Annotated in this window: 43 protein-coding genes and 1 pseudogene (1 of these 44 only partly in view); 16 read left to right on the top strand and 28 right to left on the bottom strand. The window is 45.2% G+C overall.

Annotated features, from left to right (window positions below; all coding sequences use genetic code 11):
• Window positions 1-1,051: 1,051 nt before the first annotated feature.
• The gene (locus ACFVQB_RS30870) at window positions 1,052-2,815 is read left to right on the top strand and encodes a methyl-accepting chemotaxis protein (protein ID WP_379448508.1); all 1,764 of its coding nucleotides are present in this window, start codon (window positions 1,052-1,054) and stop codon (window positions 2,813-2,815) included.
• Window positions 2,816-2,992: 177 nt separating this feature from the next.
• Here the strand turns inward: ACFVQB_RS30870 and ACFVQB_RS30865 are convergent, their stop codons facing one another.
• The 6 genes from ACFVQB_RS30865 to ACFVQB_RS30840 form a co-directional block, all read right to left on the bottom strand.
• Window positions 2,993-3,160 carry a DUF3934 family protein gene (locus ACFVQB_RS30865; RefSeq protein ID WP_379448506.1) on the bottom strand — a complete coding sequence of 56 codons (168 nt, stop codon included), beginning with the start codon at window positions 3,158-3,160 and terminating at the stop codon, window positions 2,993-2,995.
• A 143-nt stretch (window positions 3,161-3,303) separates the two neighbouring features.
• The gene (locus tag ACFVQB_RS30860) at window positions 3,304-4,524 is read right to left on the bottom strand and encodes an MFS transporter (protein ID WP_379448503.1); all 1,221 of its coding nucleotides are present in this window, start codon (window positions 4,522-4,524) and stop codon (window positions 3,304-3,306) included.
• Between the two features lie 33 nt (window positions 4,525-4,557).
• Window positions 4,558-5,157 carry a TetR/AcrR family transcriptional regulator gene (locus ACFVQB_RS30855; RefSeq protein ID WP_110001783.1) on the bottom strand — a complete coding sequence of 200 codons (600 nt, stop codon included), beginning with the start codon at window positions 5,155-5,157 and terminating at the stop codon, window positions 4,558-4,560.
• Window positions 5,158-5,277: 120 nt separating this feature from the next.
• Window positions 5,278-6,429 carry a S1C family serine protease gene (locus ACFVQB_RS30850; protein ID WP_379448499.1) on the bottom strand — a complete coding sequence of 384 codons (1,152 nt, stop codon included), beginning with the start codon at window positions 6,427-6,429 and terminating at the stop codon, window positions 5,278-5,280.
• A gap of 14 nt (window positions 6,430-6,443) precedes the next feature.
• The gene (locus ACFVQB_RS30845) at window positions 6,444-7,688 is read right to left on the bottom strand and encodes an FxLYD domain-containing protein (RefSeq protein WP_379448496.1); all 1,245 of its coding nucleotides are present in this window, start codon (window positions 7,686-7,688) and stop codon (window positions 6,444-6,446) included.
• Between the two features lie 216 nt (window positions 7,689-7,904).
• A complete protein-coding gene (locus ACFVQB_RS30840; RefSeq protein ID WP_379448520.1) occupies window positions 7,905-8,324 on the bottom strand; it encodes a VOC family protein in 420 nt (139 codons plus the stop codon).
• A 273-nt stretch (window positions 8,325-8,597) separates the two neighbouring features.
• Here ACFVQB_RS30840 and ACFVQB_RS30835 point away from each other — a divergent pair, with 273 nt between their 5' ends.
• Window positions 8,598-9,353 (top strand): class I SAM-dependent methyltransferase, encoded by a 756-nt coding sequence (locus tag ACFVQB_RS30835; RefSeq protein WP_379448492.1) that lies wholly within the window; start codon window positions 8,598-8,600, stop codon window positions 9,351-9,353.
• A gap of 528 nt (window positions 9,354-9,881) precedes the next feature.
• On the opposite strand, the gene pbp4 is transcribed toward ACFVQB_RS30835, so the two are convergent.
• Window positions 9,882-11,966 (bottom strand): penicillin-binding protein PBP4(5), encoded by a 2,085-nt coding sequence (pbp4, locus tag ACFVQB_RS30830; protein WP_379448489.1) that lies wholly within the window; start codon window positions 11,964-11,966, stop codon window positions 9,882-9,884.
• A gap of 147 nt (window positions 11,967-12,113) precedes the next feature.
• On the opposite strand from pbp4, the gene ACFVQB_RS30825 reads away from it, so the two are divergent.
• The 5 genes from ACFVQB_RS30825 to ACFVQB_RS30805 all read left to right on the top strand — a co-directional run bounded on the left by ACFVQB_RS30825 (window position 12,114) and on the right by ACFVQB_RS30805 (window position 19,129).
• On the top strand, window positions 12,114-12,518 hold the full coding sequence (locus ACFVQB_RS30825; RefSeq protein ID WP_024631266.1) for a CBS domain-containing protein: 405 nt from the start codon (window positions 12,114-12,116) through the stop codon (window positions 12,516-12,518).
• Between the two features lie 392 nt (window positions 12,519-12,910).
• A complete protein-coding gene (locus ACFVQB_RS30820; protein ID WP_379448487.1) occupies window positions 12,911-15,190 on the top strand; it encodes a glycosyltransferase in 2,280 nt (759 codons plus the stop codon).
• An 18-nt stretch (window positions 15,191-15,208) separates the two neighbouring features.
• Window positions 15,209-16,360: a hypothetical protein gene (locus ACFVQB_RS30815; RefSeq protein ID WP_379448485.1), complete on the top strand. Its 1,152-nt coding sequence runs from the start codon at window positions 15,209-15,211 to the stop codon at window positions 16,358-16,360.
• Window positions 16,361-16,481: 121 nt separating this feature from the next.
• Window positions 16,482-17,903: an MBOAT family O-acyltransferase gene (locus ACFVQB_RS30810; protein ID WP_379448482.1), complete on the top strand. Its 1,422-nt coding sequence runs from the start codon at window positions 16,482-16,484 to the stop codon at window positions 17,901-17,903.
• 14 nt (window positions 17,904-17,917) lie between these two features.
• A complete protein-coding gene (locus ACFVQB_RS30805; RefSeq protein WP_379448480.1) occupies window positions 17,918-19,129 on the top strand; it encodes an alginate O-acetyltransferase AlgX-related protein in 1,212 nt (403 codons plus the stop codon).
• 101 nt (window positions 19,130-19,230) lie between these two features.
• On the opposite strand, the gene ACFVQB_RS30800 is transcribed toward ACFVQB_RS30805, so the two are convergent.
• From ACFVQB_RS30800 to ACFVQB_RS30765, 8 genes are all read right to left on the bottom strand, one after another.
• Window positions 19,231-19,677: a hypothetical protein gene (locus tag ACFVQB_RS30800; RefSeq protein WP_379448471.1), complete on the bottom strand. Its 447-nt coding sequence runs from the start codon at window positions 19,675-19,677 to the stop codon at window positions 19,231-19,233.
• Window positions 19,674-20,123, bottom strand: coding sequence for an SMI1/KNR4 family protein (locus ACFVQB_RS30795; RefSeq protein ID WP_379448468.1), 450 nt, complete (start codon window positions 20,121-20,123; stop codon window positions 19,674-19,676). The genes ACFVQB_RS30800 and ACFVQB_RS30795 overlap by 4 nt, the downstream gene beginning before the upstream one ends.
• Window positions 20,124-20,259: 136 nt before the next feature.
• Window positions 20,260-20,739 (bottom strand): GyrI-like domain-containing protein, encoded by a 480-nt coding sequence (locus ACFVQB_RS30790; RefSeq protein ID WP_379448466.1) that lies wholly within the window; start codon window positions 20,737-20,739, stop codon window positions 20,260-20,262.
• A gap of 41 nt (window positions 20,740-20,780) precedes the next feature.
• The gene (locus tag ACFVQB_RS30785) at window positions 20,781-21,284 is read right to left on the bottom strand and encodes a hypothetical protein (protein ID WP_379448462.1); all 504 of its coding nucleotides are present in this window, start codon (window positions 21,282-21,284) and stop codon (window positions 20,781-20,783) included.
• 133 nt (window positions 21,285-21,417) lie between these two features.
• Window positions 21,418-22,488 carry an ABC transporter permease subunit gene (locus ACFVQB_RS30780; RefSeq protein ID WP_379448459.1) on the bottom strand — a complete coding sequence of 357 codons (1,071 nt, stop codon included), beginning with the start codon at window positions 22,486-22,488 and terminating at the stop codon, window positions 21,418-21,420.
• On the bottom strand, window positions 22,485-23,360 hold the full coding sequence (locus ACFVQB_RS30775) for an ABC transporter ATP-binding protein (RefSeq protein ID WP_379448457.1): 876 nt from the start codon (window positions 23,358-23,360) through the stop codon (window positions 22,485-22,487). Before ACFVQB_RS30775 ends, ACFVQB_RS30780 begins: the two co-directional genes overlap by 4 nt.
• Entirely contained in the window at window positions 23,341-24,186 is an 846-nt protein-coding gene (locus ACFVQB_RS30770) for a hypothetical protein (protein WP_379448455.1), read from the bottom strand. The genes ACFVQB_RS30775 and ACFVQB_RS30770 overlap by 20 nt, the downstream gene beginning before the upstream one ends.
• Window positions 24,161-24,733 carry an RNA polymerase sigma factor gene (locus tag ACFVQB_RS30765; protein ID WP_379448453.1) on the bottom strand — a complete coding sequence of 191 codons (573 nt, stop codon included), beginning with the start codon at window positions 24,731-24,733 and terminating at the stop codon, window positions 24,161-24,163. Before ACFVQB_RS30765 ends, ACFVQB_RS30770 begins: the two co-directional genes overlap by 26 nt.
• 239 nt (window positions 24,734-24,972) lie before the next feature.
• Here ACFVQB_RS30765 and ACFVQB_RS30760 point away from each other — a divergent pair, with 239 nt between their 5' ends.
• Window positions 24,973-25,542 carry a hypothetical protein gene (locus tag ACFVQB_RS30760; protein ID WP_379448451.1) on the top strand — a complete coding sequence of 190 codons (570 nt, stop codon included), beginning with the start codon at window positions 24,973-24,975 and terminating at the stop codon, window positions 25,540-25,542.
• 121 nt (window positions 25,543-25,663) lie between these two features.
• Window positions 25,664-25,876, top strand: coding sequence for a DUF6366 family protein (locus ACFVQB_RS30755; protein WP_379448449.1), 213 nt, complete (start codon window positions 25,664-25,666; stop codon window positions 25,874-25,876).
• A 196-nt stretch (window positions 25,877-26,072) separates the two neighbouring features.
• On the opposite strand, the gene ACFVQB_RS30750 is transcribed toward ACFVQB_RS30755, so the two are convergent.
• Together ACFVQB_RS30750 and ACFVQB_RS30745 are read right to left on the bottom strand one after the other, a co-directional pair.
• Window positions 26,073-26,660 (bottom strand): hypothetical protein, encoded by a 588-nt coding sequence (locus ACFVQB_RS30750; RefSeq protein WP_379448446.1) that lies wholly within the window; start codon window positions 26,658-26,660, stop codon window positions 26,073-26,075.
• Between the two features lie 5 nt (window positions 26,661-26,665).
• The gene (locus ACFVQB_RS30745; protein WP_379448445.1) at window positions 26,666-28,249 is read right to left on the bottom strand and encodes a glycosyltransferase family 39 protein; all 1,584 of its coding nucleotides are present in this window, start codon (window positions 28,247-28,249) and stop codon (window positions 26,666-26,668) included.
• A 213-nt stretch (window positions 28,250-28,462) separates the two neighbouring features.
• Between ACFVQB_RS30745 and ACFVQB_RS30740 the strand changes: the two are divergent.
• Together ACFVQB_RS30740 and ACFVQB_RS30735 are read left to right on the top strand one after the other, a co-directional pair.
• Window positions 28,463-28,673 (top strand): annotated as a pseudogene (locus ACFVQB_RS30740) (IS1595 family transposase); the annotation flags it as partial.
• A 79-nt stretch (window positions 28,674-28,752) separates the two neighbouring features.
• Window positions 28,753-29,328 (top strand): dihydrofolate reductase family protein, encoded by a 576-nt coding sequence (locus tag ACFVQB_RS30735; protein WP_379448443.1) that lies wholly within the window; start codon window positions 28,753-28,755, stop codon window positions 29,326-29,328.
• A 98-nt stretch (window positions 29,329-29,426) separates the two neighbouring features.
• Here the strand turns inward: ACFVQB_RS30735 and ACFVQB_RS30730 are convergent, their stop codons facing one another.
• The gene (locus ACFVQB_RS30730; protein WP_379448441.1) at window positions 29,427-29,642 is read right to left on the bottom strand and encodes a helix-turn-helix domain-containing protein; all 216 of its coding nucleotides are present in this window, start codon (window positions 29,640-29,642) and stop codon (window positions 29,427-29,429) included.
• Window positions 29,642-29,860 carry a helix-turn-helix domain-containing protein gene (locus ACFVQB_RS30725; protein WP_192263383.1) on the bottom strand — a complete coding sequence of 73 codons (219 nt, stop codon included), beginning with the start codon at window positions 29,858-29,860 and terminating at the stop codon, window positions 29,642-29,644. The genes ACFVQB_RS30730 and ACFVQB_RS30725 overlap by 1 nt, the downstream gene beginning before the upstream one ends.
• A gap of 165 nt (window positions 29,861-30,025) precedes the next feature.
• Between ACFVQB_RS30725 and ACFVQB_RS30720 the strand changes: the two genes are divergently transcribed.
• The gene (locus ACFVQB_RS30720; RefSeq protein WP_379448439.1) at window positions 30,026-30,313 is read left to right on the top strand and encodes a hypothetical protein; all 288 of its coding nucleotides are present in this window, start codon (window positions 30,026-30,028) and stop codon (window positions 30,311-30,313) included.
• Between the two features lie 97 nt (window positions 30,314-30,410).
• Window positions 30,411-30,491: a putative holin-like toxin gene (locus ACFVQB_RS30715; protein WP_371121679.1), complete on the top strand. Its 81-nt coding sequence runs from the start codon at window positions 30,411-30,413 to the stop codon at window positions 30,489-30,491.
• Between the two features lie 232 nt (window positions 30,492-30,723).
• Here ACFVQB_RS30715 and ACFVQB_RS30710 read toward each other — a convergent pair whose 3' ends face one another.
• Together ACFVQB_RS30710 and ACFVQB_RS30705 are read right to left on the bottom strand one after the other, a co-directional pair.
• Window positions 30,724-31,110 (bottom strand): iron chaperone, encoded by a 387-nt coding sequence (locus ACFVQB_RS30710; protein ID WP_379448436.1) that lies wholly within the window; start codon window positions 31,108-31,110, stop codon window positions 30,724-30,726.
• A 43-nt stretch (window positions 31,111-31,153) separates the two neighbouring features.
• Window positions 31,154-31,816, bottom strand: a complete 663-nt coding sequence (locus ACFVQB_RS30705; RefSeq protein WP_379448435.1) for a M48 family metallopeptidase — start codon at window positions 31,814-31,816, stop codon at window positions 31,154-31,156.
• Between the two features lie 170 nt (window positions 31,817-31,986).
• Between ACFVQB_RS30705 and ACFVQB_RS30700 the strand changes: the two genes are divergently transcribed.
• The gene (locus ACFVQB_RS30700; protein WP_379448433.1) at window positions 31,987-32,745 is read left to right on the top strand and encodes a GNAT family N-acetyltransferase; all 759 of its coding nucleotides are present in this window, start codon (window positions 31,987-31,989) and stop codon (window positions 32,743-32,745) included.
• Between the two features lie 46 nt (window positions 32,746-32,791).
• Here the strand turns inward: ACFVQB_RS30700 and ACFVQB_RS30695 are convergent, their stop codons facing one another.
• Together ACFVQB_RS30695 and ACFVQB_RS30690 are read right to left on the bottom strand one after the other, a co-directional pair.
• Window positions 32,792-33,223, bottom strand: a complete 432-nt coding sequence (locus tag ACFVQB_RS30695) for a hypothetical protein (RefSeq protein ID WP_379448431.1) — start codon at window positions 33,221-33,223, stop codon at window positions 32,792-32,794.
• Window positions 33,224-33,292: 69 nt separating this feature from the next.
• Window positions 33,293-33,712, bottom strand: coding sequence for an ester cyclase (locus ACFVQB_RS30690; protein WP_379448429.1), 420 nt, complete (start codon window positions 33,710-33,712; stop codon window positions 33,293-33,295).
• A 255-nt stretch (window positions 33,713-33,967) separates the two neighbouring features.
• On the opposite strand from ACFVQB_RS30690, the gene ACFVQB_RS30685 reads away from it, so the two are divergent.
• Complete coding sequence (locus ACFVQB_RS30685) at window positions 33,968-36,457, top strand: transglutaminase domain-containing protein (RefSeq protein ID WP_379448427.1); 2,490 nt, start codon at window positions 33,968-33,970, stop codon at window positions 36,455-36,457.
• A 126-nt stretch (window positions 36,458-36,583) separates the two neighbouring features.
• On the opposite strand, the gene ACFVQB_RS30680 is transcribed toward ACFVQB_RS30685, so the two are convergent.
• Window positions 36,584-37,486: an SDR family oxidoreductase gene (locus tag ACFVQB_RS30680; protein ID WP_379448425.1), complete on the bottom strand. Its 903-nt coding sequence runs from the start codon at window positions 37,484-37,486 to the stop codon at window positions 36,584-36,586.
• 185 nt (window positions 37,487-37,671) lie between these two features.
• Between ACFVQB_RS30680 and ACFVQB_RS30675 the strand changes: the two genes are divergently transcribed.
• Window positions 37,672-38,655 (top strand): MerR family transcriptional regulator, encoded by a 984-nt coding sequence (locus ACFVQB_RS30675; RefSeq protein WP_379448416.1) that lies wholly within the window; start codon window positions 37,672-37,674, stop codon window positions 38,653-38,655.
• 26 nt (window positions 38,656-38,681) lie between these two features.
• Here the strand turns inward: ACFVQB_RS30675 and ACFVQB_RS30670 are convergent, their stop codons facing one another.
• The 4 genes from ACFVQB_RS30670 to ACFVQB_RS30655 form a co-directional block, all read right to left on the bottom strand.
• A complete protein-coding gene (locus tag ACFVQB_RS30670; RefSeq protein ID WP_379448414.1) occupies window positions 38,682-40,142 on the bottom strand; it encodes an alpha/beta hydrolase family protein in 1,461 nt (486 codons plus the stop codon).
• A gap of 229 nt (window positions 40,143-40,371) precedes the next feature.
• Window positions 40,372-41,751 (bottom strand): amino acid permease, encoded by a 1,380-nt coding sequence (locus tag ACFVQB_RS30665; protein WP_110001689.1) that lies wholly within the window; start codon window positions 41,749-41,751, stop codon window positions 40,372-40,374.
• A gap of 372 nt (window positions 41,752-42,123) precedes the next feature.
• Window positions 42,124-43,878 carry a SulP family inorganic anion transporter gene (locus ACFVQB_RS30660; protein ID WP_379448411.1) on the bottom strand — a complete coding sequence of 585 codons (1,755 nt, stop codon included), beginning with the start codon at window positions 43,876-43,878 and terminating at the stop codon, window positions 42,124-42,126.
• Between the two features lie 167 nt (window positions 43,879-44,045).
• Window positions 44,046-44,291: the 3' portion of an ArsR/SmtB family transcription factor gene (locus ACFVQB_RS30655; RefSeq protein ID WP_076291641.1), read on the bottom strand. The gene runs 84 nt beyond the window's last position; the window shows 246 of its 330 coding nt (coding positions 85-330); its start codon lies off the right edge, out of view; it ends in the stop codon at window positions 44,046-44,048.

Raw genomic sequence — 44,291 nt, 5'->3', positions numbered from 1 at the left:
CGTCCTGAGCCAGGATCAAACTCTCCAATAAAGTATTGAAAAGAGCGATAAGCTCATTTTGAAACTGACGAGATTAAAAATCTCATTTATTTTGCCTCGAAATCATACAGTCCGAAAACTTGTACCGATTCCTCAGCGTCGATCTTGCAAGCAAGATCGTTACTCACTCGTTGTTCAGTTTTCAAAGATCAAACTTGTTCTCGTTGCTGTCTTTTTTCTTCAGCAACTCTTATATATTATCACGTCCGAACCAACTTTGCAAGCACTTATTTTAAAGTTTCTTTCGAAGCTTATTTCATTCGCTTGCCGCACCGTGTTTCTCGTGTTTTCTTGGCCGGATTAATAATATATCATGTTCTAATACTAATTACAACCCATATTATAAATTATTTTATTTCACTACTTTTAGTTGATCTACTTTCCTATTATAAATGCACTCGAGTGGTTGTGAAGCTAACGGAATCTCGCGATATGCTCTATGAGTTCTATGGGATAGCCTATATTGGCTGTAATCTCACCGCCTAAGCTCTAATGAACAGTTTGTCTCGTAGGGGCATAAAAACTTTTCTTCATTAATGTCACTACTTAGTTAAGTTAGCTTCATTTGTATACTGCGTCTTTCATCATAGTAATAGGATATTGTTCAGTGATCTTATCGATCTTCGCCAATTCTCGTTTAGAGTCATTTTGCGTATTAATGTATTTCATATATGCGCATATCTTTATTTCAACATAAATCTCTCTTCCCTTTATGTATATACATGTCAGGCAACAATTCACTTCTCAAAATGAAGGGATCTTGTTCTTCTTGGCAATTAATTTTCCCAATTGCAAGGAAATTGCCGTTATAGATTTGCGCATTTTTTAATAATGAACACATTAATGAAAGAAATGAGAAAAATTCTGAAAAACCTTGGTCCTAAAGCATCATTTTCATTCAATAACTAACATTAATCTAACCCTTTTACGATATATCACATGGATACAAAGCACCATACGAAGAGCGAACACGCATCCAGATGGTCACAATTAGAAAAAGGAGTGAATTATTTTGTTAGATAAGATACGGTGGAGTACTCTTCCCTTCTTTGCTAAAAATCTCGTTATTTCATTCGGCAGCATTACGTTAATTGGCGTTATTTTAATCACAGCTGGATATCAGTTCCAAAAAGGCATTTTGATTCAACAGCTATATGATCAGGCTAAGGTAACGACGCAGAAATGGTCTGATGATCTGGATACAAGCAAGGTTCTTGAAGCAGCAAATGAGAAAAACTATGTCGGACCTGCCCAAAAGGTACTTCGAGACTATCTGGATTCGATCCACGAACTCTATCCCAATATCGCCCAGGCTTATATTTTTGGAACGGAGTTGGAAAAGGGAAATGAGACCTCTATTATCGCGATTCCAACCAGTCTCGTAGAATCCTTCGAAGAAGGTAATATGGCAGCAGGTACAATGTATCCCTTATCTTCACAAATTGTTGAAGCTCTTGAGGATATGAAAGTAGACAGCGAACCCGGATTAAGTAGCTTTTATACCGACGATTATGGCACTTGGACAACAATCATGTATCCCATTAAGAATGCGGAGGGCAATACCTATGCCGCAATTTACTTTGATGTCGATGCAAGCGCAGTTCCAAAAGGACTTCATAAGCTGATTACATACAGTAGTATTTTCCTTATCGTTTTCCTGATCCTATTTATGGTACTGCAGTATATTCTATTGAAGAAAACACTTAAACCAATCCGTGACCTTATGAAAGGTATTGAGTCTGCAAGCTCGGGTAATCTGGATGTAACCATCCAAACCGGACGGGATGATCTAGGAATTATCAATCAAAAATTCAATACGATGATTCAGCGGTTCAATGACACGATGTTCAAAGTCCAAACGACATCCTATCACCTCTCTGACTCATCCAAGAAACTATTAGATATTTCCGGGAAAAATAATGATAATATCCAGATGATCAGCAGCAATATCCGGGACATCTCTCACGGCCTTCGCTCCCAGGATCAGGCCAGCGTGGAAAGTGCCCGAGCAATGACAGAAATGTCTACTGTTGTGCAGACGATTGCCAGTAGTTCTGCAGATGTAGCGGATGAGGCATTAAGCATGGAGCAACGTTCAAATTCAGGCCATGAGATTATGCAACAAGTGGTTGAGCAGATGAGACTGATCTCCGGTGCTGTGAAGCACACGTCGGAATCTATACAGTCTTTGGAAAGCCGCTCCAACGAAATTAGCAGCATCGTAAATATGATTACGCAGATTGCCGATCAGACTAACTTGCTCGCCCTGAATGCTTCCATTGAGGCGGCTCGTGTCGGTGAGGAAGGAAAAGGGTTCGCGGTTGTCGCAGGAGAAGTCCGCAAACTCGCTGAACAGTCCCAAGATTCTGCCAAACAGATCCGCACCTTGATTGACGGGATTCAACGCGATATCCTTCAATCCGCCGAAGCTATGCAGCTTGGCTCTCAAGAAGTGGAGAAGGGATCTCATGTCACTATGGAGACGGGCCAATTCTTTGAAGATATTCTGAGAGCTACGAACAAAGTCGCTAACCAAATTCAGGATATCTCCAGCTCTACCGAAGAAATATCCGCCAGCACACAGGAAATGTCCGCTACTGCGGATGAGTTGTCTGCGAGCGTCAGCAAAGCAGCACATAGCAGCAAACAGATCGAACAATCCATTGCCGAACAGGAATCATCCATGGCTTCCATTGTTACTGCCTCTGATGAACTCTCGGCTGTATCAGGTCAATTGCAAGAACTGATCTCATTCTTCAAAGTAAGAGCAAACTAAGCCTGTTACCAAGTAAACAATAAGATCGTTAATAACGAAAAACCAAGATGCTTGAGAGTAATTCCTGCGTCTTGGTTTTTTTGCTATTCGTTAAATATGACGTGCTTGCAATGAGATAAAAAAGAGACCTTCCCTGCATCCAGGTCAGATCCCTTCTCTACTCTATCTTGTGCCAGCTTACTGGAGCTTGTCACTTGAAGTTTCGGTGTCATCCTTCTTCTTCGTGCCTTTACTTTTATAAGGCTTCGGGGTACTTTTCGCCCGGTTAGCGGCGGCTTGCCAACGGTTCCAGCCTTTTTTGCCAGTACCGCGGCCGGTGCCGCCTTTTCCTTTTGCTTTGCTCATGTTATCACTCCAATAATCCTGTATATGCTTAAAAATGACCGTCCTCGGTAACTTGATATGCAACCCAGCCCATCTTCTTCACTTCCAGCATTTCTTATTATAACAAAGATTGACGTCTTTACGTTCATTTCCATAAATCAGGATTACATTTCTGCTTTAGCATTGCCTGTGGAGTTAACACCTCTTACCACCCGCAGAGATAACAGGAAACAGATCGCCAGAACAGCAGCTGCTGAAACGTAAGGATAGTTGATATTCACATCAAATAGTGCTCCCGCTACAATTGGACCTGCGATGTTACCCAAACTTGTATAGGCTGAGTTCAATCCGGCCACAAAGCCCTGCTGTTCTTCCGCCAGTTTGGACATCTGCGTACTGATTGCCGGACGCAAAATATCCATACCAAGGAAGACGATAAACGTTACGACAAGAATCATCCAGTAGGTGTTCACAAACAAGGTCAACAGTACAAATACCGCTACAAAAAGCAAGCAGACCGAAATAACTTTTTTCTCACCAAACCGGTTTAACAGCCAGCCAATCAGTGAGACCTGCACCACGGCTCCCGCAATGGAACCAAATGTAATTATGAATGCAATATCCTTGGTGGTGAAACCAAATTTGTGATCCACAAACAGAGAAAAGACCGTCTCATAGTTAGCCAGACCAAACGCCATGACAAATACGATAATCAAACTGAAAAAGTAAGGCTCCCGGTACGAATGCAGCAACTGGGAAACCATGCCCGGGCCTTTGACCTTCGCTGCACCCGCAACAGGTTTGGTCTGCTCTCCGGTAATTCTGGTCGATTCCGGCAAAATAATCAACGTAATGATGGATGCCAGCAAACCCGCAATACCTGCCGCATAGAAAGGAATCCGAATGCCAAAGTCCGCGATATATCCGCCGATCCCCGGACCAATGATAAATCCTGTAGTAATTGCAGCATTGATTAAACCCATGCCTCTACCGCGTTCTTCATCTGTCGTAATATCTGCGGTATACGCCATAACTGCCGGGAAGATCATCGCTGCACCGATTCCACCAAGCATCCGGGCCGCGAAGAGCAGCGCTGGTGCATTCACAGCACCAAACATAAACTCCGAGACAGCAAAGATTAACATGCCGCCAACGATAATTTTTTTACGTCCCAAGATGTCAGACCAACGGCCCGCAACCGGAGAAAACAGAAACTGAGTGAAGGAGAATGCTGCTACCAACAAACCAACCGTGAACCCGGTGATATGCAGTAGATCCATGTACGCAGGCATAATAGGTACCACAAGACCTATACCTGTAAAAACGAGAAAAATATTAAACATTAACAGCAGCAATGCGCCCCTGTTCCGTGTAAGTAATGCCATGATTCCATCCTCCGTAGTTGTCAAAATGTTGCCTTAAGCTTTATCTTTTGCTATTCCATACAAGAATACGCTAGCCGCTTGGCGGTACAAGGCAAGAGCCTGTTCTGGCTCCATTCCGCGCGACAGTTGACTAAGTCCAATAATGGTACTTTCCAAAATGAGGGCAAGATTGTCTGCGTTGTCTGCTTTAAACTCTCCGCTCTCTATCCCCTGTTCCACCAATTGTTTGTTAAATTGAATATGCCGCTCAAACATCAAAGCTATTCGTTCTTCAATATCATTTTCTTTCTTTTCCCCCGTAAAGAACTCATCTGCCGCCTTCGTCAGCGGGTGATTCATATCATCGAGGATTAATTGTTCTGCCAAGCCGTAGATCTTCTCCGTAGAAGTATGATACAGATGTTCCTTGGCCGCCCAATTCTCTTCCCATTCCCGATCCCACTCATCAATCAGATACAGAAAGAGGCCTTCCTTACTTTTAAAATGGTAATAGATATTGCCTTTGCTGCTGCCTGTCGCAGCCACAATATCTTCAATGGAGGTTGCTTTATACCCTTTTTGCACAAAAAGAGCTCTTGAGGCATCCGCAAGTTTCTTCTTGGTCTGCTCGGTTTGAATTTGCTTTTTATTCATACTCATACATTTCACTCCACCTCTTGCATACTGAACGTTCGTTCTGTATTTTAACAGAACCATCAAACTTAAGCAATCAAAAAGGAGAATCGGCTTGGCGCCCATTCTCCCTCCACATCTTTATTTCACTTTTTTCCCTTGACCATGAAGTATTTTCAGTAGTCCATTTTCATAACCGACCTGATACGTAACCTGATATTTCGTGGTGACCAATTCACCGTCTTTCCGTTCATCCGCTGTAATAACCGCAGTGACCTCTATTTCTTCATTTGACTTATCTGAGGACGAAACTTCGGCAATGGTAACATAACTGGTGTTGATGTAACCTTCACGGAACTTGGCATAACTTATACCGCTCTGCCACTCACTGCCAAGCAAGGCATAGGCGGTAACATAGTCATTCAGATTCAGGTTCATATAAAATTCGGTCACCAGTCCCTCCGCTTCAAAAGAGGCTGTGTTTGATCCCGATCCCTGACTCCCACTCGCCTGAGCCGCCTTTGTAGAAGATGATGGTTTCTCAGACCAGGCTTGGACCTGCTTCAATACGCTGGTGATGGGAATGCTGAACCCGATTCCGCCTTCCTGCTCCACAACGGCAGAATTAATGCCCAATACTTCACCGGTGTCCGCACTGATCAGTGGGCCACCGCTGTTGCCGTGTGTAATGGGCGCCGAGATTTGATACAGATTACTATAGATATACGGGGCAATTTCGAAGCTGCGGCCGACACCGCTGATAATGCCTGTAGTTACGGTGTTCTCCAGACCTAGCGGACTGCCCAGAGCGAGAATCTCATCTCCTGTCTCCGCCTTGGATTTGGCGATAGGCAACGGTTTAACTTTTTTCAGATCAGGCACCCTGACGACAGCAACATCCATCTCTTCTCCAATCCCGATAACGGTTCCCTTATACTCCTCATGATTCAGGGTTCGAATCGTTACTTCCTTCGAGCCCTCCACCACGTGGGCATTGGTTACCACATCCCCCTGATCATTGTAGAGAAAACCGGAACCCAGTCCACTGCTGCTCTCAATCGTAACCACTTTCTTCTGACTCTCTTCAATAATCTGTTTACGTGTTTTCTTCGCGGCTGTCTGGGAGGACGGTTTAGATGCTGTGGTTGCCGTTTCCTTCGTAGTGATAACAGCCAGTCTCGGTTCATCCTGCAGCTGATCTGCTGAATACTGATGAATCCAGAACACCCCTCCTGCTCCCGCTCCAATAATGATTGCACTGGATATGATCGTACTCCATATTCGTTTGGCCATTCCAACCTGTCCTCCTATTCCAGATACCACGTTGCGTTCACTACAGAAACTTCAGCTTCCTCGTACACACCGTAATAATACGTTTCAAAAAATCCCTGATCCCCTACATCAAGCCAGTTTGGATACACATCCGCATAGGTTTGACCGATATATGCCCCGTCTGAGCTGTAGATATCCAACATAACCGTCACGGAAGAGATAGGCCGAGTGGCATTATTCACGATTGAGCCGCTTATATACAGGTCACCATACATATCAAGCGTCGCTTCTACTTCTACAATGCTCACCGCTGCTGTGCGGTTTTTCAGGTCTTCTTCTGCTGCTTGTTGCTCAGCAAGTTGAATTCGATCAGCTTCCGCTTTTTCAAAAGCCTTCTTCTCACTCAGCACCCGTTCGCGATATACTGTCAGTTTTTCATCCTCCGGCGCGTAGGACAGCCCCTGATCAACGGTTTGCAGGGCAGCCGTAAAATCCTTTTTCTTCACTTGCTGTTCAGCTTGCTTATAGCTAAGACCAGTCAGCTTGTCGATAATTTGTTTCTGAACTGCCTCTGCTTCCTTGCCTTTCAATTTCGATACAGTGTCCAATTTCTCAGCAAGTGCCTGTACGGTTGTCAAACTATCGATTTCTTTCTTCACCTTCAGGACAGCCAGTGTCACCTTGTTGTTGTTTAAAGTCGTACGCACCTTGGCAAATACCGGTTCTTCTCGCTCTTTCAACACTTTCGTTACAGCCTGAAGTGTCTTGTCACCAGCAGCAAGTTTCCCCGTTTTCAAACTTGTCGCAGCTTCGTTCAGCTGATTCATCAGATTGAAGGCCTTGGCTGTAATTTGGCGATCCTTCACAAGTCCATCAACATTGGGCCGTTTCGCAAGAGCCGAATCCAGAAGTTGAAGCGCCTCTTGATATTTGCCGTCCAAGGCCGCCTGCTCCGCTTGTTGATGCAGTGATTTTACCTCCGCATTGATACCCATCTCCTGCTTGTGATAATAAGTCAACAAGGTCCCCATCACCGCTGCCAGAAGCAGTGGAATAATCCAGCTAAATGCTCGGCCTTGTGCCGTGTTGCTCTGCTTTGGTGCAGACTGATGCTGTCTGGATAACTGATCTAGTGCTTTTCCTGTTCCACTTTCCAGACCAACCGCTGTTTCTGCCCAAATTTGTTCATCTGTAGAGCTTGAATCTTTTAATTTTGTTCTACACTTTCTACATGTGCTGTCCCCTGGACTGCTTTTGGTCCCACATACGTGACAATACACCCTGATCCCTCCATCAAAAAGAACGTATGTATACTATGCTACTTTTACATGAATCGACACTTATCATATAGTAAAAAGGTAAATTACACCATATGTTATTGGGATAAATCCGTGCCTATTCCTCCAAATCGAAATGGATGTGTAAATTTGTATGATTCGGATAAACGAACGCAAAAAGTGCCTCCCTGTTAATAGGAAGGCACTGACAAATGTATTCTATTCTTGCGCAGGAAAGCTACTTAGATCCATATAGGAAACTTCCCACAGATGATCATCCGGGTCCTGAAAACTCCACCCATACATAAACCCATGATCTTGAGGATCATTATACGGCTTGCCGCCAGCATCCAGGGCAGCTTGTACTATCAGATCGACCTGTTCACGACTCTCCACCGACAAGGCCACGATGACTTCCGCCGTGTCCGCCGCATTGGATATTTTTTTCGAAATAAAAGATTGAAAACGATCCTCCACCAGCAGCATCGCATAGATGTTGTCTCCAATGATCATGCAAGTCGCAGACTCGTCTGTAAAATTTACATTGAACTCAAACCCTACCTTGGTAAAAAAATCAACGGACCTCTTTAAATCCTTAACGGGCAAATTGACAAAAATCTGCTTGGCGCGAACAGCCACCATCGATCACCTCAATCTAATAGAGTGGATTTCACCTCAAAATAACATCTCGCGTATACGCTGTCAATTCTTTATAATAACGATATTCCAAACTGTGAGGTGAAACGGATGTTATTCCGAATCGTTCGAAGTAATTAGTCGTCGGGCTGGGTCAAAACGCGTACCAGCTAACATGGGATACGTCTGCCCTTTTGAGCCTGTTCGTCATCTAATCGTAACGATTTTGCACAACATCTGTCTAGAATCAAGAACTCACATTGGAGGAAGCATATCATGAAGAAAAAGATGGACTATACTACTTTTTACGAACGGATTGGTCGATTGAATGGCTGGGACTTCAGCTCCCTGAAAGTGACTTCAGAGGGTATTGGATGGAACTTCTACGAGGAAGTTACACGCTGCACCGAACCGTCCGATCTAATGCTTGATATTGGCACAGGTGGTGGAGAAGCTGTTCTGTCCATCGCGCATGCCGCACTGTTATTGGTTGGAATCGACCTTTCCCGGGGAATGATTGAGACAGCCCAGCGTAATCTCAAGGCATCCGGTTCCAAGTCGAATGTCCGTTTTGTGCATATGAATGCAGATCAATTGACATTTCCAGATCAATTCTTTAATGTGGTGTCTTCCAGACACTGCGACTTCTGCGCTACAGAAGTATTCAGAGTATTGGCCGATGGCGGTATATTCCTTACCCAACAAGTCAGTGAAAATGATAAATATAATCTCTCAGAGGCTTTTGACCGCGGACAATCGCTGGACGTTCAACCAGGCACATTAATGGAACGATACAAACGTGAACTTCGGGAAGCGGGTTTTCAAGACATTGAGGCGCACGAATATAATGCAACAGAATATTACGCCACACCTGATGATTTGCTTTTCCTGCTGACCCATGCACCGATCATTCCCGGTTTTGGAGAGAAGGAATCCGACTTAGAGTGCTTCCAACAGTTTGTTGAGCAAAATCGCTGCGATAAAGGGATTCGAACGAACTCGGCACGTTTTATGCTGACTGCTCGGAAATAAACTGAATTTATATTTTCCAACAATAAGCTACGAAAGGAAAAGCCCAGCCCCATTCACAAATCATATGAATGGAGGCTGGGCCTTTTAACAATTACTATCTGTTTTGATTATTGCTTCTATTATGAATTTGTTCTTTTATTTGTACAGCCCATTCAGGAAAATCTGACACACATTCTTGGCGTCAGGATCAATATCAACGTTTGTACCAATACGATCAATGATCAAGTTCCTAATTGTACTTTTATCACTGCCGTTATTACCTGCAAAAACAAACATTGTAGATCCCATTCTATGCATCATCCAAACTTGGTCCATGAGATATAGTTTCTTTTACTCCATCAGCATATTCTTTTATAATTTCTCCATCCGGAGTGCTGTAGACAACATATGTTCCATGTATTTTAGCGTCGAGCCGTGCTCTTTCACCTATTAATTTAATGATTTTTTTATATCCTCATTTGAGGACATTAACAACACCTCCACAACATTTAACATATCACGATTAATGCATATTTGCATCTTGAATAATTACGGTGTTACTCCCTTTTTCTCCAGGAAAGGCTTTAATTTATCCAAAACATAATGACTTCCGCCTCGTCCGTTCACTTGTTCAATGACCGCGGCTATAAGGAAGGATGGTGATTCAGTATCAAACACCACGACAAAACCGTTCTCCTGTCCTTTCTCCCCCTTTTTAGCCTTCAGCTCGGCAGTCCCTGTCTTAGCCGCCAGTCCTTCAGGAAGTGAGTTCAAGGAATGGGCCGTTCCTCCCGAACGGGTCACGACCTGGCCCAAGGCATCCTTCACCGTATTTGCAACTTCAGGCGTAATCACAACTTCCGGTTCGGCGGGTTCCTTTTCCTCTATCAGTACAGGCTTCACCATTTTTCCTTCATTAATAAAAGGGGTGAAGGACAACGCCAGATGGATCGGCGACATCAACATTTCTCCCTGTCCATAGGATGTGTCAGCGAGCAACACCTCGGATGACAGATCGAGATGAGCCTCGTTTGCATACTGACTTGGTTTCAAATACAGTTCATCCAGTCCAAAGTTGTCTCCAAATCCGAACTTCTGGATGCCATCTATGAACTTGGCGCTGCCCATCTCAACAGCTTCCTTCGCAAAATAAATATTATCCGAGTAGACCAGCGCATCCACCATGTTCACCGGGGATACACTTTTCACACGCTTCACATAGTAACCGCCCCAGCTCTCATCCTTGCGCCACTGCAGACCAGAGATATCATGCGATTTATCCGCTGTGGTAACCTTCTCCATCAGACCTGCCGCTGCCGTAATGGCTTTGAAGGTTGAACCTGGTGCATAGCGATTCGTAAACCTATTGATAAAAGGAAGCTTCTCATCTGCCGAATATGCATCCCACTCTGCCTGAGTCAGTCCTGTAACCATCTTGTTCGGATTATAGGCAGGCGCACTTGCCAGTGCCAGCAGATTGCCGTCCGTTGGATTCATCAGCACCATCGCTCCGGCGTCACCATTACTCGATAGTGTCTTATACAGTTTACGCTGTTGCTCGGAGCTGATCGTCAGTTGAATATTCTGTCCATCCACTGCATCCTTGCGGATAAGCTCTGAGCGAGTGTTTCCAGATTCATCGGTGATCTCGATCAGGCCACCTCGTTCGCCGCGAAGCTGTTTCTCCAGTGATTGCTCCAGTCCGGCTTTGCCAATCCAATCTTCTGCACGATAATAGCCTTCCGTATCTTTCTCGAGATCTTCCTTGGTGGCCTTGCGCACATAACCGATTAAATGAGCAGCAGCCTCGCCAAGAGGATAGTATCGTATTTCCTTGGATTGAACTTGCACACCAGCCAGTGCTGTAGGCACCCTGGAGTCCTCTGTTGAAGCAATCGGGACAAAATATTCCGGCTTCACCCATTTCTGTGCAAGTGCGGTGTTAATCGTATCTTCTGTTACTTTGTAATACTCCGCAATCCGGGCGATCATCGGCTCCGGATTTTCTCCCAGTTTCTCAGGTATGATGCCCCATTCATATATATTTCCCTTTGTTGCGAGTGGCAGCCCTTCACGATCAACAATGTCTCCACGTTCCGGGAAAAGTGTTCTCACCCGAACTTTGCTTCCCTTGACCATGTCAGTCAGAATCATGGATGGCTTCCAGTTGATCCGCCAGACTTTGCCACCTTCCTCAAGCTCTTCACGCACCAGTTTCAGTGTATGTGTCTCGTCCACTTCCCCCAAGAAGGTCGTTAACTGCAGACTGTAGTCCACTTCATAGGCATCCGGGTTTTGGTTTTTATTTTCATTACCAGTGTCGTCCGTTGTGGATTCGGTTACTTTTGGTTTCAATTCTGCCTTAACCGCTGAAACCTCCATGCCCGAATAGATCGCGTTGTATTTCTCCACAAATTGCTCACGGTTCATGCCTGACTCATTCAGCGAAGCAGGTGTCATCAAGGTATACAGTTGATCGAATTCTTTCTTTTGCAAATGCTCTATGTATTGATCTACGACGGGCTCGGGCTTCACTTCCTCCGCTTTGCTATTCTGCATGTATAAGTACATTCCGATTCCACCGGCAAATAAGATGGGAAGCAGTCCATAAATAATTTTACGTTTCGATTTCATGATCATATCACCTCTAATATACACTATAGATTTCAAGCCCCAATTAAACAATGGAACAAATCTGACGAATTTATCATTAAAAATAGCCGAAAGCTCACATAATATGTTTAAATAAGGATAGTGAGACTACAGTAAAGGAGCCCGATGATGGAAATCAGCTATTTTTTACTCCCCAAAGCCGAAGTGGCCTATATCAAGTCTTCCGCTTCCATGAAAGATGCGATCGAGCAGCTTGAATTGCAGCATTATACAGCCATTCCCGTGATTGACCAGGATGGAAAATATGTTGCCACCCTGTCCGAAGGCGATTTGTTATGGAAAATGCGGAGCACCCCCGGACTGACATTTGAGACGATGGATCAGGTCCAGGTACACGAGATCGACAACCGTGTATATAATGAATGTGTCTTTATTAAGGCGGAAATGGAAGATATGCTGACGTTGGCAGCAGATCAAAACTTTGTGCCTGTCGTGGATGTGGACCGTGTCTTCCTCGGTATTATCCGTCGCAAGGATATTATTGAGTATTATACGCGCAACATCTCCGACTAAATTTAGAATGAAAATAGGCCTTTTGCTGATTACAATGGCAAAAGACTGCAACAGAAATGACGAGTCCTTGGGCAATGTCATTAAGTTATGTTTACTTAACTTAATGACATTGAATCCTTGGCTCGTCATTTTTGTGTTTTCAGATAACATCCAATTCCCATTTTCATCTTTGCGAAAATAACAAATAAACATATTGTGCAAATTTCGACAAATAACTACAATAATTATTATGATACGACAAAATTAACCATCGAAAATTGAACCAATGACTCTATATTTATTGAGGTCCTATCTCTTTTTTCAGAATTTGTTCAGAATCGTTTAGTACAATGATCACATTCTTTTTATCCGATAGGCGGAACTACTCAGAAAAATCAGGAAGAGGTATTCACTTGAACTACTTAAGTACACGCAACAAGATACTTGTCACGGCTACTGTGATTATGTCTTGTATTTACGTCATTTGGCGTACATTCTTCACGATCCCTTTCGGACATGGCCCTCTCGCCGTGACCGCAGGTCTTGCCCTCCTCATTGTCGAACTTATAGGTATGTTCGAACTGGCTGTCCATTTTTACAATATGACCAGGCTCGAATATCCTACACTTCCCGTTGTTGACGAAGCCTTATATCCGGATGTGGATGTATTTATCGCAACTTATAATGAACCCACTTCGCTTCTGTTCAAAACGATTAACGGCTGTTTGAACATGGATTATCCTGATCGCTCCAAAGTACATATCCATCTGTGTGATGATTCCAACCGTCCCGAGATGCGGGAACTGGCTGCGCACCTGGGCATTAACTACCTTACGCGAACCGAGCATGTACACGCCAAGGCGGGTAACCTGAACAATGCCATGAAGCATACGTCCTCCCCGCTAATCGTCACCTTTGATGCAGACATGATTCCGAAGCATGATTTTCTGACGTCGTGCGTTCCCTATTTTCTTACCGGAGAGAAAATTGGTTTTGTACAGACACCACAGAGTTTCTATAATCCCGATCAGTTCCAGTACAATCTGTACTCCGAGAACCGGATACCGAATGAACAGGATTATTTCTATCGGGACGTACAAGTGGGACGCAACAAATCCAACTCCGTCATCTATGGCGGAACAAATACCGTACTCTCCAGACAGGCACTGGAAGACGTGGGCGGTTTCTATACAGGCTCCATTACAGAGGATTTTGCTACCGGTATTGAAATGCAGAGCAAAGGATACCGGTGCTTCGCCACCAATAAAGTACTAGCCTCTGGACTTGCTCCCGGTGATCTGAAAAGTCTGATCAAACAGCGTCAACGCTGGGCGCGCGGTTGTATCCAGACAGGCAAAAAGATGAACCTTCTTTTCAAGAAAGGACTTAGTTTTGCCCAAAAACTGAACTATATCTCTTCCATTACCTACTGGTACTCCGGGTTAAAACGATTGCTGTACATCATGTCACCCATATTGTTTGCCGTGTTCGGCGTTCTGGTTGTGAAATGTACCATTCTGGAGATTCTCGTGTTCTGGTTGCCGATGTATCTGTTGACCAACACCTGTCTGCGAATGTTATCCGGCAATATTCGGACCACCAAATGGACCAATGTATATGAGACCATTTTGTTCCCATCCCTTCTGCCAGCCGTCATTCTGGAAACTCTCGGCATCACGATGAACAAATTCGTCGTTACCCGCAAAGACGGCGCTCAAAATGATGATCGGAACTATCAGATTAAACAGATGATTCCTCATCTGATTCTGGCCGTACTATCCATTATCGGAATCGTGAATTGTATCCACTGGACATTTAGCCAGGGAACGATTGGTTTCCTCGTTGTGCTGTACTGGTTGTTGATTAATTTCTACAATATCATGATGTCGATCTTCTTCCTGGCTGGACGCAAAGTGTTCCGCAACCACGAGCGCTCAATGGCTGCCGTGGATTGCACACTCACAACGGAAGGCGAGACCATCTCCTGCATCACTAACGATCTCTCGGAAGGCGGCATTTCCGTCATGCTGGATACACCGAAATACATTCCAAGTGATATCGAGATTGGCATTAAACTGGTGAATGATCGATATTCCAGCGAGTTTACAGGCAAGGTGGCGCATGTCGCTTCGATCGGGAACCGTTGGAAATATGCTTTTACCGTCAAGGATATCACGGAACAAGAGCAGCGCCAGCTGCTGCACATCATCTATGATCGCGAACCTACACTGCCTCAGAAGCTGGACAAGGATATCAGTACATTTGAAGACATTCGCCTGAATTTTGTACGTCGGGGTCAGAGTGAGTTCATGTCCAACCGGAAGCTGCCACGAATTGCGCTAAATCGCGAATTGCAAACGCCAGATCATGGAACCGTGACATTGCTGGATTTCAACTATGAATTCGTCCTGGTGGAGAATGAGCCTCATGATTTGGCCAATGAGATCCAACTTCCGCTTGGCGAAGACATCTCACTGGAATGCGTGTGGGTGCAATCCCTGCGTGACAAACGAGGCAATCTGTACCGTGTGACCAATATTCGTGATATGGCTCGCAACCATCAGATTCCCATATTGGAAGCTCTGCTGAAACGGTGGAATAAGGAACATATCCAGCAGGGCCCTAAAGGCTCTTCATCCCGGGGCAAAGACAACGTCTCTTCGGACGAATTGAACGAGATGGCTTATTTATAGAACGGAGGCAACTGAAGCATGATCAAGAAGTGGAAACAACTGACACTTGTCGCCAGTCTTGCTGTGTTATGGAACATATATCCCGTTCAGGCTGTTCAGGCAGAACAGCTCAAGGTGAGTGGGACTACACTTCATGAATGGAACAACGGAGCCAAGGTAGACGCCAGCGTTGATAACAAAGGCAGTATTCAGATTAAGACTTCTACGCAGGGACTCAAAAAAGGCTATTATTCGGCCTACGTCTATGAGCTGCAGAATCGAGACTGGTCAAGCTATGGTGCATTGACCTTCTCCATCCGCAATGAGTCGGACCAAAAGCTGCCTCTTAATATCGTCCTGACCCAATCGGATAAACTCTCCCTTACTGTGTCCGATGATCGAAACGTCATCGTAGTCGAGAAATCAACCGGACAGGCTGAACTGGTTCGCCCGATATCCGGCCTGATTGCGTTGGAACCGGGATTTGTCGGACAGATCCGTATCCCCTTTTCCAGCCTAATGGTCCAGGACAAAGCCAGCACGGCAGGTCAGGTGAATTTGGGTAAAGTCATTGGCTGGGGCATTACAACCACAACTCCCGAAAACGCCAAGCTGAGCTTCCGCATCGGCAACATCAAGCCGTTGTCCAAGAAGCAAGCTGTGGTGGAAAACGGGCTCACCACCTTGCAAATGGCTGGTGACGAACGCGTGGTAAAGCCTGTAGCCGGGGAATCCATTGCCCAATACAGTGTTGAATCCTTCTCAGAAGAAACGCCTGATGTAAAATTCCAGCTCGACAGTCCCGTGCAGGGAGTATCCATTACACCGGATGGACTGCTGACGCTTCATACCGATGTCGATGCCGAGCATGCCACCATACGTGCACTTGTGAATGGCAAATGGAATCTGACAACGACCGTCATGCTGGATCGCTCTTCGGCCATGAATGTTCAGGAGAAAGACGGGACGCCACGTTCTATTCCTGACCCATCTGAAGTTACCAAGGTGCTCAGCCCTGCGGATCCACTGATGAAAACATCGGTGGGATGGTTTATTCGACTCTTGTTAACAGCTGCCGGAATCCATGGACTCGTCCTCTACTGGATGTGGAGAAGACAACGGAATACCCCCGGAGCCATAAAGCGTCGTTCCCGGGAAGATCGACAAGCAAGGCGTCCTTTTCGCATGTAAATGACCTTGCAGACCAACTCGCATCCTGAGATGCGGGTAATTGTTTTACTTGAGCATGTTGCATCAATAGCATCAATCGATACAACGTGCTCCCTTATATGATCCTCAAGGAGGAAAGGCAGTGCTCTTTTCCAGTGTAATCTTTCTTTTTTATTTTCTGCCGCTTGTGCTGGGGCTGTATTACATACTGAGATTCTCGGTTACGGCCAAAAACATGCTGCTGCTGGTTGCCAGCCTATTCTTCTATGCATGGGGTGAACCGTGGTTTGTCCTCATCATGCTGGCCTCCATCTGTTTCAACTATATCTTCGCCCTGCTTGTGGACAAGTTCAGAGAACGACGGAATGCCGCTTACACCATCATTACGTTGATGCTTATCGTCAATCTGGGTATGCTGTTCGTCTTTAAATACATGGCTTTTGCACTGCGTATTGTGAATGAGAATACAAGCTTTGGCCTAAATATCCCGAATATCGCGTTACCGCTAGGGATCTCGTTCTTCACCTTCCACGGAATTTCCTACGTCATCGACGTGTATCGTGGACATGGTGCCGTGCAGAAAAATCTCTTTTATGTGGCGCTTTATATTTCCTTCTTCCCTCAGCTCGTTGCCGGACCGATTCTGCGCTATAACACGATTGCGGATCAGATGGTCAACCGTAAAGAAAGTTGGGACAAGTTCGCACTGGGCTGCTGCCGCTTCATTGTGGGTCTGGGGAAAAAGGTGCTGTTATCCAACAGCATGGCGATTGTCGCCGATCACATCTTTAGCATGGGTGGCACCTCGGATATTCCGGCAAGTCTGGCATGGCTTGGAGCCATCGCCTATACGTTGCAGATTTATTTTGATTTCTCAGGATACTCCGATATGGCAATTGGTCTCGCCCTCATGTTCGGGTTCAAGTTCGAAGAGAACTTCAGATATCCGTATATCTCCCGGTCCATCACTGAATTCTGGCGCCGCTGGCATATCTCGCTCGGCACCTGGTTCAAGGAATATGTCTATTTCCCGCTCGGGGGATCACGTGTCACCAACAAGGATAAAATGATTCGCAATCTGCTCATCGTCTGGGGACTGACTGGCGTGTGGCATGGTGCGGAGTGGACATTTGTAGTCTGGGGATTGATTAACTTCGCATTCATTGCATTGGAGAAAATCTCTAACTTTGATAAAGGAACCCGCTTCAACCCGCTGCGGCATCTGTATGCCATGTTTATTGTGGTCATCGGGTGGGTGATCTTCCGTTCACCGGATCTGCTGCAAGCTGGCAACTATCTGGGCAATATGTTCGGACTGTACGGCAATGGATTCTGGAGTGATACAACCTGGATGTTCCTGAAGGAATACGCGCTCTTCTTCATTCTGGGTATTCTGTTCTGCATGCCGATTGCCACCCGGATGAACAAACTGATGGTCGACGGCGCACGTTTCAGCAAACCATTGGAACTGGTATACCCTCTTACCATCATCGTTTTATTCCTGGTCTGTGTATCGTATCTGGTCAAAGGTACATACAATCCGTTTATTTATTTCAATTTCTGAGAGAAGGCACAAGCATGCACAACTTTTTTGCCAAAAAGAGAATCACGGCTTTCCTCTTCATTCTCGTGCTCGTGACATTCTCTGTCCTAAATATTATCCAGTCCTTCGGGCCGATCCAAAAGACGCTGGCTTCAGCGGACTATCATTATTCTGAAGCCAAAGAACTGATTCACGAACTGGATGACGACATTAATGAACATGTCTTCGATAAATTCGGCTTCGTGGAAGCGTACGGATATATGCAGTCACTCATGTGGAAGAACGAGGAGAACAACTTCGAGGTCGTGAAAGACATGGAGGGCAAGCTGCACTATACCTACTTTGCTACAGGGCCGACGGATACGAAAGATCTGTCGGATCAGGTTGCTGCGCTGGGAGCACATTTAGACCCCAAAACAAAGCTGACCTATGTGATGACACCAGATAAATACGTACGTGGGTATACGCAGTTCCCGGAAGGCATTCCTTACAATTATAACAACGAAACAGCCGATGGCTTTCTGGCCAATCTCGAGCAGGATGGCATCGATACGGTGGATCTGCGCGAAGGTCTGTTGGAAAGTGGTATTCCGGCAAAGGATCTCTTTTTCACCACGGATCACCACTGGAAAATCAAGACCGCCTTCTGGGCCTTTGGCCAGCTCGTGAATCATCTGGACGGCATGTATGACAAACCGCTGGACCCGGATCATTATTTCACGGACTTAAATAACTATAATGTGGTTCCATATCAGGATATTTTCATTGGATCACAGGGGAGAAAAGCCGGGAAATACTTTGCTGGTGACGATGACTTTGATCTGATTTATCCGAAGTTCAAAACGGACTATTCCTTCTATTTCAAGACCGGCGAGACGGAAGCCACACTGAACGGTCGCTTTGAGGATGCTTTACTTACAACCTATCCGCTGAATGTGCAAGGAGCTACCTATGATCTAACCGCTGACAAGTACTTTACGTACCTGTACGGAAATCAGGGAATTGTTCATGTGGTGAACAAAGACAAGCCCAACGGACTCAAGGTGCTGTTCATCAAGGACTCTCTCGCCGTGCCGATGATCTCCTTCCTGTCGACCGTTGTGTCTGAGATTTACCTGATTGATCCACGGTATTATACGGGAGACATCGTGGATTTCGCCAGCAAAACCGACCTGGATCACGTCTTTGTATCGATATCACCGCAGGATCTCGTAGATGAATTTTTCCCTTACGGATCAAAAGATTAATTCGATGAAGGATCATTCATCTATATAAAGTCGAAAGAAAGGGTACCCCACAGCCAATGATCTGGCAGACAGGGTACCCTTTTCTTTTGTAATCCAATCGATCAGTTTCGTTCACGCTTCGCCTTCTGTTCCTTATAATATTGCAAAACGTCACGCGGGCTTCCTTGAAACGCTCTCTCCTTGCCATATACATACGCCAGGTCCAGATTTGCAAAAGCTTCATCATGCTGCTCTAGCCTCATGCAGACTATACCCAGCTCAATCCACGGCCCGGTATTAATATCCGAGCTTCGCGTTTGCAGTGCGATTTCAGCCCATGGCTTCGCCAGCGCGTATTGCTCCAGGTCCATATGTGCATTCACGTGACAGGAAGCGATCCAGCTTGCCATTTCCCAGTCCGTCTTCGGCTCGGGTAACATCCCCCAAGCCTGATCATAATAGATCAGGGCTTGCTCATGCTGCTGCGTTTCATCCAAGACATTGCCTGCTTCTACCGTTTCGATAATTTGTCTCTCCAGTTCGGGATGCTCCGGCGTCAAATCTTTCAATCCGTAATCTCCTCCTCCAGTTCGAAATACCATTCCAGAAAGGTATTGAAGTTCGCCCACTGCGGTGTACTTTCACCGCTCAGGAAACGTTCGATCGATTCACCAAGCTCGACCAGAGCCACATCTCCCGTTTGGCGGTTATAAAAGAATCCACCCTCGCCCTCAAAGCTGTCCAGCGGGATGTAGGCATCTGGCAATCCTAACGTGAGTTGAGCCACCGTCATGTCCTCCAAATATACGGTGTTTTCCATCACCCAGCAGATCTGATAGATCTCCTGATGTCTGCTGTAAAAGGTCGGACCATCATCAGCATGCAAATAAAAATGTGCAAAATCAGATTCAAGATCAATACCCAGTTTACGTAAGGCTTCTTCGTACTCTGCCGGCACATCTTCATGCCACCAGCCCTGATTTTGACAATAATCAATCACTTTATTGGATAACATATTAAGCCTCCTAATGAATAGAACATGATGCAGCCATGGTGAGTAAACCCTCTAGTACTATATAATTGAACTAAAGGTTATTTACACTTGCCACTCCGATGACAGAACAACCTTTAGATCGCTGTTATCCGTTAAATCACGATAACGGTTTAACAGGTATCCATACTTGAGGAGGAAGACCCTGACCTCTGTATACCTCAAGTTCCGGAATTCCCGCGTGCTTGTAAGGGGTGGCTGCGAACCATTCGCTCATAATATACTTCCACAACCGCTGTATCGCTTCTGGCGCCAATTCATCGGCTTCAAACACCATCCAGTGGGACGCGGGAATCTCTATTGAAAACAAACCCTCAGGTACTTCCCCGGAGTGTGAAGTTGCGATCCAATATTCCATTTGATCACTGTGTAGTTCCCTTTGATCTATACAAATGCCCACCAAACCGGAGACGGCCCCGTTATTAAACTCGTTTAAACGATCTTCTATCCCGTCTGCCAAAGCTTCCTGCCACATCTTTGGAATCTCTCTCAAATTCTCGCCATCCACACAAGAGAACGTTCGTTTAATGCCTACAAAAGTTAGGGACTGTTGTTCAATCAAGTTATCTTTCACATTCATAAAACATGCTCCTCTCAGAATGAACCGAATTATTTAGATGGCTATTCAACATCTTCAGAAGACAGATTAATTGCAGAGCGATATGGAGTGTGATTACCCATCACCCATTCATGAAACAATTGATGAGCGCTGCTGGCATCCGGAGCCATGAAGAGGTACGTTCCCTCCACCTCTCGGCGGCTCAGCCTGGAGTCAAAAAGCTCCTCTTCCAGCACGATGCCCTTAAAGAAACCATCAACCACCCTGCCCAGACGATCCACGATGAGATTTTCATATTCATAGGGAAACTGTTGGATCTCGTACACATCCCGATCCGAATGATGCCATTGCAGATGCTCCATGATTTTGGAATACGTGAAGCTAACGGCGCTCGCCATTTCCCGATCCAACGGCTGGTCAGCGGTGAAGCGGGTCAGTTCCATAATACTGTTCACATACTTCCAGAATAACGTCTGGTCGAAGCGCGCTTCCTCGTGCAGCATGTACAAAAAGGTATTCTCCTCCGCGCGCGCATTGCGCAGCAATTCCTGAAGCGATTGTTCCATATGGTCATACCTCCGCTATGTACTACAGTTACTGTATCAAAAGAGTAGGACGATTGGAAATATCACATATGTAAAAGAAGCCCGCATAACTGCGGACCCCAATTTAATAATGATCTTCCCTAATAGAATTCTATCAAGAAAAAACCTCGCGAGTACGGAACGTACGATAAGTACCAAGTATGACTCCGATAGCAACTACAGCCATGATGATCATATACAAATTCAAATAGGACAGCTCTAGTCCAAATACGGAATAGCTTGCCGGCGTTTGAAAAAGCCTCGTTACCCGCATCATAGTACTGAATGAAAATTCCTCAATCCACTTGGCCCATCCCGGGTTGAAGTTCAACACATCGAATGCCAGATAAGGCACACCTACAATCGCAACATTAATGATTATGGCGACAAACGACGTTGAACTAACCACAGAGACGCATAACACAATACATCCAAACACCAAGCTGCCTGCCAAGTGAGTGACCAACTGTACTCCATAATACTGAACCGCCGATAACCGATAAGGAGAAAATTCATAGTAAAAGCCTTGGAAATACATCCCAACACTCTGGATGGGGGTATCTGCTCCCGCCAAATTCCCAAACCTTAACCAGTAGATCAACAAGTTGACACTTGTAAACAATATGACGCATAGCACTACATATAACATGGAAGCCATCCATTTAGCTGATACGATTTGGCTTCTCCCCCGTTTGCTGCTGCGTAGTAATGCTGCGGTTCCCAGTGCATATTCCTCTGCAAATACGGGCGCCAATCCCAGCAGAATCATGATCATCATAAAGAGCACCCCAAATTGATCAATGTATTCCAACAGATAGCCCCATGGTTTATTGTAGTGAATCTCGGAGACGGTAACGGTTCGTTCCATGACATTCCCGCTGTCATCATATCTGGTGAAGTTCTTGGTGGATTCCGGCGAAAACATCGAGATTTCATAGAATACGCCATATTGATTCTGTTTATTTTCTTCACTGTAACCCTTTTTTTGCATCTGATCCCGTGCGGCCTGAACCTTCTCCTCCGTAATGGCTCCTTCATAGGGTTTGTAATATGATGTACCGTTCAACGGCCCGGAATGTCCGAGACAGGCATATAAAACAAGAAGCACAAGTAGCCCGGCGAGTGCCAGATAAACGCTTTTACGCGTCATTATTTTAGCAAATTCAAATTGGGTTAAACGAATCACGATGTCGCCTCCTCGTCAAAATAGTGCATATATACGTCTTCGAGACGAGGAGTCTCCAGTACAGCTTGCGGTACAGGTTGTTCTTTGGAAATAATTCTGGCTACAATCCCATCCGCCTGATAGGACAAGCCACTTACCTTGAAATGCGAGGTAAGCTCAGCTAGCTGCTGCTGCGTTAGAGCTGCCGTCCAAACGCTGCCCTGCATCCTGTTCATGATCTCTTCCGGCGTGTTCCGAGTGATCAGTTGACCTTCGTTCATCAGAATCATTTCCTTACACGAGAACTCCAGGTCAGAGATAATATGCGTCGATAACAGTACAATTCGATCTCTACCCAGCTCGCCGATAATGTTACGGAACCGAATACGCTCTTTGGGGTCAAGACCAGCCGTGGGTTCATCGAGAACTAGAATTTGCGGATCATTCAGCAGCGCTTGGGCAATTCCTAGCCTCTGCCTCATGCCCCCAGAGAACGTACGAATTTTATGTTGTGCCTGCTTTTCCAGGTCAACCATTCGTAATGTCTCCTGCACACGAACAGTGGCTTGACTCACACTCAACCCTTTCAACGAACACATGTACATGAGAAATCGATGAGCACTGAATCGGTTATAAAATCCAAACCGCTGCGGCATATAGCCCAATATACTGCGATAACGATCCCCCATTTGTTCAATGGATTGCCCATCCAGCAGAATTTGCCCTGATGTTGGCTTGGAGATGTCGACTAGCATACGAAGCAATGTTGTTTTTCCTGCTCCATTCGGTCCGAGCAGACCGTAAACGCCACCGCTGGATATCTCCAGCGAGAACGATTTCACGGCCCACTTGTTCCTGTACTTCTTGGATACGTTATCCATGGTCAATATCAAAGGAATAACCTCTTTCCGTTTGTGATGTATATTTTCGCGTCATCTGCCCAATCTGACTGACCAACAGAATGACTCCGCATAATGCAAGTGCAGCAAGCACTGACGTCTGAATCGATTGTACTAGAGTAATGAATCGTGGATTGCTTAATACAAGCCACAAGCATCCGAACCATGCTACCAAAAAGATACTAACGGCTGTTCCACCCCGAACACGCATAGCCAGCCACAAACTAGCCCCTGCCGCAATTATTAGCTGGGTATACCATAGGCCTATGGCACTCCATGAAATGGAACCACCTGCTCCCCCGGATACCGCTAGCATAAGTAGCAGCACAAATGCCATATTTCCTGCGAGTACTACAATCAGGCGGGTGAGCATCAGCTGCTGTGCCGTAATTTTGCAGGTTAGTTCCATTTCCATCAGCCCTTGATCCCGACCTTTGAATACTTCCAGCAGCCCGAGAACAAAAGGTACAGGTACCAGAACAAGTCCACTCATGTAAGGGTTGATTGTACTGTGGATTCCCAACCAGAACCCGATTAGCAGAAGCATTGCACACACCAGCCAGTAGGATTTGTGGAAAATCATCACCTCACCTCGAACGATCTGGAACAATTCTCTTAATGACCTCCCAGGTGTTTGTTGTAGATGTTCACTCATCTGTCCCGGCATGTGTGCCTCCAGTGCCCTGATCGTCTTATCGATCTCCATCTGGGATGGAAACTCAACGGCATATTGATCCAGGTAAGAGGCAATCTCGCTGAATTCCTCCATCTCCAATTCAGTGGTGCGCTTCCTTTTATCTTGGCTTTTTGTACGTTTCATCTCGCTCACCTCCCACAATGATCTCCTTTAATTTCGCTATGCCCAAGCGTATCCGTGATTTCACCGTCGATTCGTTACTTCCCGTCAGCTCGGCAACTTCCCTGATCTTCAGTCCGTTGTAATAATTCAGAATGACAGCATCCCGCTGCTGCTCCGGCAAACTCAGTACCGCCTGTCTGACTTGGTCATTCTGAAGCCGTTTATAGAAGATATTCCACACATTCTGGTGCTCACTGGCAGGGAGGGATTCTTCCGTTAACTCACTCTCTCTGTTTTGCTGCTTGAAATCCCGTCCCCGAAAGTAATCCATGCAATGATTCACTGCAATTTTCAGCAGCCAGTGACTGAATTTCCCGTTGTCCCGGTAGCTGCCAAGTGACTTCATCATTTTTACAAATATCTCTTGGGTTAGATCATAAGCAGTATGATAATCTCCAGTTTTCCGGTACACATAAGTAAATATCGAATGATAATGTCGCTTCACTAGTACTTCCATCGCAGCCCGGCTGCCTTTATGAATCTCATGAATCAACTCTTCATCACCCAACCTCCCTCACCCCCTCAATTCAATTAACGATAACTTGATCATAAAAGATCATAAATATTGATTTCATTTATTTGGATATAGGAAAGTATCTTAAATGCTAATATTCCTTCAATAGGACTGTCCTGATTTTGACTTCCTTATTCTGGTGCAACTTTCCCTTCACTCTTTCGTCTAATGATTGACTAACAACGAAGGAGATGACTATGCGTATAAGTTGCAGTCCCGGTTTTCCCGGGAGCATGATTGGATCAATTAATCTTCAGCCTACCAAGTTGAATACGGGCGTTTCCAGCAACAGCGAGATTACTCATCATGTTGACCCTAAACTCATTGCCATTCCCTACGTGGAAGATACTGAATTCGGATTATACTTTGATGCAATGAAGATGATGAAGGGAACGTACAAGGAAGAGTTTCACGTAAGCTATGATGTGGAATTTACCATTGATGTGGATAAAAAGGGGTATATCACCCAGTTTGAACATACCTTTTCACTGGAACGTTATCTTGATCTTGTGCGGACACAGTCCTATAAAGTAATTAAAACGATTTGGAAGGGACGTTCCTTTCATGTCATGACCTACAGTTATATGGAGGAAGTGTGTAACCCGAATAATGTAATCTTCAAATGTAACCATGCAGAGGATGTTTTCGTCGTAGCCGAACTTATCCCCTATTCTGTCGGTGGTGTTGTGGTACAACCTCACAATCGTTACCTGCACCTTCGTACATTAATCTCCGCGCGGGATGATCTCTACCCGATCGACTATATGTGTGAGCCCAATTTCGATCTAAGCATCGAACCATAAGTCCTACATCATTTGAATACAGCAAAGAGCACAAAGCGTTCCTGGCTTACTTTGGATCACCTGTGCTCTTTTTGAATATAGGTTCTGTTTACCACAAAAATCAAATCTCAGGGGTGGTTACATGGATTTTCGAGAAGAAACACCCGAAGAACAAAGAGAACGTTTAAGACAAGAAGAATTAAAAGGAAACCCCATGGGTACGTTTGGTGATGGCATCAATCGTGCTCAATTTGGAAGCTTCGCAGATTTAGTTGGCGGTTTGGGATGGAAAGGCACCGGAATCCTCATTATATTATTGGTAATAGGGTATGTAATTTATAAATTAGTGTTTTAAATAAGGATAGAGATAACTATACATTTCCCGCTATCGGAGTGATAAGCGTACTCGAAGCGTTCCTCCGAATACGCTTATTCGTTTGCAGAAGGGAAAAGTGCTCCATGAAACAGAGTGCTTAGCTCTTTCTTCTATTTCCGATATATCAAACTATAGAGATTTCACTTCCTGAGCAAATGATCATAGGCAACGAATATCAATACTGTGTAACAACCATTCGTTCTACGGTCTCAGTGTTCTCCTTATACCAAACCATAACGACATCTCCCTCTTTCAGATCAGACACCTGAATGGATGAATTAGCGTTTGGGTTGTTACCTGGGGCACCCATGCCCATGCCTTCCGTGATATCCACATCTCCACTGATGTTCAACATCATTTCGATGCCTGTATCTTTCATATCCATGCCTCCGCCTCTGGAGGCACCTGGTTGTCTTCCATTTCCATTATTGGCGTCTGTGGATGAGTTATCCTGCACCTCAAGCAACGAAATCGTGACTGTACTCCCCGTGGCAGAGACAACTCTGCCTGTAATATCGGAATTCATCATCCCCCGCATATCGTCCTTACCACCTGTTCTGCCATTCATCTCTTGGCCCCCGCCCCTCTGTGTGCCTCCGTTCATGCCCGGGCCACCGCCATTCATCATTCCGCCACCGTTCATACCTTGGGCAGAACCGGTATTCGTAATGCTCTGGGCAGTAATAGCATCGCAGGCAGAGAGCAAAACTGAACAGGTCAACAACAAGAGCATAGCCGATGTGAGATAACCATTTTTTCGCATACGGATCACCTTTTTCTCAGGGAAGAACGTTCCCAGCCGAGTTTTCTATGAAACATGAAGTTATACGCATCTTTGAATCCCATGTACGACAATACAACCAGCAGCGGATATACGGGGTAGATATACCTCGATTTAATCTCCCACAGAATATAGAACCCGATAAATCCAAGAATAATCAGAATCAAAGAGACTTCGTCATACCGCTTTCCACGAATTCCATTGACCAACCGGATGAAAATAAAACAGTACATCATGAAATTCATCACATAAACCACCCAGAGCAAACCCGTCCGGTAGGCGGAATCCCCCTGGAATAAGTCTGTTACCGCATTGGTATAACTGTAGGAACCAGCAATTCCACCACCTCTTCCTCCTCCCATACCCGAGGAGCTTTCATTACCGATGCCATATCGATCCATTTGGTAGGTACCTTCCGTCCAGGTCCAAATGATCTTTTTATAATACATCTGGGCCAAGTCACTTAAGCTGGCTTCCGACAGCTTCCGTTCAATCTCCTGCTTAAACAATTCTGTGCTCTGGGCCTTATTATAATTGGCCTGTCTCTGATAAATCTGGTAGCTCTCCATATTGTCCCAGAACCCGAATCGTTCCAGATTAATCCCCATGTTCAGCCACATATAAACGGGTGCCGAATTTTCACCAACAGGCTCGCTTACAGCACCAGTTGACTGCAGGACGGCATTTTGAGTCCAACCTGGAACATTAAACAAAATAGCCAGCATGAAAATGGAGGCGATCACTTTCTTGTATCCAATGCTCCGCATATTCAGCAGAATGTATAAGACGGCAGCAATCAGCACAATCGCACCGATGCTTCGGAAGTAGTTGCCAATCGCGAGAAGAATCGCGGCAATGACGATCGTCTGCCAAGACTTTTCACGTATAAACCGAATCAAAAAGTATAAACAAGACGTCAGGAATGCCGTAGCAATTACATCGTTATAGATCAGGTTGTTCAGGAACAGGGATGGCAGATACGTGGCCGCAAAGATTAGAACCCCGTAATCACGTTCCGTGGACTTATGATTTAACTGTTTATAAATGAGATAAATCATTAATGTCGTTACCGTTGAAAACAAAATATTGAACAACTTGATTACCAGATAATTATCCGGGAACAGGTACAGCAATGTTTTTAAATACAAGACGGTAGAAAAGTTGAACGGGAACATGTGCAGATATCCGCCCGGTTCGAACGAGGAATAATCCTGATCGTAGAGCATGTTCATCGCGAGTGAAAGCACGGTCTGCGAATCATCCGTGGGCACTCGTGGAAATACAAAGATGATTACGACTTGAATCACCAGAGAACATAACAGCACCACGGGAATGACAACCTTTGGGCTGTACTTGTTCAATTTTAGACAAAGGCGGTATAACCCGATAGCTGATCCAAGAAGCAAAACAATCACCGGGATAAAAATACTCCACTGCTGCGTGCCCAGAATCGGATTATCCCCATACAAGGCGTAATTGTACTGCGCCCGGACAAATAAGGTCGAAACGATAAACAGCCCGACAAAAACAAGCAGAATGAGATAAAGCGTCTTATGGATCACCTTAGGCATGCCAAAACTCCTTTTCGAATACAGAATTCGGGAATAGTATAATGCCTCTACCTGAAAAAAGGCTGAATTCAGATTCGTGCTTCAGAATGCTCATTGGGGGATGATTAACATCACAAAAAAAGACCGTTCCTTGGATAAGGTAACGGTCATGATTGGTTTATGTGGTAAGCAGGAACTTATCTTCTTTTTGTAACCCCGAGCTTGTACGTCCGCATTGTGCGCTTCAATGGTGTTTGCAACCAATATTCGCAAAATTATTTGGCTTGGTTCCGTTATAACAAGGAATATGAGAATACCTCATCGAATAAGGAAAATATGTTGGTCAAATCGTGCCTGTTTACTGTCACCGACACGAACACAAAGCTTCGGCTTTCTGCTACTTCTTGTTAAGCTAACGGGCAGGTTTGGGATTAGCAATCCATAAGAAACAACCCAAGTTGAATTATGCTAAATATAGTAAATGTATGATGTAGATATCCCTCATGAACAAAGGAGAACTGAAAATGAGAAAACTCGTTCTATTTCTGCACGCATCGCTTGACGGTTATGTAGAAGGGCCGAATGGTGAAATGGACATTGGCTGGGTTTCCTACGATGCTGATTTGGAGAAGCACGCGAAAGAAATTCTGAGTACTGCCGACGCTGTCATTTGGGGGCGTGGGACTTATCAGATGATGCACAGTTACTGGCCATCTGTGCCTTCGAACCCATCAGCTTCGCAACATGAACGGGATCATGCTGAGTGGATCGAAAAGACAGCCAAAATCGTTTTTTCCACGACGCTGGAGAAAGTCGAATGGAATAATTCCAGACTCGTGAAAGAAGATGTCGAGGAAGAGATCAATAACCTCAAACAGCAGCCAGGCAAGGATATGGTCATTCTCGGCAGTCCTAGGTTCGCACACCACCTTATGCAGCTTGATTTAATTGATGAGTATAAAATTACGGTTTCTCCCGTCCTGATCGGTAAGGGATTGCCGTTATTCCAAGGTCTCAAGGAGAAGACCAATCTTAAGCTAATCGAAAACAAGACCTTTGATTCTGGAGCCATAGGTCTCGTTTACCAGACGGTAAGATGACCTTGTCACTTAAGGTGATTACGCTAACGGGAGACGATAGCTCAATTAACCGCCTTTTCACAAAGGCGGTTTTCTTATGGTCACAAATCAACATTAGATCACTTTTCGTCAATAAATTTAATCAGATCGCCTGGCTGACATTCCAGTGCAACACAAATTTTCTCAAGGGTCTCGATTGTGATCGATTTGACTTCAAAACCGCTATCCGTTACCCATTGTCCAATGGTATTAGGACGAACTCCTGTTTTTTTAGCCAAAGCATACATAGACATACCCTTATCCTTCAGAACTTGTTCGAGAGTGAATTTGATCATTAAAGGTGATCCTTTTCGTCCTTAATAAACTCAATAATATCTTGGATCTCACAATCCAAAGCCTCGCATATTCGATTCAGCGTATCGAACTTCACACCATCTGTTTCCTCATTATATAATTTAGCAATCCCATTTCTATGTAATCCGGTTAGTCGAGATAAATCGGCAATGTTAATTCTTTTCTCTCCCATGATTCGAGATAAATGAATCTTAATCATACATGTTCTCCTCCAAACTATAATGCATACTGTAGTGTTGACAAAGCACATTACAAAGTGTATATTCTAATAAATATAATGTACACTGTAGTGTTCTATCTATCGAGACATAGACACATATATAAGCTCAATATCTATACATTTCCCTAAAAGAGGTGTGCAAAAATGATAGAATCTCTGGAATCCTTGGCAGAACCGTTAATCCGAACGCGCTTAGAGTTATTATACAACAATTTGTCTCACACACAGCCTGATTATACCCAACTATCTGAAGAATCTGATCATTATTTTCATACCATTCGCCAAGCTTTACCTGAACATCTGAATCAGACCATTTTTTTATATGAAGATACTCAAATCTCTATGCAAACACTTCTGGAAAGAGAGATTTATTTACAAGGTTTTCGGGATGCCCTGCAGCTAATGAGCGAGTTACATATACACAGATTCTAACACCCTAGTTTCTTACAAAACATGCTATAATCAACAAAGCAATAGAATAGGCTTAAAGGGTCGGTCGGCTACCTCGCCATGAAGGGAGGGATGCCCTGTGACAGTGTTTGAAGCAATCATGCTGATGCTTACCTTCGGTACGCTCATCATTGCCATTCTGTCCGATAAACGCAAATAGACCGCCCCCATAGCAAGGAATGCGGTCTATTTATGATCATCTTTCTAAGCGAAGCCCACCGCCCTTAAAAGCGGCTATTGCTCAGAGAGTCGTGTTACCAGCACGGCTCTCTGAGCATTTTACGTCTAATCTGCTCTAATTATACCATACTCAAATCTTTGAAGTCACATATAAACCGTGTTGATGCTCATACAATTCTTTACACTCGAGCATATATTTACGGTACCATCCACTACTTCTTTCGCTTCTTTTCCCGAGCCTTCTCCACATTTGCCTGCACCAGAAATTCCACGATCCGGCGGATTAATTCTTCTGGCAAGGGTTGATCCAAGGGAAATTGCACCGATCCTTTGGCTCCTTTATAACGTGAGAGTTCTTCCTTAAACGCTTCGATCCCACTGGCACCCGGGTAAAATCCGATATGCTTGGAGTACGCTGCAAAATGAACCAAGTTTCCGTGCTCTGCATACGTTGGCATCTTGTAACTGATCTTCTCCACGGCATTGGGAGCGGAATCGCGAATAATCTGTCTTAATGCTTGTAATTTGACCTGTACATCCGAAGGAAATTGCGAGATATATTCATCTACCAGCACATCAAAAGAGGTACTCTCTGACATCTTGAACTCCTTCCACCACGTCCATTCGTGGTATGGGCATTTTTCACAACGTCATGGCTCGGCCATTTCGCATCAGATAATCCTCCTTGGCTTTGTAGTCGGGCATAATACTGCCCACACGGCGCCAAAATGAACGATCATGATTCATATGATGGATGTGACATAGCTCATGAATGATTACGTAATCAATGACTTCCAGTGGAGCCATCGCCAAGCGGTAGTTAAACGTCAGCTTTTTATCCCAACTGCAGCTTCCCCACTTGGTCGCCGATTCCACAATATCCACAGACTTCGGCTTCACCTTCAACTCCTGCTGGTAACGGCCGATGCGCTCACCGATCATTCTTTTACACTCGGCAAAATAAAACTTCTTCAGATTCGCACGCAAATCCTCTTCCGAACATCCCTCTACGTCAATTAACTCATGCAGCGCATATTCTTTGCCAAAGAGCAGAAACTTCCCTTTGCCTTCCTCTTCATATTCTTTCGCTTGAGGACCGTCCAACGCCTGCTGCATCAGAGCTGATTTTGACAAAATCACTTCCCCATGTTGCGCAACAAGCTGGCGGATCATCTCTTCGCTGGTCCCATTAGGAGCCTTGATTGTGACCATATAGGGTAAATCCATTGTGATGGAGGCTTTCTTCCGTTTCCCATATTCGATATGACAGTTAATGATGTGATTGTTTATTTCAATTGTTAGCATAACCTGCTCCACTTCTTCCGATATTTCAATTTCAAAATCCTCATTTATTCATTCAGATTGTAACCTATTCAGTAATTCTATGCATAATGTTCCGCGAGACTATATATCTTGTATTGAATTTTTATTCATTAATATGTATTATTATAAAATTATAAGATAGGAGGATAGATATGACCCCTAGATCGAATCTGGATTACAAAACCATTGAGGAACTATCACTCAACCATTGGCAGCCCTTATCCACCTTGCTTTTTGACGGATGGGTACTGCGTTTTGCACAGGGATATACGAAGCGCGCTAACTCCATTCAACCTCTTCACTACTCGACCATGGATGTGCATGAAAAGATCGAGCAATGCGAGCGAATCTACGCTTCCAATCAGTTAAGTACCATATTCAAGATTACGCCGTTTATCCAGCCGGATCATCTCGACCAGCTTTTGCATGAAAAGGGGTATGATGTTGTGGATCTGAGCCGGGTCCAGACTCGGAGCCTGGAAACCATTAAGGAGCCTGAGCACTCTGCTGTAAAAATGGACGAACAGTTAACCGGAGAGTGGCTGGATCACTTTTGCAGCCTAAATCAGGTAAATGATCTGCATCGGGGAACGATGGAACAAATGTTGACCAACATCCGTACGGGCACAGGTTTCATCTCGCTGTTCATCGACGGACAAGTCGTCGCTTGTGGATTCGGTGTGGTGGAACGAGGCTATATTGGATTGTATGACATCATTACGGACGCTAACTTTCGAAATCGGGGATTGGCTGAGCAGATGATCCTTCATTTGTTGCATTGGGGAAAAGAGAATGGCGCTACGTCCAGTTACCTGCAAGTGGTTGCTAATAATGCTCCCGCATTAAAACTGTATGCCAAGCTTGGATTCTCGGAAATCTATACATACTGGTATAGAGTCAAGGAAGCTTAGGCTTTTCTACAATCACTCCACCAGTATGAGCCGATGGCTTTAGAATTCAAAAACTTTTCAGTTCATTGAGGTCGGTACCCAGACGCACACTCAATCTGCCGGACATCCCTTGTGCAGAAGACATGCTCACATAAAACCAACCCGTTGACCAAGCTTGGTCACTCCAATAAGTATGCTCTTTTCCGTCTGCTGGGACAGAATAAGACATTTTTGCGGTTCCGGTAATAGATCCTTGGTTGATTGTGAACGTGAACGGTTTCGAACCCGTGTTTTTAAAGCTCACTTTCACATATTCAAAACCCTCCGGGATATTAAACTGTTTCGTAGTCGCAGTACCTGCGATATCCTCATTATTAATTACTGATAATGTGAAGGATGTAGTGACAACAGTTTCATTATTCATTGATGCTGTTGTTATTACTGTAGTAATGATAGCGGTGGCGGCCAGAACAGCCATTGCCATTTTTGTGTGTTTCATGATGTCACCTCCACCTGTTATATCTGTATTATATAATTTGAGAAATCTCTCCTGTGAAAGAGCTGGTTCTCAGCTCTGATTGCGCTCCAATTGTTTTTCGATCCCCAGCCTGTCGATCTGAATCCAGTATTCTGCAATTCTCTCATTCTCCACTCGATATACCGCACTCGCAATTTCAATCACGGGCAGGTTGGTCGGCGCATATCCATCCACTTCTCCAACATGAGTACCCACTTGTCTCCAGCGTACATATACTTTATCTCCCTGTGCAAGCAACTCCTGAATCTGCAGCGAAAAATCTCCGTACGCCTCGATCATTTCCCTCACATGATCCGCATAGACGGAGGGCGTTCTTGTGACTGTCACTTCCTCTTCCGAGATCACCTGGTGAGCCAGTACCTGCTCGGCCATCAGTGTATTGGCATAATCAAGATTGCGACCCGAGCGCACTTCTTCAAAAAAAGTTCTGACAATCTGTTCTGGCGTCATCCGATCCACTCCATTTTCTGTTTATCATGCATTGTATCAGAAGTATCGAGAATTCTCACTCTCTCGCAAAGATCAATTTAACTGGCTCTGATACAGGATTCTTACTTTATTGTATATAGTCATAATATACCATTACATATCTTGACAATAAGTCTATATGACCATAGACTAGCAAAAGACATTAGGGAATTAATAGGAGGTTTTGCTGATAAGAGGTTCGAAATGGTTTTTAGAAAAACGAGAAAGCGGTGTATCATGAAACGTTTATTTTTGATTATGTTTACGCTCACCCTATTATTGGCTGGATGCCAGAGCAATGACAAGGAGAGTAGCCCGTCCGAGAATAACCCCACAGAAATAGTAGAAGGCTCTAGCGTATTAAGTTTGAAGCAGAAGTACGGCTCCGAATCGGATAAAGCGATCATGCCGATGTATAACGTAGCTCAAGATGAAGAATTTAAGTTTAAGTTCAAAGCAGATCTGAAAAATAGCCGTATACAAGCAAGTGATATGATTAGTGTACATACCGATATTAAGGCCCTTGAATCCAGCAAAGTTTACGCCATACCAGAAAGCAATGACAATAGTGTCTCCATTAAGCCTCTTGGATGGGGTGTTTTAACCTCAGATAAGTTACGGACACAGGAGCAAAGCACTTGGGGCGGTGCCCCCATTTATTACATTCGTATTAACTATGATCTGGATGCCGAGAAGCTCACGCTACTGGATCAACCAATGATCATTCCTTTCACAGTAAAATCCGAGCTGCCTGTTCCCAATCTCAAATATGAAATCGACAAGGATAAGCGCTTTAAACTGACTTGGGACAAGGTCGAAGGTGCAACCGAATATAAAATTTATAATCGTGCAGATCGAACGGTTATTTTTGAAACAAACAACGTACCCTTGCAAGGAGCGGAGAAAGCCTTCAATGGAAGCAATCCATTGCTTTTAACCACAACAACGGAAGCATCCTTTAATGACTTTATGGAAGATGGAAAAGGCGGTCTCGGCACCATTAATGAGCAGATGACTTCCTATCAGAACCATGGTATGAAGGGTGAATATTACGTCACAGCGGTCAGCGGAGATAAGGAATCCAATTTCAGCAACGGTGTTGCCACTGCCCCCCTCTCTAATCAGTTGCCGATGGCTTTAAAAGAACAACTGTATATGAATAAATTGAAGAACATGAATGAATTGCCTAAAACAACAAGTATTGAGTACATCGATGGTTCGTTTTCCCAAGAAACGATTATCTATGATACTGCCAACGTAGAGATTTCGGAGTTCAACGAAACGAATATTCCTTTTCACATTAAAGGAACAGCTCTGAAAAGTTATGTACGGGTGGAGAATGTGACCCAAGATGACCTCGATAGACTTGCTCAGCAAACCGTGGCTGAATCCAGCAACGGACTCGTAGAACCGAAAAATGACACACCTTACGTTCCTGCACCGGATGTGCTAACCATTATCAACAATCATGATGCGCCTCCATCGGAGACTGCAACGGAAACAGAAGCAGAACCGGCGGGGGAAGAAACTCCATCTACGGAGTCCAGAACCGATACTGGAACGTCAGAAGATAAAACTGATCCGGTATCCGACGAGGCTGCCGATGAAACTTCCGATAAAGCTTCTGAAACTGAAGAGGACAACCTGGTAGATGAGCAGAAATCCAATACACAGCAGAATGTGGAGCAAGGCAATCAGGAAACGGTTCCTGAGCCGGCTACAGGCGATGCTATGATCAATGCAGATTCTGCATTGGAAGAAGTTTTGGCTAAAAACATGGTTGCTGCCCAAGACAAGATCTCATTAAAAGCTTTTCCAGAGGCCCAGAATTTCACAACGCTCTCTGATGTTGTCCTAAAAGTGATGTACCAGAATCCATTGATTCTTGGTGTGGAAGGTTTTGAATACAATTACGGTACACTTACCCTTTCGATCCATTACAATGAGTCGGCAGATGTCATCCAGAAGAAGCAGAGCGAGATTATTGCCAAAGCAAACGAAGTTGTAGCTTCCATCATCAAGGATGGCATGAAGGATGATGAGAAACGGAAAGCCATCTACGATTATCTGAACGATAACGCGAAGTATGATGATGCGGCACTTGAAAATGCGGAACAGAACAACTTTAAAAATGTCGATGCACAGTTCAACGATTCGTTTACCACTTACGGTATCCTTGTCAAAGGCGTTGGCGTATGTGCCAGCTATGCTTCCGTCTACAAACTGCTCTCCGATCTGTCTGGACTGGAAAGCATCGTCGTAACGGGAGCATCTAGCGGTGTTCCTCATGCATGGAATAAGGTCAAAATCGGTAATGAATGGTTCCATGTGGATGCCACCAACAATCTGACCAATTCCGGTATCCCTTACTTCCTGTACAATGCAAATGATGAAACGGCTGCAAGCCAGAAAACGATAGCCGATAAGGATTACTGGCTTGATTCCGAACTCGCCCTGTTTAATGGCGAAAGTGATGCGAACGATTATTATGTACAGAACGATCTCGAAGTCGCTTCGATTAGTGAATACAAAACGAAGGCTGAAAGTGAACTGAAAAATGGAGAAAATCGGGTAATCCTCCGTTTCGCCTCACCTGTGAACTCCGATGAGCTGATGACAGCTGCAGGCGAAGCCCTTGCTGCGGTAGATGAAGCCCTGCTGAATACGGCTCAATTGGCCACGCTTGGCAGCTACGCCATTCTGGAGCCTAACCCGGATCAGAAGTAATACAATAATTAAGAAAAATTCCGTAACAACAAAGAACTCCATTCACCTTCATTGGGAATGGAGTTCTTTGCTTCACTTGCCTATGATCATTGACCTATGATTCATAGGCCCTTTTATATCCCTATATTACGGACTAACTGTACCGCCATTGGCGTTCAATGTCTCACCGCTCACATAGCTCGATTCCTGGCTCGCCAGGAACACAAACGCTGGCGCCATTTCCGCAGGCTGCCCTGCACGACCAAGCGGCGTATTGGAGCCAAAATCAGCAAGCTTCTCCACGGGCTGTCCACCAACCACCTGAAGCGGTGTCCATACTGGACCTGGTGCGACGACATTCACACGGATGCCTTTGCTGCCTACTTGCTGGGCCAGCGCTTTGCTGAATGTATTGATTGCTGCCTTTGTTGTTGCATAATCCAGCAGGATTGGAGATGGCTTGTATGCTTGAATAGAAGATGTGTTAATAATGGAGCTGCCTGGTTTCATGTGTTCCACAGCTGCTTTACAGAGCCAGAACATCGAATAGACATTGGTTTTGAATGTTGCATCAAATTGTTCTGTAGTCAGATCGGCGATCTGCTCAACAAACTGCTGTTTACCTGCTACGTTGGCGAGGATATCGATCCCACCGAGCTCTTTTACAGCAGATTCAATGAGTTCTTCGCAGTATTTCTCATCCTTGAGGTCACCTGGAATCGCAACAGCCTTGCGGCCTGCTTCTTCGATCAGCTTGACCACTTCCTTCGCATCGGCTTCTTCCTCGGGAAGGTAAGCCAGGACAACATCCGCGCCTTCACGGGCAAAAGCGATGGCTGCTGCCCGACCAATACCGCTGTCGGCTCCGGTTACAACAGCTTTACGTCCGGTCAGACGCCCGCTGCCTTTATAGCTTTTCTCACCTGCATCAGGTACAGGAGTCATTTCACGCTGTAGCCCAGGCTCCTCCTGCTGCTGCTTCCAATCTGATGTTGCCTTCGGATATTGTGTCGTCGGATCTTGCATGGTGTGTTGGTCTTGATTAGCCATGTTCAATTCCTCCTCGGATTTATTTATTAATTTATTTATTATGTTGTTTTCATAAAAGTTGCACTCTTTCCTTTGTAACCGAGATGGGCGGAATTTAAACTGGCTCTGGACATTTCCATGGCAAACCTTCCGACTTTGAATCTCCAGTGACTGGAGGTTGTATAATAGATCCTGAGGTGATTTCATTGAACCAAAGCAAAGATACATATTCGATCGGTGTTGCTGCCAAAATGATCGGCTCGACTGTCAAAACGATTCGTTATTACGATGAAATCGAGTTGCTCCGGCCCTCTTTTCATACGGAAGGTGGTCACCGTCTCTATACACCGCAAGACGTGTGGCGGCTGGAACTTATTACAACGCTTCGCTATTTGAATTTTGGCATATCGGATATTCGCAAGCTGATGTCCGGTGAACTTGGCGTGTCACAGGCGCTGGATCTACAGATTGAAGCCCTGGAAACTCAGATCGGGACAATGAATGCCATGCTCTCCATTCTGCAACAAGCCAAACAGCATGAAGAGGAAGATACGCTTCATTCCGGACAGTCTCTTACCTATGTATCAAGCCTGGTGGATTCGCTGACTGCCAATGCCCAAAAGAGGAAAAAATTCGTTTCCGCCAAAATGGAAGAATCTCACCTGCTGGACGGCATCCCGCATGAATGGAGAGTTTCGTTTCTGCATTTTTTCGACAAATACATGATGAAAGATACAAAGCTGTCTGCCCAACAAACACTGGCATGGAAGGAAATCCAGGAAATCATCAACAATCCAGCCTATATCGCCGATCTGGCCCGCCTCGAGCTTCCCTTCTTCACTATGGCGAATCATCCACAGATTGAAGCAGACGCCTGGGTGAAAAAAATGGAGACCCTGCGCATTCGTGCCACCGAAGCTCTGGAGAAACGTTGGCCGTTAGAAAGCCCCGCAGTGCAGAGCATGGTGTGGGATTTTGTGATGATGTACGCCAGTATTGAACATGCTGGAGATCCGGAAGCATTTTTTCGTAAACAGGCTCGATATATGCTCGACTCCGTAACAGAGCGCATCCTTCGTTTTAACAAGCTCTGCAAGATCGTGAATCCTGAATGGAGCCAGATCGTAGACGGCATTAATCTGTTGCAGGAAGGCATGCGACTGCGATTAAAACAAATGGAAGGAGACTGAATTTCAGCCTTCTTCCATGTTTACATTCAACCTTTTTTCAATGAATAGGATGTGTGTTCTCCCACTTCACTGTCCAACTGAAACGGTTGCCCTTTCAGATAGTGGTTAAAGAAGTCGATTGTTGTATCATTTACGATTTGGTGTGCTCCCCTTGCATCTACACCCTGTGACCATTCGAGAATGGGAGATATCAGATAGAGGTCCGAGAAGCTCAGATGTTTGGTATTACTCAGCTGCATCCAGTAGTTTCCTCCCGCGGTCACTGGTTCATAACGTGCATACACTTCTTCGTAGTATTTCTCGGCTTCCGGACGAGTCGTGCCCATAGCTGCAATCTCGTCGTCACTCATGACACTTGTACCTGCAACGGTTGTGTCCGCGCTCATCATGAGGAACGGCTTGCCCACGCCTTCGGCAGGAATGCGCTTCTCTCCAAACAATACGCCATCCATGTTCATACCTGCTTTGACACGAGGATCATCCATCAGCATCTGTACGGTTGTTGCCCCGCCAAATGAATGTCCAAACATGCCGATGTTATCCAGATCCATATGACCGTTAAAACGCCCGTTTGCGTCATTGGCAGCCAGCTTCTCCACTTGATCCAGCACAAATTGCGCATCCTTCACCCATGTCTCGTTGAGCTTGTCCATATAACTGAACTGCAGTTGATCGAATCCTTCCTTACCCTCCGATTCAAATTGCGCCACACGCCCATCCGGGAACACCGAGACCAGACTGCTGTACGTATGATTAATGCCCACAACAATATAACCTTGGCTGACCAGTTGCTCCACCTGGAACGTATTTTGGTTTTCATAACCATGCAGGCCGTGTGAGAAAAGAATGACCGGATACTTGGCTTCCACATCAGACAATGATGCCTTCTGAATAGCATGGGTTTTGACTAGACTCAGGCTTGAAAATAAAAGCTTTGGCAGCTTCAGCACATCATTAAAGGCTGTTGCATACACTTTCGGATCATTCACATAAGGAGCCGTTGTTCCCTTGGTGTCTTTATCCGTTGGATACCAGATCTGCACCATCAGTTCCCGTTTGTCTCCGGCTGTACTCGTCAGCAATTCCTCCCGGCTCTCATCCGTCCAATCGTAGGAAACCGTACCAATTCCGTAAGGTCCTGTTGGACTATCAAATGAAAATACCGGGAACAGAAGTGGCAGCCCCATCGTCACGGCAGTGTATACCAATACCAACAGCGATGTTCCGATGATTCGAACACGTCCGAATTTCCGCACAACGGCTGATTTTGACCTCTTAGCGATTAACACAATCAGTGGAACCAGTGTGAGCAGATACGCCGGAATCATGGGCCAACGCAATCCCTCAATCACCCCATGTACCAGCAATAATACAACCGATATGACCAATCCTCCCCACACCATTTTCCGAGGTTTGTTTCGGCCCCCAATCAACCACACCAGCATCACTACATTGAAAATAAGATAAATCCATTCTAGTGTTCTCATTATTCCTTGCCCCCTTCTCTGCCACAATTAAAATTAAAATATATCGTGCAGCAGCTCTTCTATTTCCAATCATAAAACCTCCAGTTACAGGAGATTCAAGGGTGATTTTTGAAAAACAAAAAAAATACACTCCCTGCATAACACTGGATCTCCCGAAGGTTCTTCCATGTATTCAAGGAATGCATGTATGATATTACGATATTAACATCAACTATTTTATAATATGAGGCTAGTGATCTTCGCCTTCATCTACCCGCTGTCTTTTCCCTATGCCAAATACAAAATATCCGATCACAACGATCGCCATAAATGTAGCCCCGACAATCAGGGGTAACCGCGTATCCGGGTTAAATGCCATACCAATAATAACGAGCGTCAGATATACGATGATGATATAGTTGCTGATGGGGAACCATTTGGATTTAAAATTGTGATCTCCCATCTCATTGCCCCAACGCTTTCTGAACCTGAACTGGCTGAAGGCCAGCGCGAACCACGGAACCATCCCCGGAAGAACACTTGCGCTGTAGATGTAAAGGAACAGTTTGGAGTCTGGCATCAGGTAGTTGAGCACAACACCCACCAGCAGCAAGGAAATCGTGATGATAATACTGTTGCGGGGAACCCCGCCTTTGGACAGCTTTTTGAAAAAGGCCGGTGCCTGTCCATTCTCCGCAAGCGTGTAAAGCATACGTCCTGCACTATAGATCCCACTGTTACATCCCGACATCGCGGCGGTAAGCACAACAAAGTTGATAATTCCTGCAGCAGCAACAATTCCGACTTTGGCAAACGTCAGTACAAACGGACTTCCCGTCTCTCCCACTTCATTCCAAGGGTACAATGTCACGATGACAAAGATGGCCCCAACGTAAAAAATGAGAATACGCCACACGATGTTTTTGATCGCTTTACGCAGCGTGATCTTCGGATTTTCCGCTTCACCTGCCGTAATCCCTACCATTTCAACGCCCTGGTAAGCAGCCGTTACGATACACAGGGCAAAGAGGAAACCTTTGATCCCTCCTGGGAAAAATCCGCCATGGCTCACCAGATTCGATAGCCCAATGGGCTCTCCTCCGTTCCCCCAGCCGAAGAAGATCAGTCCGGTTCCGATCACGATCATGAAGACAATAGCCGTCACCTTGATCAGTGCAAACCAGAATTCGAATTCTCCATAGTACTTTACCGCTGCCAGATTCGCTGCCGCAATAATGAGCACCCCAGCCAAGGCAGGCAGCCATTGTGGAATATCAGGGAACCAGTAGCCTACATAAATCCCAATCGCCGTGACTTCTGCCATACCAACCGTGACCCAGAGGAACCAATAACTCCAGGCAGTCAGGAACCCGGCGAGTGGACTGATATACTTATGAGCAAATGTGGCAAATGAACCGGTGACAGGCTCCTGAATCAACATTTCCCCCATAATACGCATGACAAAAAAGATAATGATCCCGGCCAGCAAATAGGCCAGCAGCACCGAAGGACCTGCCCATTTAATCGTACTTGCCGATCCCATGAACAATCCGACCCCGATCGTACCTCCGAGTGCAATCAGCTCTACATGGCGGGGCTTTAGCCCTCTAGATAGTTGCTTTGATTCCAAACGATTCTCCCCTTTTTACATTCACATTAACGCAATGCAGAATTACTTCACCAAATTGTACGAGATGTGCCGCAGAAATACAACAAGGAATGTAAGGAAGCGGATTCAGTATATCAAATCATGGACACATATCATGTTCGTTAAGGTTTTCACCCAAAATAAAAAGAGGGGCAGCCCCCTCTTGATCTATTTTATTCCTATCTTGCAACCTACGCTGATTCATCGAATAAACAGGCCATGCAAAACCAGAATAACCAGAGCATTCAATGCTTGTCCCCGTACAACAAATTAGCATCCCCATCATATATAGACACAAATACTCGTCCAATCCCCTCCGTGTGAAGAAGCTTCGAACAGAATGAGAATTCCAGATTATATGGAGGTAGGCTTCAGCAAACTTTGCCGTTCGGCAACGGCATCTTCTCGCGACAACACAGCACATTCACGAAAAGCGAAATGCTTGCAGCCTAGGCACTTCTGGTGATTCAGATGCTGTAATGCATAATTGATGGCTTCACCGGTATGCTCAAACATGTGATCAGGATGAATGCGCTCCATTAAACCCGTTTTCCTCATCATCTCCAAGGGCTGCGCCTGAACGCCTGAAAACAGTATCATGCCACCGCATCGCTCAAAATGCTTCACCAAACTGGCAAGGTTAGCTTCACCTGTTGTATCCATAAAAGGAACCTTCCCCATACGCAGCAGCAGAATACCTGGTCTTTGATGAATCGAATCCATCACCGATTTCTCAAACAGATCTGCCGCTCCAAAAAACAAAGGGCCTTCAATCGTATACATACTGATCTGCGGACAATCATGCCCTTCATGAACCATATGCGCCATAACCTTCTCATGCTTGTGATCAGGATCAGGCAGCACTTTGGCAACCTTCAGCATCTCGCTCATGCGCTTCACGAATAGAAGGACCGCTAGGATCAACCCCACCTCCACAGCGGTGGTTAGACTCGTAAAAACGGTAAGCAAAAAGGTAATGAGCAGTACGAGTGAATCACTCGTTTTGGTTTTCATTACATGTATGAACGATCTCCGCTCACTCATATTCCAGGCAACCAGCATCAGCACCGGGGCCATACTGGCAAGTGGGATGTGGGACGCATATGGTGCGAAGAGAACAAGCACCAGCAACACAACAACGCCGTGAATAACGCCAGAAAATGGCGATACTGCACCGGATTTAATATTCGTTGCCGTACGCGCAATGGCCCCTGTTGCTGGAATGCCGCCGAATAGCGGTGTCACCATATTCGCGATCCCCTGCCCAATCAGCTCCCGATTGCTGTTATGACGGCTCTCGGTCATGCCATCCGCAACAACAGCTGATAAAAGCGATTCGATACCGCCCAGCATGGCGATGACAAAAGCGGGCTGCAGCAAACTCACCACACGAGCCCATGTGATCTCTGGAATATGAAACTGGGGTAGCGCTCCTGGAATAACACCGAAGGTCGAGCCAATCGTAGCCACCTGATCCTTGAAAAAGAGTGCAGCCACGACGGTGGATAGAAAAAGACCGAGCAGCGAGGCTGGTACCTTTGGTGCAAACTTTGGCACAAGCAAAAGAACAACCAGACAAATTCCAGCTGTCAACAAACTGTATATATTAATCGTCGAGATATGCACACCGATTTCTTTCATATTGGACCAGAAATCCTCGTGCTTCTCGATGCCGCTCAGCCCCAGAAAATTCGCAATTTGCCCACTAAAAATAATCACAGCAATACCCGCCGTAAATCCAATGGTCACGGGTCTTGGAATAAATTTGATCAACGCGCCAAGCTTGAAAACGCCCATAAGTACAAGCATCAATCCGGCCATCATCCCGGCAATCAGCAGATTTTCGTATCCATACTGCATGACAATGGCGAAGAGGATCGGAATAAATGCACCCGTTGGACCACCAATCTGGAATTTGGACCCCCCCAGCAAGGAAATGAGAACGCCCGCGATAATCGTTGTGTACAGACCATACTCGGGTTTGACTCCGGAAGCTATCGCAAACGCCATCCCGAGCGGGATCGCAATGATGCCCACAATCAGTCCGGATAACAGATCCTTGCGAAAAGCGGAAGCATTGTATCCTGCAAATCTCCCCATCCATTTCATCTGTCTTAACCTTCTTTTCTTTATATATTTGAATATTTGAATATAATAAAAAGACTACTCCGGTCTGTGCTCTCTGTCAATCGTAATGCTCACAACAGTTACCCTCATAAAACGCAAAAAACAAGAAGTTACCTGAACTTGCTTCCGGTTCCTCTTGTTTAATGTGTTTAAGTATCTTTTCGAATGTCTTCCAGCATGGAAATGGCATCAACCAAATGATTGTCAAAAATCTTTTTAGCAACGGCCAGCAGGTCTTTAATCAAAGGGTCGCGAAGCGAATAAGTAACTGTCGTTCCTTCTTTTAATCCCTGGACAACGTTTTTGCTGCGCAATACAGCCAACTGCTGCGAGACGGCGGAGCCTTCCGATCCCAGAATGCTTTGCAGTTCATTCACATTTTTCGCCCCATCGCT

The sequence above is a fragment of the Paenibacillus sp. NPDC057886 genome (assembly GCF_042796655.1).
Lineage (GTDB): Bacteria > Bacillota > Bacilli > Paenibacillales > Paenibacillaceae > Paenibacillus.
The sequence above is the reverse complement of the archived record's forward strand: the minus strand, read 5'-3'. Positions and strand labels throughout refer to the sequence as shown.

What these genes read in the sequence shown, in the direction of transcription:
- ACFVQB_RS30865 (WP_379448506.1), bottom strand. Translation starts at nt 3,160, where the DNA reads ATGAGCAAAGCAAAAGGAAAAGGCGGCACCGGCCGCGGTACTGGCAAA.
- ACFVQB_RS30860 (WP_379448503.1), bottom strand. Translation starts at nt 4,524, where the DNA reads ATGGCATTACTTACACGGAACAGGGGCGCATTGCTGCTGTTAATGTTT.
- ACFVQB_RS30855 (WP_110001783.1), bottom strand. Translation starts at nt 5,157, where the DNA reads ATGAATAAAAAGCAAATTCAAACCGAGCAGACCAAGAAGAAACTTGCG.
- ACFVQB_RS30850 (WP_379448499.1), bottom strand. Translation starts at nt 6,429, where the DNA reads ATGGCCAAACGAATATGGAGTACGATCATATCCAGTGCAATCATTATT.
- ACFVQB_RS30835 (WP_379448492.1), top strand. Translation starts at nt 8,598, where the DNA reads ATGAAGAAAAAGATGGACTATACTACTTTTTACGAACGGATTGGTCGA.
- pbp4 (WP_379448489.1), bottom strand. Translation starts at nt 11,966, where the DNA reads ATGAAATCGAAACGTAAAATTATTTATGGACTGCTTCCCATCTTATTT.
- ACFVQB_RS30825 (WP_024631266.1), top strand. Translation starts at nt 12,114, where the DNA reads ATGGAAATCAGCTATTTTTTACTCCCCAAAGCCGAAGTGGCCTATATC.
- ACFVQB_RS30815 (WP_379448485.1), top strand. Translation starts at nt 15,209, where the DNA reads ATGATCAAGAAGTGGAAACAACTGACACTTGTCGCCAGTCTTGCTGTG.
- ACFVQB_RS30805 (WP_379448480.1), top strand. Translation starts at nt 17,918, where the DNA reads ATGCACAACTTTTTTGCCAAAAAGAGAATCACGGCTTTCCTCTTCATT.
- ACFVQB_RS30795 (WP_379448468.1), bottom strand. Translation starts at nt 20,123, where the DNA reads ATGTTATCCAATAAAGTGATTGATTATTGTCAAAATCAGGGCTGGTGG.
- ACFVQB_RS30790 (WP_379448466.1), bottom strand. Translation starts at nt 20,739, where the DNA reads ATGAATGTGAAAGATAACTTGATTGAACAACAGTCCCTAACTTTTGTA.
- ACFVQB_RS30785 (WP_379448462.1), bottom strand. Translation starts at nt 21,284, where the DNA reads ATGGAACAATCGCTTCAGGAATTGCTGCGCAATGCGCGCGCGGAGGAG.
- ACFVQB_RS30770 (WP_379448455.1), bottom strand. Translation starts at nt 24,186, where the DNA reads ATGAAACGTACAAAAAGCCAAGATAAAAGGAAGCGCACCACTGAATTG.
- ACFVQB_RS30760 (WP_379448451.1), top strand. Translation starts at nt 24,973, where the DNA reads ATGATTGGATCAATTAATCTTCAGCCTACCAAGTTGAATACGGGCGTT.
- ACFVQB_RS30755 (WP_379448449.1), top strand. Translation starts at nt 25,664, where the DNA reads ATGGATTTTCGAGAAGAAACACCCGAAGAACAAAGAGAACGTTTAAGA.
- ACFVQB_RS30750 (WP_379448446.1), bottom strand. Translation starts at nt 26,660, where the DNA reads ATGCGAAAAAATGGTTATCTCACATCGGCTATGCTCTTGTTGTTGACC.
- ACFVQB_RS30745 (WP_379448445.1), bottom strand. Translation starts at nt 28,249, where the DNA reads ATGCCTAAGGTGATCCATAAGACGCTTTATCTCATTCTGCTTGTTTTT.
- ACFVQB_RS30735 (WP_379448443.1), top strand. Translation starts at nt 28,753, where the DNA reads ATGAGAAAACTCGTTCTATTTCTGCACGCATCGCTTGACGGTTATGTA.
- ACFVQB_RS30730 (WP_379448441.1), bottom strand. Translation starts at nt 29,642, where the DNA reads ATGATCAAATTCACTCTCGAACAAGTTCTGAAGGATAAGGGTATGTCT.
- ACFVQB_RS30725 (WP_192263383.1), bottom strand. Translation starts at nt 29,860, where the DNA reads ATGATTAAGATTCATTTATCTCGAATCATGGGAGAGAAAAGAATTAAC.
- ACFVQB_RS30720 (WP_379448439.1), top strand. Translation starts at nt 30,026, where the DNA reads ATGATAGAATCTCTGGAATCCTTGGCAGAACCGTTAATCCGAACGCGC.
- ACFVQB_RS30710 (WP_379448436.1), bottom strand. Translation starts at nt 31,110, where the DNA reads ATGTCAGAGAGTACCTCTTTTGATGTGCTGGTAGATGAATATATCTCG.
- ACFVQB_RS30705 (WP_379448435.1), bottom strand. Translation starts at nt 31,816, where the DNA reads ATGCTAACAATTGAAATAAACAATCACATCATTAACTGTCATATCGAA.
- ACFVQB_RS30700 (WP_379448433.1), top strand. Translation starts at nt 31,987, where the DNA reads ATGACCCCTAGATCGAATCTGGATTACAAAACCATTGAGGAACTATCA.
- ACFVQB_RS30695 (WP_379448431.1), bottom strand. Translation starts at nt 33,223, where the DNA reads ATGAAACACACAAAAATGGCAATGGCTGTTCTGGCCGCCACCGCTATC.
- ACFVQB_RS30690 (WP_379448429.1), bottom strand. Translation starts at nt 33,712, where the DNA reads ATGACGCCAGAACAGATTGTCAGAACTTTTTTTGAAGAAGTGCGCTCG.
- ACFVQB_RS30685 (WP_379448427.1), top strand. Translation starts at nt 33,968, where the DNA reads ATGAAACGTTTATTTTTGATTATGTTTACGCTCACCCTATTATTGGCT.
- ACFVQB_RS30680 (WP_379448425.1), bottom strand. Translation starts at nt 37,486, where the DNA reads ATGGCTAATCAAGACCAACACACCATGCAAGATCCGACGACACAATAT.
- ACFVQB_RS30670 (WP_379448414.1), bottom strand. Translation starts at nt 40,142, where the DNA reads ATGAGAACACTAGAATGGATTTATCTTATTTTCAATGTAGTGATGCTG.
- ACFVQB_RS30660 (WP_379448411.1), bottom strand. Translation starts at nt 43,878, where the DNA reads ATGAAATGGATGGGGAGATTTGCAGGATACAATGCTTCCGCTTTTCGC.